This window comes from Brevibacterium sp. FME17 (assembly GCF_014897515.1).
Lineage (GTDB): Bacteria > Actinomycetota > Actinomycetes > Actinomycetales > Brevibacteriaceae > Brevibacterium.
Genome location: NZ_JABUYD010000015.1, coordinates 1 through 55279, shown reverse-complemented (window position 1 = coordinate 55279; position 55279 = coordinate 1). Strand labels below are relative to the sequence as shown.

At 62.5% G+C, this 55279-nt stretch carries 62 protein-coding genes (1 of these 62 cut by a window edge); 32 read left to right on the top strand and 30 right to left on the bottom strand.

Annotation, left to right across the window (positions count from 1 at the left end; translation table 11 throughout):
- The 4 genes from INT40_RS13875 to INT40_RS13860 form a co-directional block, all read right to left on the bottom strand.
- Positions 1–293 carry the 5' portion of a tripartite tricarboxylate transporter TctB family protein gene (locus INT40_RS13875; protein ID WP_193096306.1) on the bottom strand. Its footprint begins 262 nt before the window's first position, so only the first 293 of its 555 coding nucleotides appear in the window; its start codon is at positions 291–293; the stop codon falls past the left edge of the window.
- Entirely contained in the window at positions 290–1327 is a 1038-nt protein-coding gene (locus INT40_RS13870) for a Bug family tripartite tricarboxylate transporter substrate binding protein (RefSeq protein ID WP_193096305.1), read from the bottom strand. Before INT40_RS13870 ends, INT40_RS13875 begins: the two co-directional genes overlap by 4 nt.
- Positions 1328–1589: 262 nt before the next feature.
- Positions 1590–2876 carry an adenylosuccinate synthase gene (locus tag INT40_RS13865; RefSeq protein ID WP_193072342.1) on the bottom strand — a complete coding sequence of 429 codons (1287 nt, stop codon included), beginning with the start codon at positions 2874–2876 and terminating at the stop codon, positions 1590–1592.
- A 159-nt stretch (positions 2877–3035) separates the two neighbouring features.
- A complete protein-coding gene (locus tag INT40_RS13860; RefSeq protein WP_193096304.1) occupies positions 3036–3536 on the bottom strand; it encodes a DinB family protein in 501 nt (166 codons plus the stop codon).
- Between the two features lie 151 nt (positions 3537–3687).
- Here INT40_RS13860 and INT40_RS13855 point away from each other — a divergent pair, with 151 nt between their 5' ends.
- On the top strand, positions 3688–4959 hold the full coding sequence (locus INT40_RS13855; protein WP_193096303.1) for a PLP-dependent aminotransferase family protein: 1272 nt from the start codon (positions 3688–3690) through the stop codon (positions 4957–4959).
- An 84-nt stretch (positions 4960–5043) separates the two neighbouring features.
- Here INT40_RS13855 and INT40_RS13850 read toward each other — a convergent pair whose 3' ends face one another.
- Entirely contained in the window at positions 5044–5742 is a 699-nt protein-coding gene (locus tag INT40_RS13850) for a TetR/AcrR family transcriptional regulator (protein ID WP_193072338.1), read from the bottom strand.
- 63 nt (positions 5743–5805) lie between these two features.
- On the opposite strand from INT40_RS13850, the gene INT40_RS13845 reads away from it, so the two are divergent.
- The 10 genes from INT40_RS13845 to INT40_RS13800 all read left to right on the top strand — a co-directional run bounded on the left by INT40_RS13845 (position 5806) and on the right by INT40_RS13800 (position 12443).
- On the top strand, positions 5806–6561 hold the full coding sequence (locus INT40_RS13845) for an SDR family oxidoreductase (protein ID WP_193096302.1): 756 nt from the start codon (positions 5806–5808) through the stop codon (positions 6559–6561).
- A gap of 27 nt (positions 6562–6588) precedes the next feature.
- Positions 6589–6918 (top strand): nuclear transport factor 2 family protein, encoded by a 330-nt coding sequence (locus INT40_RS13840; protein WP_101572758.1) that lies wholly within the window; start codon positions 6589–6591, stop codon positions 6916–6918.
- A 202-nt stretch (positions 6919–7120) separates the two neighbouring features.
- A complete protein-coding gene (locus tag INT40_RS13835; protein WP_101572755.1) occupies positions 7121–7390 on the top strand; it encodes a hypothetical protein in 270 nt (89 codons plus the stop codon).
- The gene (locus INT40_RS13830) at positions 7387–7854 is read left to right on the top strand and encodes a fluoride efflux transporter FluC (protein ID WP_101572753.1); all 468 of its coding nucleotides are present in this window, start codon (positions 7387–7389) and stop codon (positions 7852–7854) included. The genes INT40_RS13835 and INT40_RS13830 overlap by 4 nt, the downstream gene beginning before the upstream one ends.
- On the top strand, positions 7851–8228 hold the full coding sequence (crcB, locus tag INT40_RS13825) for a fluoride efflux transporter CrcB (protein WP_101572751.1): 378 nt from the start codon (positions 7851–7853) through the stop codon (positions 8226–8228). Before INT40_RS13830 ends, crcB begins: the two co-directional genes overlap by 4 nt.
- A gap of 116 nt (positions 8229–8344) precedes the next feature.
- Positions 8345–8734 (top strand): hypothetical protein, encoded by a 390-nt coding sequence (locus INT40_RS13820; RefSeq protein ID WP_193096301.1) that lies wholly within the window; start codon positions 8345–8347, stop codon positions 8732–8734.
- Positions 8735–8751: 17 nt separating this feature from the next.
- Entirely contained in the window at positions 8752–10173 is a 1422-nt protein-coding gene (locus tag INT40_RS21230) for a sensor histidine kinase (RefSeq protein WP_193096300.1), read from the top strand.
- Positions 10170–10835: a response regulator transcription factor gene (locus tag INT40_RS13810; protein WP_101572747.1), complete on the top strand. Its 666-nt coding sequence runs from the start codon at positions 10170–10172 to the stop codon at positions 10833–10835. The genes INT40_RS21230 and INT40_RS13810 overlap by 4 nt, the downstream gene beginning before the upstream one ends.
- A gap of 106 nt (positions 10836–10941) precedes the next feature.
- Positions 10942–11586, top strand: a complete 645-nt coding sequence (locus tag INT40_RS13805; protein ID WP_101572745.1) for a DUF4956 domain-containing protein — start codon at positions 10942–10944, stop codon at positions 11584–11586.
- 2 nt (positions 11587–11588) lie between these two features.
- Positions 11589–12443 (top strand): polyphosphate polymerase domain-containing protein, encoded by an 855-nt coding sequence (locus INT40_RS13800; RefSeq protein WP_193096299.1) that lies wholly within the window; start codon positions 11589–11591, stop codon positions 12441–12443.
- Here the strand turns inward: INT40_RS13800 and INT40_RS13795 are convergent.
- Complete coding sequence (locus INT40_RS13795) at positions 12424–12684, bottom strand: hypothetical protein (RefSeq protein WP_193096298.1); 261 nt, start codon at positions 12682–12684, stop codon at positions 12424–12426. The genes INT40_RS13800 and INT40_RS13795 overlap by 20 nt on opposite strands.
- Before the next feature lie 172 nt (positions 12685–12856).
- Here INT40_RS13795 and INT40_RS13790 point away from each other — a divergent pair, with 172 nt between their 5' ends.
- Complete coding sequence (locus INT40_RS13790) at positions 12857–13516, top strand: TetR/AcrR family transcriptional regulator (RefSeq protein WP_193096297.1); 660 nt, start codon at positions 12857–12859, stop codon at positions 13514–13516.
- 63 nt (positions 13517–13579) lie between these two features.
- Here the strand turns inward: INT40_RS13790 and INT40_RS13785 are convergent, their stop codons facing one another.
- Positions 13580–14656 carry an NADH:flavin oxidoreductase/NADH oxidase gene (locus tag INT40_RS13785; RefSeq protein WP_101572740.1) on the bottom strand — a complete coding sequence of 359 codons (1077 nt, stop codon included), beginning with the start codon at positions 14654–14656 and terminating at the stop codon, positions 13580–13582.
- A 166-nt stretch (positions 14657–14822) separates the two neighbouring features.
- Between INT40_RS13785 and INT40_RS13780 the strand changes: the two genes are divergently transcribed.
- Entirely contained in the window at positions 14823–15158 is a 336-nt protein-coding gene (locus tag INT40_RS13780) for an ArsR/SmtB family transcription factor (protein WP_101572738.1), read from the top strand.
- Between the two features lie 82 nt (positions 15159–15240).
- Here the strand turns inward: INT40_RS13780 and INT40_RS13775 are convergent, their stop codons facing one another.
- Genes INT40_RS13775 through INT40_RS13765 form a run of 3 tightly spaced genes read right to left on the bottom strand, consistent with a single transcriptional unit; the run spans position 15241 to position 17737 of the window.
- Complete coding sequence (locus tag INT40_RS13775) at positions 15241–15702, bottom strand: DUF3151 domain-containing protein (protein ID WP_101572736.1); 462 nt, start codon at positions 15700–15702, stop codon at positions 15241–15243.
- Positions 15703–15734: 32 nt separating this feature from the next.
- On the bottom strand, positions 15735–16661 hold the full coding sequence (locus INT40_RS13770) for a hypothetical protein (RefSeq protein ID WP_193096296.1): 927 nt from the start codon (positions 16659–16661) through the stop codon (positions 15735–15737).
- Positions 16658–17737 (bottom strand): glycosyltransferase family 2 protein, encoded by a 1080-nt coding sequence (locus INT40_RS13765; RefSeq protein ID WP_193096295.1) that lies wholly within the window; start codon positions 17735–17737, stop codon positions 16658–16660. The genes INT40_RS13770 and INT40_RS13765 overlap by 4 nt, the downstream gene beginning before the upstream one ends.
- A gap of 356 nt (positions 17738–18093) precedes the next feature.
- On the opposite strand from INT40_RS13765, the gene INT40_RS13760 reads away from it, so the two are divergent.
- Genes INT40_RS13760 through INT40_RS13745 form a run of 4 tightly spaced genes read left to right on the top strand, consistent with a single transcriptional unit; the run spans position 18094 to position 22313 of the window.
- Positions 18094–19686, top strand: a complete 1593-nt coding sequence (locus INT40_RS13760; RefSeq protein ID WP_193096294.1) for a sodium:solute symporter — start codon at positions 18094–18096, stop codon at positions 19684–19686.
- Entirely contained in the window at positions 19679–20596 is a 918-nt protein-coding gene (locus INT40_RS13755) for a dihydrodipicolinate synthase family protein (protein WP_193072319.1), read from the top strand. Before INT40_RS13760 ends, INT40_RS13755 begins: the two co-directional genes overlap by 8 nt.
- Complete coding sequence (locus INT40_RS13750) at positions 20593–21624, top strand: ROK family protein (RefSeq protein WP_193072317.1); 1032 nt, start codon at positions 20593–20595, stop codon at positions 21622–21624. The genes INT40_RS13755 and INT40_RS13750 overlap by 4 nt, the downstream gene beginning before the upstream one ends.
- Positions 21624–22313 (top strand): N-acetylmannosamine-6-phosphate 2-epimerase, encoded by a 690-nt coding sequence (locus INT40_RS13745; protein ID WP_193096293.1) that lies wholly within the window; start codon positions 21624–21626, stop codon positions 22311–22313. The genes INT40_RS13750 and INT40_RS13745 overlap by 1 nt, the downstream gene beginning before the upstream one ends.
- Positions 22314–22383: 70 nt before the next feature.
- Here INT40_RS13745 and nagB read toward each other — a convergent pair whose 3' ends face one another.
- Positions 22384–23166: a glucosamine-6-phosphate deaminase gene (gene nagB / locus INT40_RS13740; protein ID WP_193096292.1), complete on the bottom strand. Its 783-nt coding sequence runs from the start codon at positions 23164–23166 to the stop codon at positions 22384–22386.
- A gap of 6 nt (positions 23167–23172) precedes the next feature.
- The gene (locus INT40_RS13735; RefSeq protein ID WP_226831344.1) at positions 23173–23928 is read right to left on the bottom strand and encodes a FadR/GntR family transcriptional regulator; all 756 of its coding nucleotides are present in this window, start codon (positions 23926–23928) and stop codon (positions 23173–23175) included.
- 174 nt (positions 23929–24102) lie between these two features.
- On the opposite strand from INT40_RS13735, the gene INT40_RS13730 reads away from it, so the two are divergent.
- Complete coding sequence (locus tag INT40_RS13730) at positions 24103–25191, top strand: SPFH domain-containing protein (RefSeq protein ID WP_193096291.1); 1089 nt, start codon at positions 24103–24105, stop codon at positions 25189–25191.
- Between the two features lie 124 nt (positions 25192–25315).
- Here the strand turns inward: INT40_RS13730 and INT40_RS13725 are convergent, their stop codons facing one another.
- Together INT40_RS13725 and INT40_RS13720 are read right to left on the bottom strand one after the other, a co-directional pair.
- Entirely contained in the window at positions 25316–26524 is a 1209-nt protein-coding gene (locus tag INT40_RS13725) for an NADP-dependent malic enzyme (RefSeq protein WP_193096290.1), read from the bottom strand.
- 386 nt (positions 26525–26910) lie between these two features.
- Entirely contained in the window at positions 26911–28383 is a 1473-nt protein-coding gene (locus INT40_RS13720) for an MFS transporter (protein ID WP_226831343.1), read from the bottom strand.
- A gap of 428 nt (positions 28384–28811) precedes the next feature.
- Here INT40_RS13720 and INT40_RS13715 point away from each other — a divergent pair, with 428 nt between their 5' ends.
- The gene (locus INT40_RS13715; protein WP_193096289.1) at positions 28812–29570 is read left to right on the top strand and encodes an IclR family transcriptional regulator; all 759 of its coding nucleotides are present in this window, start codon (positions 28812–28814) and stop codon (positions 29568–29570) included.
- Positions 29571–29649: 79 nt separating this feature from the next.
- Here INT40_RS13715 and INT40_RS13710 read toward each other — a convergent pair whose 3' ends face one another.
- From INT40_RS13710 to INT40_RS13690, 6 genes are all read right to left on the bottom strand, one after another.
- Positions 29650–30267 (bottom strand): riboflavin kinase, encoded by a 618-nt coding sequence (locus INT40_RS13710; protein ID WP_193096288.1) that lies wholly within the window; start codon positions 30265–30267, stop codon positions 29650–29652.
- Between the two features lie 56 nt (positions 30268–30323).
- Complete coding sequence (locus tag INT40_RS13705; RefSeq protein ID WP_193096287.1) at positions 30324–31781, bottom strand: aldehyde dehydrogenase (NADP(+)); 1458 nt, start codon at positions 31779–31781, stop codon at positions 30324–30326.
- Positions 31782–31921: 140 nt separating this feature from the next.
- On the bottom strand, positions 31922–32704 hold the full coding sequence (locus INT40_RS13700; protein ID WP_193096286.1) for a 2-keto-4-pentenoate hydratase: 783 nt from the start codon (positions 32702–32704) through the stop codon (positions 31922–31924).
- Positions 32694–33149, bottom strand: coding sequence for an ester cyclase (locus INT40_RS20660; RefSeq protein WP_226831341.1), 456 nt, complete (start codon positions 33147–33149; stop codon positions 32694–32696). Before INT40_RS20660 ends, INT40_RS13700 begins: the two co-directional genes overlap by 11 nt.
- Positions 33146–33709, bottom strand: coding sequence for a flavin reductase family protein (locus INT40_RS20655; protein ID WP_226831340.1), 564 nt, complete (start codon positions 33707–33709; stop codon positions 33146–33148). Before INT40_RS20655 ends, INT40_RS20660 begins: the two co-directional genes overlap by 4 nt.
- A gap of 83 nt (positions 33710–33792) precedes the next feature.
- Positions 33793–35226: an LLM class flavin-dependent oxidoreductase gene (locus INT40_RS13690; protein ID WP_413463556.1), complete on the bottom strand. Its 1434-nt coding sequence runs from the start codon at positions 35224–35226 to the stop codon at positions 33793–33795.
- Between the two features lie 471 nt (positions 35227–35697).
- Here INT40_RS13690 and INT40_RS13685 point away from each other — a divergent pair, with 471 nt between their 5' ends.
- From INT40_RS13685 to INT40_RS13665, 5 genes are all read left to right on the top strand, one after another.
- A complete protein-coding gene (locus INT40_RS13685) occupies positions 35698–36990 on the top strand; it encodes a flavin monoamine oxidase family protein (protein ID WP_193096285.1) in 1293 nt (430 codons plus the stop codon).
- Between the two features lie 325 nt (positions 36991–37315).
- Positions 37316–38842, top strand: a complete 1527-nt coding sequence (locus INT40_RS13680; RefSeq protein WP_319021995.1) for an MFS transporter — start codon at positions 37316–37318, stop codon at positions 38840–38842.
- Between the two features lie 69 nt (positions 38843–38911).
- Positions 38912–39058, top strand: coding sequence for a hypothetical protein (locus INT40_RS13675; protein ID WP_193096284.1), 147 nt, complete (start codon positions 38912–38914; stop codon positions 39056–39058).
- 140 nt (positions 39059–39198) lie between these two features.
- A complete protein-coding gene (locus INT40_RS13670) occupies positions 39199–39933 on the top strand; it encodes an SDR family NAD(P)-dependent oxidoreductase (RefSeq protein WP_193096283.1) in 735 nt (244 codons plus the stop codon).
- A gap of 41 nt (positions 39934–39974) precedes the next feature.
- Positions 39975–40868, top strand: a complete 894-nt coding sequence (locus INT40_RS13665) for an oxidoreductase (RefSeq protein ID WP_193096282.1) — start codon at positions 39975–39977, stop codon at positions 40866–40868.
- Positions 40869–40968: 100 nt separating this feature from the next.
- Here the strand turns inward: INT40_RS13665 and INT40_RS13660 are convergent, their stop codons facing one another.
- Both INT40_RS13660 and INT40_RS13655 read right to left on the bottom strand, forming a co-directional pair.
- Positions 40969–41781 carry a CoA-transferase subunit beta gene (locus INT40_RS13660; protein WP_193096281.1) on the bottom strand — a complete coding sequence of 271 codons (813 nt, stop codon included), beginning with the start codon at positions 41779–41781 and terminating at the stop codon, positions 40969–40971.
- Positions 41778–42710 (bottom strand): CoA transferase subunit A, encoded by a 933-nt coding sequence (locus INT40_RS13655; protein WP_226831338.1) that lies wholly within the window; start codon positions 42708–42710, stop codon positions 41778–41780. Before INT40_RS13655 ends, INT40_RS13660 begins: the two co-directional genes overlap by 4 nt.
- Positions 42711–42856: 146 nt before the next feature.
- Here INT40_RS13655 and INT40_RS13650 point away from each other — a divergent pair, with 146 nt between their 5' ends.
- Positions 42857–43765, top strand: coding sequence for a LysR family transcriptional regulator (locus INT40_RS13650; protein WP_193096280.1), 909 nt, complete (start codon positions 42857–42859; stop codon positions 43763–43765).
- Here the strand turns inward: INT40_RS13650 and INT40_RS13645 are convergent.
- The gene (locus tag INT40_RS13645; RefSeq protein WP_226831337.1) at positions 43760–45112 is read right to left on the bottom strand and encodes a 2-hydroxycarboxylate transporter family protein; all 1353 of its coding nucleotides are present in this window, start codon (positions 45110–45112) and stop codon (positions 43760–43762) included. The genes INT40_RS13650 and INT40_RS13645 overlap by 6 nt on opposite strands.
- Before the next feature lie 155 nt (positions 45113–45267).
- Between INT40_RS13645 and INT40_RS13640 the strand changes: the two genes are divergently transcribed.
- From INT40_RS13640 to INT40_RS13615, 6 genes are all read left to right on the top strand, one after another.
- Positions 45268–46488 (top strand): CaiB/BaiF CoA transferase family protein, encoded by a 1221-nt coding sequence (locus tag INT40_RS13640; RefSeq protein ID WP_193096279.1) that lies wholly within the window; start codon positions 45268–45270, stop codon positions 46486–46488.
- On the top strand, positions 46488–47423 hold the full coding sequence (locus INT40_RS13635; RefSeq protein ID WP_101572702.1) for a hydroxymethylglutaryl-CoA lyase: 936 nt from the start codon (positions 46488–46490) through the stop codon (positions 47421–47423). Before INT40_RS13640 ends, INT40_RS13635 begins: the two co-directional genes overlap by 1 nt.
- Positions 47424–47429: 6 nt before the next feature.
- The gene (locus tag INT40_RS13630; protein WP_193096278.1) at positions 47430–48122 is read left to right on the top strand and encodes a GntR family transcriptional regulator; all 693 of its coding nucleotides are present in this window, start codon (positions 47430–47432) and stop codon (positions 48120–48122) included.
- A gap of 219 nt (positions 48123–48341) precedes the next feature.
- Positions 48342–49064: an alpha/beta fold hydrolase gene (locus tag INT40_RS13625; protein WP_193096277.1), complete on the top strand. Its 723-nt coding sequence runs from the start codon at positions 48342–48344 to the stop codon at positions 49062–49064.
- Positions 49065–49190: 126 nt separating this feature from the next.
- Positions 49191–49844: a histidine phosphatase family protein gene (locus INT40_RS13620; protein WP_193096276.1), complete on the top strand. Its 654-nt coding sequence runs from the start codon at positions 49191–49193 to the stop codon at positions 49842–49844.
- A gap of 65 nt (positions 49845–49909) precedes the next feature.
- Positions 49910–50527, top strand: a complete 618-nt coding sequence (locus INT40_RS13615) for a DUF4166 domain-containing protein (RefSeq protein ID WP_193096275.1) — start codon at positions 49910–49912, stop codon at positions 50525–50527.
- On the opposite strand, the gene INT40_RS13610 is transcribed toward INT40_RS13615, so the two are convergent.
- Complete coding sequence (locus tag INT40_RS13610; RefSeq protein WP_193096274.1) at positions 50503–51369, bottom strand: uroporphyrinogen-III synthase; 867 nt, start codon at positions 51367–51369, stop codon at positions 50503–50505. The genes INT40_RS13615 and INT40_RS13610 overlap by 25 nt on opposite strands.
- A 77-nt stretch (positions 51370–51446) precedes the next feature.
- Positions 51447–51935, bottom strand: a complete 489-nt coding sequence (locus INT40_RS13605; protein ID WP_193096273.1) for a DUF2000 family protein — start codon at positions 51933–51935, stop codon at positions 51447–51449.
- Positions 51936–51983: 48 nt separating this feature from the next.
- Between INT40_RS13605 and INT40_RS13600 the strand changes: the two genes are divergently transcribed.
- Positions 51984–52760, top strand: a complete 777-nt coding sequence (locus tag INT40_RS13600) for a helix-turn-helix transcriptional regulator (protein ID WP_193096272.1) — start codon at positions 51984–51986, stop codon at positions 52758–52760.
- 73 nt (positions 52761–52833) lie between these two features.
- Here INT40_RS13600 and INT40_RS13595 read toward each other — a convergent pair whose 3' ends face one another.
- From INT40_RS13595 to INT40_RS13580, 5 genes are all read right to left on the bottom strand, one after another.
- On the bottom strand, positions 52834–53316 hold the full coding sequence (locus tag INT40_RS13595) for a hypothetical protein (protein ID WP_193096271.1): 483 nt from the start codon (positions 53314–53316) through the stop codon (positions 52834–52836).
- Between the two features lie 53 nt (positions 53317–53369).
- Positions 53370–53498, bottom strand: coding sequence for a hypothetical protein (locus tag INT40_RS21375; protein WP_374701026.1), 129 nt, complete (start codon positions 53496–53498; stop codon positions 53370–53372).
- Positions 53491–53832 carry a zinc-binding dehydrogenase gene (locus INT40_RS13590; RefSeq protein WP_101572684.1) on the bottom strand — a complete coding sequence of 114 codons (342 nt, stop codon included), beginning with the start codon at positions 53830–53832 and terminating at the stop codon, positions 53491–53493. Before INT40_RS13590 ends, INT40_RS21375 begins: the two co-directional genes overlap by 8 nt.
- A gap of 9 nt (positions 53833–53841) precedes the next feature.
- The gene (locus tag INT40_RS13585) at positions 53842–54336 is read right to left on the bottom strand and encodes an alcohol dehydrogenase catalytic domain-containing protein (RefSeq protein WP_193096270.1); all 495 of its coding nucleotides are present in this window, start codon (positions 54334–54336) and stop codon (positions 53842–53844) included.
- Between the two features lie 153 nt (positions 54337–54489).
- On the bottom strand, positions 54490–54894 hold the full coding sequence (locus tag INT40_RS13580) for a hypothetical protein (protein WP_193096269.1): 405 nt from the start codon (positions 54892–54894) through the stop codon (positions 54490–54492).
- Positions 54895–55279 lie beyond the last annotated feature (385 nt).

Below are 55279 nucleotides of genomic sequence, written 5' to 3'. Positions count from 1 at the left end.
CGAAGAATTTCGCCCCCACCGACAGGTCTGACTTCAACGCCGCCGCGCAGGATGGCGACGATGCCAAGGATCGTTGTGCACAGTAGAACGATGCCGACAACAACGGGAAATGATTTCGGACCGATGCCGTCCTCACCGGCAGAGCTTGGAAGCAGAAGCGCGTTGATGAAGAAGAAGACCGCGAGAAAGCCAAGAACAATGGTCGAAATTCCCGCCGAGGTGGTACGACTTCCGGCTTCCAAGTACGGTTCATCGACCGTGTCGGTTGCGGTGGGTTCGGTGTTCGCACTCATTTCACCAGCCCCACTTTCTTCAGCACCTCTGTCGATTCCTTCTTCTCGGGTTGAATCACCGTCTCGAGCCATTCGTCACCCGCGAGGTAGTCGGGGTTGATTCCCAAGGCGTCAGATTGTTTGACGAAATCGTCGGTCTCCACTGCCTCCTGCAACGCCTTACGCCACCAGTCGACTGCGTCTTCGGGCATGTCTGCCGGACCGAAGACACCTCGCCAGTGGTTGATGGTGATGTCCATTCCGAGGTCGTGCCATGTCGGCACCCCAGGTGCCAGGTCCACTGGTTCCGGTGCCGACACCGCAATGATCTCGATGTCTCCACTGTCGACAAGTTCCATGGCTTCCGACATTCCGGTCGACGCCACGTCGATCCGTCCGCCCAACAGCTCGTTGTTGAGGTCCCCACCATCAGAGAATGCAACGAGATTGAGTTTGGAGAGTTCGTCGACTCCGAATTCGCTGGCGGGGCGGAGGACATTGAGCTGATCATCACTGGGGACCGTTCCGATTCCGAAGTTGACCGAACTCGGGTCCCCCTTGACGTCGTTGAGAACCTTCTTTGCCGAGTCGTATTCCGACCCGGCCTTCACGATCCACACTTCGTAGTCGGTGGTCAGCTGAGCGATGGGGGTGAAGTCCTCCAGCGACATTGTGGTGGTTCCGGTGATGTTCGAGAGGAAGATGCGGTTAGATTCGAAAACGACGGAAGTGCCGTCGTTCTCCCGCTGCAGAACCGCGGCGCGAGCTGGGTTCCCTCCCCCACCGCCCATGTTTTCGATCGACATGAAAGTGTCGATATCCGCTGCTTCGAATCCGTCGCTGGTGATACGTGTAGTCAGGTCGAGGCCGCCGCCTGGAGACCCAGCTGCAATAGCGGTGACACGAGGAGGCGGAAAGCCTTCGTTTCTGTCGATATCGGGCATGCACGCCGTCGTCACGGCTATCAGCGAGAGTCCGATGGATGCTGCGCCGATGCGTCTGACAGCCCGCTTCAGCGAGGATGATCGCGCCAGTGGGATTCCGAAGTGGAGCATGGTCCGCACGTTACCCGCTGATGACTTCATACCTCAACGATCCCTGCGAGAATGAGACACACGAGCTGAGAACGGAGCCTCGAGATCCCGCATATCGGCACACCCCATCCGGACTACAACACTGAGCACAGCGAAGGGCAGGACCGACATGATCTGTCGGTCCCGCCCTTTACTGTTCACCTGTCTCAGGTGCTCAAACGTCTACTTCGCGATGCGTTTCCCACTCTTAAGTCTCACAGAGCTTCAGCCTCGCGAAGGAGCCTCAGTCCAGCAGGTCATGCCTGACGATCGACTGTTCGCGGTCGGGACCGACGCCGATGACCGACATCCGGCAGCCCGAGCGCTCCTCGAGTGCGAGCACGTACTTCTGGGCGTTCTCCGGCAGGTCATCGAAGGTCCTGGCTCCGGTGATGTCCTCAGTCCAGCCGTCGAAGTATTCGAAGATGGGCTTGGCGTGGTGGAACTCGGTCTGCGACATCGGCATCTCATCCTGGCGGACTCCGTCGACTTCGTAGGCCACGCACACGGGGATTCTCTCGATGCCGGTGAGCACGTCGAGCTTCGTCAGCACGTAGTCGGTGAAACCGTTGACGCGTGCAGCGTAACGGGCGATGACAGCGTCGTACCAACCGCAGCGGCGCGGACGTCCGGTGTTGACTCCGAACTCACCGCCGGCCTTCTGCAGGTACTCCCCCATGTCGTCGAAGAGTTCCGTGGGGAATGGTCCGGCACCCACACGTGTGGTGTAGGCCTTGACGATTCCGACGACTCGGTTGATGCGGGTGGGGCCGATCCCCGAACCGACGCAGGATCCGCCGGCAGTCGGGTTCGACGAGGTCACGAACGGGTAGGTGCCGTGGTCAACGTCGAGCATGGTCGCTTGGCCACCCTCCATGACGATGACTTCGCCACGGTCGAGAGCATCGTTGAGCAGCTGCTCGGTCTCTGCAACGTAGGGGCGCAGGCGTTCGATGAAAGGCTCGAAGTATTCGACGATCTCCTCGACGTCGACGGCCCGACGGTTGTAGACCTTGACGAGGAGTTCGTTCTTCTGCCGCAGCGAACCTTCGATCTTCTGGCGCAGGATCGACTCATCGAAGATGTCCTGGACGCGGATGCCCAGGCGTCCGATCTTGTCCATGTAGGCGGGCCCGATGCCGCGTCCGGTGGTGCCGATGGCACGTTTGCCCAGGAACCGTTCGGTCACCTTGTCCAGGGTCTGGTGATAGGGCGCGACGAGGTGGGCGTTGGCCGAGATCCGCAGCTTCGACGTGTCTGCTCCGCGGGATTCCAGAGCCTCGATCTCCTCGAACAGTGCTTCGAGGTTGACGACGACGCCGTTGCCGATGACCGGGGTGACGTTGGGTGAGAGGATGCCTGCCGGCAACAGTTTGAGTTCGTACTTCTCACCGCCGACGACAACCGTGTGACCTGCGTTGTTCCCGCCATTGGGCTTGACCACGTAGTCGACGCTGGTCCCGAGGATATCGGTCGTTTTGCCTTTACCTTCGTCACCCCATTGGGCGCCGACGACAACGATTGCTGGCATGAGAGTTGTTCACCTCGAAGTGAAGGGAGGGGATGTCATTACCGCATTAGTCTACTGGGTCACCATGACACGACAGCGAGCAGGTTATGCAGACGCGAAGCCAGCACTACATCTGAACGCTGGCCTAGCGGTCGTTCTACAGCTGGCCAAGCGGTCGTTCTACATCTGAGTCCGCTGCGCGATGATCTGCTCACGCAGAATCTCCGCATGCCCGCAGTGCTGAGCCAGCTCGCGCAGCATATGGAGATAGATCCAGCGCAGGGGCATCGGCCCCGACCGATGTCCTGTGAGCACTGTGTCCAGAGTCATCGATTCCACTGCGTGATGTGAGGCATCGACGGCCTGCCAGTAGGCCTCGGTGACGCTTTCCACGGTGTCCTCGTCGCCGAGAATGAACGAGTCACCGGAGTCACTCGGCAACCCGTATTCGGTCCGGTACCGCCCGGTCACGACTTCCCCGAACCAGACGGTTTCGACGAAGATCGCGTGCTTGGCCAAGGACAGCAGAGTCGTCCGGCTCTGCACCAGGGAACGTCTCGCCTCGTCCTCGCTCACCCCGTCCAGGCAGGCCAGGAGCCTGTTCCGGTGCTCGTCGACAAGCGCGGGCAGCTGCTCATCGATGGGAGCATTTGTGATGTCTCGCTCACGGGAGTCGACCATGGGCACCAGCATAGGCCCCGCCCAGCCTCTTGCCCCGCCGAGCTTGTCGTACTTATGCTGAGGTCACCAGTAGTTCCGTCGTTCGGGCACAGTGCTCCTGAACGTCGCCGGTGACGTCGACGTCAGGCTTGCAGCCCCGTTGGAGGTCGTCATGTCTATCGCGAGCCCGTCCGCTTCATCCTCAACACCATCGCGTCCGCCACTTCCATTCGCCAGCCGGGCTGAGCACCTCGTCGGCTCCGTCATCGATTCCTCCGTGGCGATGCTTGCCACCTACGATCACGACATCGTCAAATTCGGCATGGGCGCACCTGCCCCAGACATGCTGCCGTCCGAGGATTTCGCCCGGATCGCGAACAGCGTATTCACCCCCGAGAGCTTCACCTACGGGGCAACGGAGGGCGAACCGGTCCTCATCGACGCGCTGCTGAACTACCTGCAGGAGACCGGTCAGATCCCTGCCGAGCATTTCGGCAACCGTGACCGTCTGGTCATCACCACCGGCGGCATGCAGGGAATCGACCTCGGGTTCAAACTCTTCGTCAGCCCCGGAGACCTCGTCCTCTGCGAGGCTCCCACGTACACGAACGGCTCGGCCACAGCACTGAGCTATGAGGCCGAGATCGCCGAGGTGCCCGTCGACGAAGAGGGCATGCAGGTGGACTTGCTCGAAGACATCGTGGCGCGGGCCGGGCGGGCGCCCTCTGTGATCTATACGGTCCCGACATTCCAGAACCCGGCCGGAGTGACGATGTCACTGGCCCGGCGCGAGAAGCTCCTGGAGTTCGCCCACCGCCACAACTCGGTCATCCTCGAAGACAATCCGTACAGCACGCTGCGCTTCTCCGGGGAGGACCTCCCTTCACTGAGCCAGCTCAGTCCCAACGATCCGCTGATCTTCGGTGTGCGCACCTTCTCCAAGTTCGTCGCCCCCGGGCTGCGCATCGGCTGGCTCGACGCCGACCCGGAGCTGCGCGGCCTCATCATCAACGCCAAGCAGGTCATGGACTCGTGCACGAGCCTGCCGACTCAGCACATGGTCGCGAAATGGCTCAACGACGGCAACGCGGAAACGCACGTCGCCCATCTGCGCCGCTCCTACGGCGAGCGCAAGCAGACCATGACGTCCGGTCTCGAACGGCTCTTCGGCCAGGAGGTACGCTCGACGGATCCCGACGGGGGCTTCTTCCTGTGGGTGACGTTCAACGACGAAACCGTCAACACCGAGGACCTCATGCCAGTGGCTCTGGAGGAAGGCGTGGCCTATATTCCCGGCACGGCGTTCTCCCAGACCGGTGACTTCACGAACGCGCTGCGGCTGTGCTTCGCCTCGGCGGAACCGCAGCGTATCGAGGAGGGTCTGCAGCGTCTGCGCCGAGCCGTCGACAAGTACAACTCGGCTCGTTCCCACGCCCGCCACTGACTCAGCACTGACGAGTTTCCCCTCGAGCGCGGCGTTCGATCACTCGAGCGCCGCGTTCGTGCCCTTAAGCGCGGCGCTCGCGCTCTAGAGCTTCCCGTCACCCTCGCCGAGGCGGCTGATCCATTGGATGAGCAGCGCGGTCTCGGTCGTGCCGAGAATCTCCGGGTGCGCCGCCGCGCGCTCGATGACCGAATGCCCCAAACGCCTCTCATCGTCGCCGGCCTGCGCTGTTCCGGTGATCGCCGCGAGCACACCTTCGCGCACTCCTGCTGAAAGGTCCGGGTCGTCCTTGCCCTGGATGATCAGGCGCAAGGTCACTCCGATGTTCGTCGCCAGGATGTGGGCGGCTGCCTGCTCGTAACCGACCACCAACCGCCCCTGCCCCTCGGCCTGCCGTGTCAGCGAACGCAGGATCTCACTGGGCTTCGACTGCGCCTCCGGCGAATACCCAGGCCGCACCTTGCCGTACATGAGCGTGTAGAAGCCCGGGTTCTCCAACCCGAAGGACACATGCGCATCCCAACCCATCCGCAGGTCCTGAATCGGGTCCCCGCTGGATTCAGAGGCGGACTTGGCCGACAGGTACATGTCGAAGCCACGTTCGATGACGGCCTCGATGAGCCCCTGCTTATTGCCGAAGAAGTGATACAGAGTCGGCATCTTCACGCCCACAGCATCACAGACCGCACGCAGCGAGAAATCCTCACCGGGAGCCGCAGCAATAAGGTCCGCAGCCGCATTGAGCAACCGGGTCCGTGTATCGATTGAGGCCATGTCTGTCATGTCGCTATATTATCGTGTATTGTCGATATAGCACGATATACCACCGATATAGATGGAGACGACATGACCAACCATTCGCTTCAGGGCAAGACAGTTCTCATCGCCGGCGGCGGCAAGAATCTGGGCGGGCTCATCGCCCGACAGGCCGCCGAGGCAGGTGCCGATATCGCCATCCACTACAACTCCGAGTCCTCCCGCCCCGAGGCCGAAGAGACGCTCGCCGCGGTCGAAGCCAGCGGGGCGAAGGGCGTGCTCCTGACCGGAGACCTCACCCAGCCCGCCAACGTCGAGACGCTGTTCGCCGATGCCACCTCGGCGCTGGGGACGATCGACATTGCGATCAACACGACCGGCAAGGTGCTGCGCAAACCCATCGCGGACACCACGGAAGACGAGTACGACTCGATGTTCGACATCAACTCCAAGGCCGCATACTTCTTCATCAAGGAGGCCGGGAATCACCTGGCCGACAACGGGAAGATCGTCACAATCGTCACGGCGCTGCTCGCGGCGTTCACCGACGGCTACTCGACCTACGCCGGAGGCAAGAGCCCGGTCGAGCACTTCACCAGGGCGGCGGCAAAAGAGTACGCAGAGCGCGGAATATCGGTCACGGCGATCGCACCCGGCCCCATGGACACCCCTTTCTTCTACGGCCAGGAAACACCTGAGCGGGTAGAGTTCCACAAATCGCAGGCCATGGGCAATCAGCTCACGCGGATCGAGGACATCGCACCGATCGTGCGTTTCCTCGCCACCGATGGCTGGTGGATCACCGGCCAGACGATCTTCGCCAACGGCGGATACACCACCCGCTGAGTCGACCACAGAACTTAAGGAGACACCATGTCAGATCTGCAGATTCCCGAACCCGTCGCCGGCTTCATCGACACCGTCAATGCCCACGATGACCAGGGATTCTTGGACGCATTCACCACCGATGGCACGGTCGATGACTGGGGCCGCGAATTCACCGGACGTGAGGCGATCAGGGCCTGGAGCGACAAGGAATTCATCGGCGCGACCGGCACACTCACCCCCGAAGAGGTCAGTACCGACGGCGATGAGATCACCGTCATCGGTGACTGGCGCTCAACACACGCAAATGGCCGGTCCTCGTTCGCCTTCGTCGTCGCCGGCGACAAGCTGAGCAGAATGACCATCCGCGAGGGCTGAAACCTCCCCTCTCCGTCATATTCAGTGTCAAGGAACCGCCGGATGCCTGTCATCCGGCGGTTCCTTCGCATGCCCCCTGTGGCAGAATGAAGGGGACGCACACCAGCGTCGCGGCGGTGGGGCTCGCCGTACCCAACCTCGGTTCTCCGACAACAGTCCCTACCTCAACCGGCGTCAGCATGCCCGAAAGGTAGGAGATCCCATGCACAGTGCACCCATCGTCGTCGGCGTCGCCCCCGGCCAGCCCGCCGAGGTGGCCCCTGAGTTCGACCCGGACCTGCACTCCGCGATCTCCGAGATCCTGCGCGGTTCGACCGTGGATTGGACGACCCGGTGGCTCGCCGGCGGCCCTGCACAGGAACTGACCCGCATCGCCGAGGAAGTCGACGCACAGATGATCGTCGTCCCACTCGCGTCGAGTCACGAACCAGCACCGTCGAATCCCGAAGACTCCAAGGGAGGCGATCGATGAGCCGGCCGAATTCCTGGCGAGCGCCGCACCGGCGACCGTTACACCGGCGACCGGCGCACCTCCGGCTTCCCTATCTCGGCCTCGCCGTAGTCGGCGGCACCCTGGGCACGGCCGCACGCGAGGCGGTGTCACTGGCTTTTCCACCACTGGCTGGGATTCCGGTGGCGATCTTCGCGGTCAACATCCTCGGCGCGTTCCTGCTCGGTCTCCTTCTCGATGCGCTGGCCCGCCTAGGTCCCGACGAGGGACGCCGACGCACAGTGCGCATCATGGTGGGCACCGGCTTCATGGGCGGTTTCACCACGTACAGTGCGCTGGCCACCGATGCTGCAACGCTCATCGGCAGCGGCTCTCCCGGCACCGGCATCGCATATGGCCTGACCACCCTCCTCATCGGCGCGATTGCCACCTGGGCGGGAATCGCAGCGGCGAGCGCAGCCCATGATCGCCGAGGTGCGCAATGACTCCGCTCCTCTTCATCGCTTTGGCCCTGGCCGGCGGCATCGGCGCAGCGGCACGGATGCTCCTCGACGGCCTCATCAAGTCACGTGTGAATGGAGCGATCCCGTGGGGGACGATCATCATCAATGTCAGCGGATCCCTCGCATTGGGCCTGCTCACCGGACTGGCCACGTCCCACATCCTGCCCGAGGCCTGGCAGCTTGTGATCGGCACGGGATTCCTCGGCGGGTACACGACGTTCTCGACGGCCAGCTTCGAGACTGTACTCCTCGTTCAGGAGCGCAGGTGGACGGCCGGCCTCATCAGTGGTCTCGGGACGTTGGTCCTTGCGACCACTGCGGCAGGGCTGGGACTGTGGGTCGGCGGACAGCTGTAGCTGCTGGAGCCGTATGCCCACCTCACCTCACCCCAGTCCAATTCACCGGCACATCATGAGAGCATTCTCATCGCTGCGGCGCCCAACCTCGGCGCCGCTTCGTCCATACTTGTCGTATGGGACGCTACGGATGGCTTCTGGTGATCGGGGTCGTCCTCCTCGGCGCTTTGGGCTGGTTCGGCGCCGGCAAGACGCTGGCCGAGGACGACACTCACCTCGGCCCGCCGGTAGTCGTCCCGACGCCGACAGCACCCCCATCGCCTCCCACGCCTACGGATGAGCCGACCCTCGACACGTCCCAGAGCCCGGCACCACAGCCCTCTGATTCGAGTAATTCCACCGGAACCGCCCATGGCGCAGACCGAATCAAACCAGGTCCGCCCAGGACTGCCGGCGACGATGACGATTACGATGACGACGACGACGATATCGACGACGCAGACGATGACGATGACGACCACGACGACTCAGACGACGATGACGACGACCGATACGACGATGACTGAGCTGGGCGAGGACGTGAATGTCTGAGATCCGCCGAGGCGTGACCGCCCGCACGCGCATCCTCGGGTGGATTCTGCTCATCCTCACCATCGCCGTGTCGATCATCGTCGTCACCACTGCCCGGGCAGAGCTCTCCCGTGTCAAGGTCCAGGCCCACACTGAGCTGCAGCACGAGGTGGAGAAGTTCCGCGACTTCGCGAGCAGCCCGAGCTCTGGCGACGGCGGAGGCTTCAACTCCGTTCAAGCACTGATGACCAGCCATCTGCAGAACAACCTGCCCGAACACACAGAAACGTTCTTCAGCATCGTGGATGGGAAAGAAGACCAGCGCAGCGTCGACAATCCGCCCTTTCGGCTCGACCAAGATGCCGAGTTCGTCGCTGAGGCTGCCAAGGTGGCTACTCCCGAAATCAACGAACGTTCCACTCCCGCCGGCCCGGTGACCTATGCGATCGTTCCCATCCAGATGCAGGGCAGCTCGCAGACGGGGCAGCTGGTCATCGTCGAATACCTCACCCCCGAATACGACGAGGCATGGGCGACGATCTGGACCATGACGATCATCGCCGTCATCGCTCTGGCCATGGCGGGAATCTTCGGCTGGCTGGTCGCCGGACGGGTACTGTCCCCGATCAGGCAGTTGAGCGAAACTGCGTCGCGGATCGGCGAAGAGGATCTCAGCCGGCGGATCGAGGTCACGGGCAATGACGATGTGGCCCACCTCGGCGTGACCTTCAACCGGATGCTCGACCGGCTCGAAGCCGCGTTCGCCGGCCAACGGCAGTTCCTTGATGATGCTGGGCACGAACTGCGCACCCCGATCACCGTCGTCCGCGGCCATCTCGACGTCATGGGCGATGACCCCGAAGACCGGGAGTACACGCTCGACCTCGTCGGAGATGAGCTGCGACGCATGTCCCGACTTGTCGACGAGCTCATCATGCTCGCCGGCAGCGAAGGTCCTGACTTCCTCATGCTCGCACCGACGGATATCACCGATCTGGTCTTCGAAAGCTTCTCCAAAGCAACTGCCCTGGGGACGCGCAACTGGGTCATCGATGCCACCCCTGAAGCGTTCGGCATCGTCGACGAGCAGCGGCTGACCCAGGCACTGCTGCAACTGGCCGCCAACAGCGTCGATCATACCGACACCGGTGACACCATCGCCTTCGGCGGCCGCACCACAGCCGACACCATCGAACTGTGGGTCCGAGACACCGGATCCGGTGTGGCCGAAGAAGACCGCGAACGCATCTTCCAACGCTTCGCCCGCAGCAAGAAGGCCAAACCCGGCAGACGCGGGACGGGGCTTGGCCTGACGATCGTCGACCGCATCGCCAGGGCTCACGGTGGTAGCGTCTCAGTCAGCTCAGTTGAAGGAGAGGGAGCGACATTCCTCATCGAATTGCCATGGCACCATCCGGAAGTGGAGGACCAGTGACCCGCATTCTCATCGTCGAAGACGAGGACCGAATCGCGTCCTTCGTGAACAAGGGGCTGAAGGCAGAAGGGTACGCAACCGAGATCGCCGACGACGGTTACACCGCGATCGACCTCGTGCGCACCGGACAATTCGACCTCGTCATCCTGGACCTGGGCCTGCCTGGGCTGGACGGCTTCAGCGTGCTGCGCCTGATCAGAGGCGAACGCCACGATCTCCCGGTCATCATCCTTACCGCCCGCGAATCGACCGAGGACACCGTGGCAGGACTGTCCGGCGGCGCCGACGACTATATGAGCAAGCCCTTCGCCTTCGACGAGCTGCTGGCTCGTGTCCGACTGCGGCTGCGTCCCTCCACCCCGCAGGACCCGAGTGTGCTCAGGGTTGGCAGTCTGGCCCTCGACATCCGCACCCGCCGGGCACTGGTCGGTGAGCGTGCCATTGAACTCAGCTCACGCGAGTTCACGCTGCTTGAGGTCTTCCTCCAGCACCCCGACCAGGTGCTCAGCCGAGCCCAGCTGCTGAGCAGAGTGTGGGGACTCGATTTCGACCCCGGCTCGAATGTCGTCGACGTCTATGTCAGGTATCTGCGGGAGAAGCTGGGCCACGACACGATCGAGACTGTCCGCGGGGCGGGGTATCGTCTGCGAGTCATCGACTGATCGTCGAGGTGAGCGCCGCAGAGATGTGAAAGCTCTCATCTTCACCTCATCGTCGCCTTAGATGGGGACGACAGTCTTGATGGTGAACGTCATCAAGGAGGAAAAAATGTCGCTTGTTCTCGCACTGGGCACTGACCTGGTCGCCATTGTCATCCTGGCCTACGTCCTGTACTTCCGCAGGCACCGTCGCCGTGATCTGCTGCTGTCCTATGTGGCACTGAATATCGGAGTCGTTGCCGTGACGCTGGCGCTGGGCTCGGTGGAGGTGGGTGTCGGGTTGGGCATGGGCCTCTTCGGCATCCTCTCGATCATCCGGCTGCGCTCGGATCAGATCACCCAGCAGGAGATCGCCTACTACTTCACCGCACTGGCTTTGGGTCTCCTGGCTGGACTGCATCCCGATCCTGCCTGGCTGACACCGACGCTCTCCGCGCTGGTCCTGGTCGCCATCGCTGTGCTCGACAGCCCCATGATCGCGTCCTCGACGCACCGTCACACGCTGACACTCGATCGCGCGATCACCGATCAGGACGAGCTCATCGCTCACCTGGCCGACATGTTCGCCGCCGATACCGTACGAGCAGAGGTCCTCGACATCGATCTGGTGCGAGACACGACGCTGGTCGATGTGCGATACAAGGCTAAGCCCCACCGCAGGTCACAAGCGCCTCAGACATCTCAGACAGACCACCTGGCTGACAATCACATCGCGGTGGGCACGCGGCCTGAGCATCCGGTGGACCTGGAATGACAATGACCAGAACCCCCATTGCCGAGGCGGTCCCAGCGATGGCCTCGCCCCACCTGGACCTCGCTGACCTGGACGAACTCGATCAGGCTGCCGAGCTCACCGCGGCCAACGAGTTGGATGCGCAGCTGCTGCGCATGAACTCCATCTCATTGGGCGAGCTCAATTCGCAGGCCCGTCTCATGACTCGTGTCGATCGGAAGTACTTCCTGCCGAGGGCCCTATTCGTGGAACTGCTCAAGGCCACAGAGGACGACTTCAGCGTGCTGGAGATCGGGCAGAAGAGATGCTTCGAGTACCGAACCGTCTACTTCGACTCCCCAGATTTCCGGTTCTTCCGAGACCATGTCCAGGAACGTCGTCACCGGTACAAGGTGCGAACGAGAACCTACGTGGAGACCGGCACCTGCCACCTCGAGGTCAAGTCGAAGGGTTACCGGGGACAGACCGTGAAGGAGCGAATCCCTCACTCCACCGATCGCCCAGGGTCACTGTCGGAGACCGACATCGGGTTCATCGATTCGATCATCGGCGGCGACTCGCACCGCCGGGTCCCTGCCGACCGATTGGAGCCGGTGCTTGAAACCATCTACGACCGGATCACTCTGTGTCATGACCATCAGCGACTGACGTGTGACCTCAACATTCGCGCGGTCAACGGGGACGAGACCCATGACGGTCCCGATGATGTCCTCGTCGAGACGAAGTCCGCCGGTGGCGGCGGCATCTGGGACGCGCTGCTCAAACAGCACGGCGTCCGACCGCACAAGGTCAGCAAGTATTGCGTAGCCGCGTCACTGCTCTACCCGCAGCTGCCGAGCAACCCGTGGAAACAGACGATCAAACGTTACTTCGTGTGAGTTCGCGGCTGAAGGGGCTGCCGTGTTCAGCGATCGCGACCAGACCTCCCACACGTTTACCGCGTAAACCCTCCAGCATCGAAGCAATCAGCACGAAAACTGGTTTGCGCTTGTGAATAACTGAATCAATTGATATGTTATTTACGTTGTAAACACCCGGATACATCCCCACCTGAATATACAAGGCGCCTCCAGCTCGGCCGGAGGCGCCTTGTACGTCAAGTAGAGGAACAACCATCATGGGCTGATCTGATGTCGATGGCCATGGCCCCACCGCTGAAGTGGCAGGGTCACGGCCATCGCTCGTTGCCCATCACAGCAGCCGGGGACGCGTGTAGGATCGCTACGATGACCCTGCCGGGCCGGGCCGATTCGCCTCCCGCGACCGCTCGCTTCGAAGACAAGGAGATTTCATGAATCGCACACGCCTGCGCCGAAAGGATGTCATTCAGTCCGCGATCGCATATATCGACGAATATGGGGTCCAGTCTCTGACCATGCGCCGCCTGGGCACCGCCCTCGACGTCGAGGCCATGGCCCTGTACCGGCACGTCTCCAGTCGCGAAGAGCTCGTCTCTGCCGCTGTCCGTGAACTCATCGACGGCCTCTTTGACGACGAACTCATGCAGACTCAACCGAAGAGCTGGGAGGCCTACTTCCAGCACGTTGCCAACGCCATGCGCAATCTGGCGCTGTCTCATCCGAGGATGTTTCCCCTACTGATCTCACAGCCGCCTGAAGCCCCCTGGCTGCGGCCCCCTCTGCGCAGCGTTCGCTGGTTGGACTATTTCCTTGCCTCACTCCTCGGCTACGGCTTCTCCGAGACTCACGCGGTGAAGGCCTATAAGGCCTTCACCAGCTTCCTCCTCGGCGACCTCCTTCTCCAGGTGACCGCGATGGGCATCGACATCGCGCCGGTAGCCGGCGACGGTGACGAACCCGAAGAGGATCCTGCCGAGTATGCAACAGTCAAGCGCCTGGAAGGCAAACTGGCCGAAGACCTCTCACAACGCGAATTCAGCGACGGATTGGATGACCTCATCGAGCGCATCCGCACCGTCTCTGAACTCTGAGTCGGTCGACCTAAGCGCACGACGGCTTACCTACGCGCACTGGTTCACCTCACGGGCGACGTGTCACTTATACGCGCGGTGGTACTGGGACGGCCGGTAATCGATCTCGTGGCGTAGAGCGTCAGCGGCCCGGAGCGGGAAGTTCGGGTCACGCAGCGATTCGCGGCCGAGAAGAATGACATCTGCCTGCTCGGTCGCCAGGATGTGTTCGGCCTGAAAGGGCTCGGTGATGAGTCCGACCGCCGCGGTCGGAATGTCCGCCTGCCTGCGGACCCCCTCGGCGAAGCTCGTCTGGTAGCCGGGGCCGACAGGAATCTTGGCCATCACGTTGCCGCCGGTGGAGACATCGACGAGGTCGACGCCATGGCCCTTCAACCAGCCGGACAGCCGCGCGGTGTCATCGAGGCTCAGCCCACCCTCGGTCCAGTCCGTCGCGGACAGGCGCACGAGCACGGGAACGTCCTCGCCCACCTCGGCGCGAGTGGCATCGACAACCTCGAGCAGGAAGCGCGCCCGGTTCTCCGGGGTTCCGCCGTAGGAATCGGTGCGGGTATTGCTCAGCGGGGAGAGGAATTCGTGGAGCAGGTAGCCGTGCGCGCCGTGGATCTCCACAAAGTCGAAGCCGGCCTCCATCGACCTGCGCGCCGAGGCTGCGAAGGCAGCCACGATCTCGGCGATCTCCGCTTCGGTGAGCTCACGTGGAGCATCCAATCCGGGGAACGCCTCGGGTGAGGGAGCCAGTGTCTGCCAGCCGCCTTCGCTCTCGGGCAGACTGCCTTCGTGGTCGGCGCCCCACTCGGGGTAGGTCGAGGCCTTACGGCCGGCGTGGGCGAGTTGGATCCCGGCCGCGGCCCCCTGCGTGTGCATGAAGTCGACTACCGGGATCAGTGCATCGCGCTGCTTGTCATTCCACAGGCCCAGGTCTTTCGCGGAGATCCGCGCCTCGGGAGTGACGCCGGTGGCTTCGACGATGATTGCGCCTGCGCCGCCCCGGGCCAGGGATCCGTAGTGGACGACGTGCCACGGGGCGGCTACGCCGTCGAGGGTGTCCACGGAATACTGGCACATCGGCGGCACCCAGGCACGGTTGCGGAAAGTCAGGCCGCGCAAGGTGAGGGGTTCGAACAGCAGATGAGACATATGACCTCGTGATCGTCAGTAGTGGACTCGAGCCTTGAGCGCTGAACTCGAGATGAAGTACGAAGCTCCTCGTACTTCGATGTTTACCGTACTACGAAGAAGAACGTATAATCAAAGGACTGTGAATCACTGTGACGAAAGAATCAGCGTGACGAAGAGGTGACGGATGAGAACCCTTGAACACCCCGAACGGAACGAGATGCGACTCGACACCGTGCTCGCCGCACTTGCCGACCCGATTCGTCGGCACATCGCCTGCCGACTGAACACCACCCACCAGGATCACGCCTGCGCAACATTCGAGCTGCCGGTATCGAAGTCAACATCGACCTATCACTTCCGGACTCTGCGCGAGGCCGGTGTGATTCGCCAGGAGTACCAGGGCACGTCGATCATGAACTCACTGCGCAAGGACGATCTTGACGCACGGTTCCCCGGACTCCTCGACGCGGTCTTCGCTGCTCAAAACATCGAAGGCGGAGCCGCGGTCGTCTCGACCTAAGGTCGATCGAAGACCGGAGCGGGGTCACAGGCAGACGCCTGTGACCCCGCTCCGTAATCCGCGGAACTCAAGGCTGTCGCCCCTACTCCCCCGCCGCAATCGCATCGACGGCAACCGGGTCCGAGGACCGCAGGAACTCCTCGATCCGAGCAGCCTCTTCACCTTCGCCAATAGCGCCGGCGGCACGGCCGAGGGCGTTGAGTGCGCGGAGGAATCCGCGGTTGATCTCATGCTTCCATGGGATCGGGCCTGCTCCGCGCCATCCGGCGGCACGCAGGGAATCGAGACCACGGTGGTAGCCGACGCGGGCATAGGCATAGGCGTCGACGAGGCGGCCCTCGCCGTGAGCCTCATCGGCCAGGATCGCCCAGGCCAGTGATGAGGCGGGCAACGCTGCGGCGACGTCGATGGGTTCTTCGCCGGCGTCGAGGCGCTTCTTCGCTTCCACGTCTGCGTGATCATCGGGCAGGAATGTCGGCTGGGGGCCGAGCTGAGTGGCGTCGAGGTTGCCGATATGCGATGGGTTACCGATGGGCTGTGTCATGTCATCTCCTGGTCGTTGGTCGAATGCAGAGTTCAGTTGGACTTCACGTCTGAGGGTTGGATCGTGTACGGGTTGGTGCTCAGAGCCCCGAAGATCCCGGCATCTGTGAGCTTTTTGAGCTGCTTTTCATCCTTGACTCCGGTGGCCCAGACCTTGAGGTCCGACTCGGCCCAGGTGCTCACCGCATCGGGTGCGACGGACACCATACTGTAGCCCGACTTCTTCAAGTCCGCGGGCGAAGTCGATGAATAGTCACCGGTGAACATCACTGCCACCTCGGCGTCGGATGCCGCCTTGGCGACCTTCGCGTTGGAGGTCCGCACGATCGTCGAATCGGCGCTGTCCGCCTCGGCGATCTTCTTCAGCACTGGATCTGCCACCTTGGGCGATTCGATCAGGGGCATGAGCACGGTGGCTCCGCCCATCTCATCGACTATCTGGTCCCAGGTGATGGGGTCCCCGAATGCGGTGTTCTTGCGTGGTGGCTTGATGGTCTGGTCCAGGAACGACTTACGGTCCAGGTCAGACAGGTCGCCTTTGAGTTCCATCTCCTTGGGCGCGGATTTCGGGTCCGCGGCGACAACGGTGCCGTCACCGAGCTGGGACAGGGTCGGTGCGGGCAGATAGCCGAACTTCGTGTTCTCGGTGAAGGCGAGTGTGGAGTTCGCCGGGTAGACCTTCGAACCACCGTCGAGGGCGGCGACCGCGGGCTTGTTGAGCGAGTCCACGGTCAGGTGGTCCTTGCTTCCGAACATGTTGAGTCCAAGGACGGCGACGACAGCGATGACGACGACGAGCCCGGCCCACAGAGGCGCGTTGAACTTCTTCGGCGTCGGCCGCTCAGGCACCGGAGCCCGTCCGCTCTCGAGAGCTTCCTCTGCAGGGTGTTCGCTGCCTGCCTGAGCCCGGGTGCTCTGCTCGCGTTCACTGCGTCCGTACCGGCGGTTCTTCTTGCTCAACGGCTGCCGTCCTTCGTCGATCCGGCCCCGGCGATCAGGCCCCGCAGGAACCCTGCTCCCCAGCACAGGTGCATGGTGGGCAATACGAGTCCGAACCAAGCGCGTTCGCGTCGACCGCAATCCTTGGCCGCCGAGGCGGTCGCAAGTATGCCCGACACGTATCCCAGACTGGGCACGTGGACCAGAGAGGTGAAGCGGCGCAGGAATTTGGGCCAGGTCTTCGTCCTGCCTGTGAGCTGCAGGAGGGCTTCGACGACGCTGGCTGCCATCCCGAGGACCAGCACCGGTGGCGCGAAGTAACGTATCGAATTCTGCGATCCGTAGCGTCGGATGAGCTCAGCACGCCAGATGCCGGTGGCCCAGAACTGCTGACCGATCTTCGACCAGGAATCCCGCGGCCAGTAGGTGACCTCCATGTCCGGGTTGAACCAGATGCGCCCGCCTGCAGTGCGGATGCGCAGGTTGAGCTCCCAGTCCTGTCCGCGTTTGATTCCTTCATCGAACCCGCCGAGGTGGTCGAATACCTCACGTCGGTACACGCCGAGGTAGGCCGACTCGGCCTCGCCGGCTTCGTCTCCGGAGTGGTAGGCAGGTCCGCCGAGCCCGACCGGTGACATGTAGGCCCGGGCCACGGCCTTCTGGAACGATGTGCGACCGCGGGCGAGCATGAGTCCGCCGCAGTTCGCGGCCTTGGTCTGGCGCAGAGTGTCGATGGCCTGCTTCGTGTAGTCGGCGCCCAGCCCCGAGTGTGCGTCGACGCGGATGATCACAGGGTGGTGAGTCGCGGCGATCGCGAGGTTGAGTCCGATCGGCGTCGCAGCCTGCGGGTTGTCGACGGTCTGGATGCGAGGATCCTGCGCAGCCATGTCGGCGATGATGGCGTTCGTGTCATCGGTCGAGGGCCCGAGCGCAAGGACGATTTCTTTGTCTCCTTCATAGTCTTGGGCCAGGATCGTGGTGATCGCTTTGGCAATGTGCTCGGCCTCGTTGAGGACCGGCATGATGAAGGAGACACCGGGGCGTTCGGCCAGTGGAGGCAGACCTTCCGGGGTCAGGATCTCAAGAATTTTCGACACGCCCTCAATCTTCCCACATGCCCACGGTCTCGGCCTTGAGGGGTTGCTCAGGCACCGGCGAACACCCGATCGCTGCGGGCCACCTCCCCAGGAACATAAAAAATTGTCGCCACACGGGCACGGTATGCGCTCGATCCATGGTTAGGCTGAATATGTCGTCGCCGGCGACGACATATTCAGGTGCCGCGTTGATCGAGGGGCTCCCCTTCCGCCTCGCCCTCCCCGTGCCGAACAAAAAGGCTTGTGCGCGGGAACACATTCCCGTACATTTGCAACGTAGGACATCATACGTCTTATGTTTTATCCGGGATTTGGCATCGATGCGGTCCCGTTCGGACTTTCTGTGAGGAGGGAGCATGGACGCTCCGGGACTCGGCAGCCTCAATTGGGCTGTGATCATCATCTATCTGTTGGCAACGTTGGGAATCGGGGTGTGGTTCACCCGCAAGGCGAGCGCCGGAACTGATTCGTTCTTCAAGGCGAACGGTCGCATCCCGGCCTGGGCCGCAGGCTTCAGCATCTATGCGACGACCCTGTCTGCCATCACCTATATGTCCACGCCTGAACAGGCGTTCCTCACAGACTGGTCCTATGCAGCAGGCAATATCGCCATCTTCGCGATCGTCCCGCTGCTCGTCCTCTTCTACATCCCCTTCTTCCGCAAGCTCGACGTCACCACCGCTTACGAGTACCTTGAGGAACGCTTCGGGCCCACTATCCGAGTCATCGGATCGGCCCTGTTCGTGCTCTTCCACATCGGACGCGTGGCCATCGTGATCTACCTGCCCACGCTGGCAATCAGCTCGGTCACCAATATCAGCCCCGTGCTCGTCGCCGCCGCAGTCGGCGTCCTCTCCGTTGTCTACACCTTCCTCGGCGGCATCGAAGGCGTTATCTGGTCAGACGTGGTCCAGGGCATCATCCTCCTCGTCGGTGCCGCCGTGATCCTCGTCTTCGGCATCGCAGCCCTCGACGGTGGTCTGGCGACAGTGGCCGCCGATGCAGCAGCAGACGACAAGTTCATCTCGGCCGACAATTGGAAGATCGGTGGAGCGGCGGCGGCCATTCCGATCGTCTTCCTCGGCTCGGTCTTCAACAATCTCCACCAGTACACCGCCAGCCAGGACGTGGTGCAGCGCTATCAGACGACCGACTCACCGAAGAGCACAATCCGGTCTCTGATCGTCAACGGCTTCCTCGCACTGCTGACCATTCCTCTGTTCTACGGAATCGGCACCGTCCTCTACAGCTACTACCAGCACGCCGAGGCGCTTCCCTCCGGATTCAACACCTCGGCTCTGGTGCCCTACTTCGCTGTCACCGCACTGCCGGCCGGCATCTCAGGTCTGCTGATCGCGGCAATCTTCGCTGCCGCACAGTCGACGATCTCCTCGAGCCTGAATTCGATCTCGGCCTGCGTCACCGTTGACATCCGGGACCGGTTCTTCCCGCCCAAGGACGGTGTGGCCCGCACAGGCGTCGGGTTCTCCCGTCTGGTCATCGTGATCGTCGGAACGATCTCGGTAGGAGTCGCCCTCTACCTATCCGCGACCGACCAGGCTCACACCTGGGACCTCTTCCTGTCCATCACCGGACTCTTCGGGGTTCCCCTTGCCGGTGTCTTCGCCCTCGGCATCTTCACCAAACGGGCCAACAGCGCCGGAGTGCTCAGCGGACTGGTGCTCGGTGCCGCCGTCGCCTGGTACGTCCAGGACGTCGCGGGGCTGACACCCTTCGCAGTCTCGGCCGTGGCCTTCGTCGGCGCCGTCGTCTTCGGCTATGTGATCTCCCTGTTCACAGGATCCCAGAACCGTCGTGCCGACCACGACGTGACTGCCCTGACGATCTACGGCAAACGTGACCAGTACACACGGCGCATCTCAACCTCCCCGGCGACAACCTCGGCGGGGGACAGCAACAGCATCAAGCAAGGACAGAGCAATGAGTGAATTCCACGGCATCATCCCCCCACTGCTGACACCGCGCTCCGAGCGCGGGGAGCTGGACTTCGAGGGCATTTCGGCCCTCGTCGACCACCTCGTCGAGGGAGGTGTGCACGGCATCTTCGTGCTCGGCTCCTCAGGGGAGGTCCCCTATCTCACTGCGAGCGAACGCGAGCAGGTGCTGACCACTGCCATCGAAGCTGCCGACGGTCGGGTCCCCGTCCTCGTGGGAATCAGCGAACAGACGACAGGCCGTGTCCTCGACGAGGCGAAGCGTCTGCTGTCGATCGGCGGAGACGCCGCCGTGGTCACCACCCCGTTCTACGCGCTCTCCGATGCGGGCGAGATCGAGCAGCACTTCCGCACCGTCGCCGAACACCTCGACGTTCCGGTCTTCGCCTACGACATCCCAGTGCGCACCCATTCCAAACTGCCCCACGTCGTGACCGTGCGCCTGGCCCGCGAGGGTGTGCTGGCCGGAGTCAAGGATTCCTCGGCCGATGACGTGTCCTTCCGTCGCCTGCTCATCGACACCAAGGACCAACCCGACTTCGCGGTCTTCACCGGCCACGAAGTGGTCGCCGACGGCGCACTCCTCGGTGGTGCGGCCGGGATCGTCCCAGGTCTGGGCAACGTCGACCCTGCTGGCTACGTTCGCCTCTACGACGCCGCCCGAGCCGGCGATTGGACGGCCGTCGCCGCCGAACAGGATCGCCTGGCGCGACTGTTCCAGATCACCGCTGCACCCACCCCCGGACGCGTCTCCCCCGGTGCCGCTGGCCTTGGTGCGTTCAAGACCGCCCTGCGGCTCATGGGCGTCATCGCCTCCAACCGGATGACCGAGCCGATGCTGGCACTCGATGAGGTCGAGACCGGACGCGTCAGAGAGGTCATCTCCGCCGAAGGTCTTCTATGACCTCGAGAGCCGTGGTGGCCGTCGACGTCGGCGGCACGAAGATTCGTGCCGGTGCCGTCATCGACGGCACCATCATCGACGGCACCATGGGACACATCCGGGAGGTGCCGACACCCGCCAGTGAGGGACGTTCGGCAATCCTGGATGCCATCGCCGAGGTGGCCCGCGAAGTCATGCGCAGCACCGACGCTTCGATCGGCGCTGATACACCCCTCCTGTGGAAACTGGGCATCGGGGCCGCCGGAGTCATCGACTCTGAGGCGGGAACCGTCGTCTCGGCCACGGACTCCCTGACCGGCTGGGCTGGGACTCGACTCACGGCAGAGCTGACGGCACGCCTCGGCCTTGAGACGCGGGCCGTCAACGACGTGCATGCTCATGCGCTCGGCGAATCCTTCGCAGGGGCAGCCCGAGGATCCCGCAGCTCGCTGCTGGTAGCCGCGGGCACAGGAATCGGAGGCGCCTTCATCTCCGAGGGCCGCCTCCTCACCGGCCGGAACTTCGCAGCAGGACACATCGGTCACCTTCCTGTCGCCGCCGCCCAGGGGTTGCCGTGCCCCTGCGACGGCGCCGGGCACGTCGAGGCGATCGCCTCGGGGCCGGCTGTGCTGGCGGCCTATCGACGGGCTGGAGGCCGTGCGGACGTCTCCTCGACCCGGGAACTGGCGGGCGTCGCTCGCTCTGGAGATGTCATCGCCCAAGAGGCATTTGCCCGGGCTGGGGAAGCGCTCGGCTCGATACTCGGCGGACTGGCCAATGTTCTCTCCCCCGAGGTCGTCGTCATCGGCGGGGGCCTGGCGGGTACCGGAGAACTGTGGTGGTCGCCTCTGTGTGAGGCGTTCGACCGTGAGCTCATCCCCGCCATCCGCGGACTTGAGCTCCGCGAGGCACAATTGGGATCAGACGCCGCCCTCATCGGCGCGGCCAGTCTGTGGTCGGCCGCGACCTCGGCCGCAACTTCGGCACCAAAAAGCCCGATGCCAGGAAACTCGGCAATATCGAAGACCACCAGCGAGGAGACAGAGTGATGTTCACCAAACAGGAGATCGTCGATGCCCTGCGAGGACACCTCATCGTCTCGGCCCAGGCCTATCCGGGAGAGCCCATGCGGGACCCGCGGACCATTGCTCAGGTCGCCGCTTCCGTCGTGCGCGGTGGTGCGGCGGCGGTGCGCGTCCAGGGGCTCAGCGACATTCAGGCGACTCGTTCAGCGGTCGAAGTTCCGGTGATCGGCTTATGGAAAGACGGCACCGAAGGTGTGGCCATCACGCCGACGTATCAGCACGCGCATGCCGTCGCCTCGGCGGGAGCCCACGTGGTGGCTCTGGACGGCACACGCCGTGAACGTCCGGACGGGCTGAGTCTCACCCAGACTATCGAGCGCCTGCATGAAGAGACGAATGCGCTGGTCATGGCCGACTGCGGCAGCCTTGACGATGCGCTGACCGCGGCCGAATCCGGAGCAGACTTCATCGGCACCACCCTGGCCGGATACTCCGGCGAACGCGCGAAGACGACGGGGCCTGACCTGGAACTGCTCGAACAGATCAAAGCGGCAGACCTCGCCCCGATGCTCGTCGCCGAGGGACGGATCCACTCCCCTGACGATGCCGCAGGAGCACTGTCGGCCGGCGCCGAGGCGGTGGTGGTGGGAACAGCGATCACCCACCCGGCAACGATCACGTCCCGGTTCGTCGACGCCTGCGAAAACTCCTAAGACACTCCCCACTCGAGTGACACCTCCCAGCATGCTCAGGTGACGCCTCCCAGTCGGCGCAGATGAGGCCTCAGAGCCGGTGGTGTTCGAACTTGTTCGCGTACGCCTGACGGTAGTAATCGGCCAACTGCAGTCTCGATGCGGCCGCATCGTCGACGAGGACCGTGGCGTGGGGATGCATCTGCAGCACGGTCGCCGGCCACATCGAAGAGATCGGCCCCTCCAACATCTGGTGCACCGCTTCGGCCTTGTTGCCTCCGGTGGCGATGAGCATAAGATGACGCGCTTCCATGATCGTGCCCAGCCCCTGCGTCAGGCAGTGCTTCGGCACTTGGTCGACGTCTCCGTCGAAGAAGCGGGCATTGTCCACCCGTGTCTGGTTCGCCAGGACTTTGACTCGGGTACGCGAGGACAGGGACGAACCCGGTTCGTTGAAGGCGATGTGACCGTCGGTCCCGATTCCCAGGATCTGCAGGTCAATTCCTCCCGCCTCTGCGATGGCACGTTCGTAATCCGAGGAAGCGCTGATCAGGTCCTCGGCGGTTCCGTCGGGCCCCTGCACAGCGCCCTCGGCGAAATCGACGCGTGAGGCGATCTCGGCGTCGATGACATTCCGGTAGCGCTGCGGGTGGTCTGCGGGCAGCCCGACGTATTCGTCGAGCATAAATGCGCGCGCAGCAGCGAAGGACAGTCCTTCCTGTTCGTGCCGCCGGGTCAGTTCGTCGTAGACGCGCAGCGGGCTCGAGCCGGTGGCCAGCCCGAGCACGGGGGCAGACGATTCTCGCAGCAGCCTCTCAATGGAGTCCGCGACCAGCATCGCCAGTTCACCGTCGGGGGCGATGACTACTTCCATTGGTCCTCAGCTCTCTGCTCGTGGTGTCGGGGCGTGGTCAAGGGCTCGGGCGATCGGTTCGTAGTGCACGGTGATCGCGGAGCGGAAGGCGTCGACGTCCCCGGCTTCGGCCGCCGTGAGCATGAGTCCGTGGGCCCGGGCGGTGCGTTCAAGATCGGCAGCCACCGCGAGATTGAGCTTGGGCAGCACAGCGGTGTGCACGTCCCAAAAGGCGGCTACGAGCTGACCGACGAGCGAGTTCCCCAAGGACTCAAGCAACCCGGTGTGGAAGGCGCGGTCCTGCTGCGGAAAGGAGCGTCCGTCCTGTGCCATGGCGACCATCTCCTCGACGAGTGCTGAGAGGTCCGGGTTCGTGGTTCCCTCCAGGCTCTTCACAATCGCTTCGGACATTCCGTGGTCCAGGGCCTCACGCACCTCCACCACGTCCCGCAAGGCGCGCAGGTCATCACCGGGACTCAGCACACCGCGGAACACGAGAGCTTCGACGAGTGCGTCCAGGGACATCTCACCCACATAGGTTCCGTGTCCGTGCCGAACGTCAACGATGTCGAGGGTCGAGAGCTTGCGAATGGCTTCCCTGACATTCGACCGCGAAACGCCGAGGCGAGTGCACAGTTCCCCCTCGGTGGGCAGCAGGTCCCCGGTGCGAAGTCCGTCTGCGAGAATGAGATCCTTGATCCGGTCCGACGTCGTCGTCTTCCGTCGCCCCTCGGCGTTGTCGGCGGCAGAACGCTGATGGCCTGCCGGCATTGCCTCTGTCATTGTCGCCCTCCACAGATAGTTCCGCACCGAGCTTCCAGTATACGTCTGACATCAGATGTGTGGGCTTCGACCGACATGCGGTCTCCCCTCGCGCCCCTGCCCCAAACAGCACTAGAGTGGGCAAGCAACAGATGTTGTAAGAATCAGCGCACCTACTGAAAGCTCGGAGGAGCCATGGAAATTCTCACCGGAAGCGTCATCGCCGTCGTAGTCATCGTTGTCATCCTCGGCGTACTTCTGTTCGGCAAACTGAGGACCAGCATGTTCTTCACCGTCAAGACTCAGGAGAACGTCATCGTCGAACGGTTCGGGAAGTTCAAGAAGGTTGCCAAGCCTGGCCTGAACTTCAAAATGCCTCTCGTCGAGACCATCAGCAAACCGATCTCGCTGCGCGTCCAGCAGCTCGAGGTCAACATCGAGTCGAAGACAAGTGACAACGTGTTCGTCACAGTGCCGGTGGCCGTGCAGTATGTCGTTGAAGAGGAAAACGCCACCGACGCCTACTACAAACTGGCCAACTCCGAAGAGCAGATCAGGTCCTACGTCTTCGACACCGTTCGCTCCGCACTGTCGGGTCTGACCTTGGACACAGCATTCGAGTCCAAGGATGATATCGCTGAGAACGTCGAACGCCGCCTGTCGGAGTCGATGAAGCGCTACGGATTCAAGATCGTGAGCACCCTGGTCACCGACATCACCCCGGACTCCAAGGTCCGCGACTCCATGAACTCGATCAATGCCGCACAGCGCGATAAGGTCGCGGCTCAGTCCCTGGCCGAGGCCGACAAGATCAAACGGGTCACACAGGCTCAGGCTGAGTCCGAGGCGATGCGGCTGCACGGTGAGGGTGTGGCCGCACAGCGCAAAGCCATTGCCGAAGGTATCGCCGAACAGTACGCGAAGCTGCAGGAAGTCGGCATCGACAAAACAGCCGAGCAGCTGCTCATGATGACCCAGTACTTCGACACCATGCAGAACGTGGCCCAGGAGGGTCGCTCCAACGTGCTGTTCATGCCGTCGAACCCCGGCGGCCTGGGCGAGATGACGCAGGAGATCAGGAATACCCTGTTCGCAGCCAACGCATCCGAGGACGCAAAGAACACCACAGGCCTGAAGGGTGCCACCGGCCCCCAGTCTCAGCAGCAGTCTGTGTCGAAGGCTGCGCAGAGCGCACGTGCCGATACCAAGTCGGCGATGAAGCGTGCAGTCGATGCTGTCAGGCACAACACCGACAACGCGGACCCGACGACCGACGGCTCCTGAGACTGAGCCAAAGTCTGACTCAGTCTGGGCAGCACATGACAGAACGGGCGCCGGCGCGTAATCTCGCACCGGCGCCCGTTCGCCTCTGCAGGCTGTTGCCCGCAGGCAGACAACCTCCGAAAGCTTACTCCCGAGCCACCCCGTCAGCATCGGCCGCGGCCTCAACCGCAGCAGCAACGGCAGGAGCAACCCGCGCGTCCAGCGCTCCGGGCACAATGTAGTCCGGTGCCAGGTCATCGCCGACCAGGTCGGCGATGGCACGCGCGGCAGCGAGCTTCATGGCATCCGTGATGTCGGTGGCTCCGGCATCCAGGGCTCCGCGGAAGATTCCTGGGAACGCGAGAACGTTGTTGATCTGGTTCGGGAAGTCACTGCGGCCGGTGGCGACCACCGAGGCGTACTTCTGCGCGATGTCCGGGGTGATCTCCGGGTTCGGGTTCGACAGGCCGAAGATCACGGCGTTGTCGGCCATCTGCGGCAGGTGCTTCTCATCGATGGTGCCGCCGGAGACGCCGATGAATACGTCGGCACCGGCGAGTGCGGTGTCGATCCCGCCAGTGATGGTGCGTGGATTCGTGTTCGACGCCAGCCATTCCTTCGTCGGAGTCAGATCCGCACGGTCGGAGTCGATAATCCCCTTGGAGTCGAGGACGACAACGTCCTTCACACCGGCATCGCCGAGGATCTTGGCTACGGCGACTCCGGCAGCTCCTGCCCCGGAGAGGACGATCTTGATGGAGTCGAAAGACTTGTCGACCACGCGCAGCGCATTCGTCAGTGCAGCGAGGACGACGACGGCCGTGCCGTGCTGGTCATCATGCATGACAGGGATGTCGAGCGCGGCCTTGACGCGGTCCTCGATCTCGAAGCAGCGAGGTGCTGAGATGTCTTCGAGGTTGACTGCGCCGAATGACGGGGCCATGCGGACGAGGGTCTCGACGATCTCGTCGGAGTCATTCGTATCGAGGACGATCGGGATGGCGTCGAGCCCGGAGAAGCGCTTGAACAGGGCGCACTTGCCCTCCATGACAGGCAGCGAGGCCTTCGCCCCTATATCCCCGAGGCCGAGCACGGCAGATCCGTCGGAGACGACGGCGACGAGTCGACCGGTCCAGGTGTGGGTCCGCGCCAGTTCCGGCTCGTCCTTGATCGCGGTGCAGACCTTGGCGACGCCGGGAGTATAGGCAATGGAGAGATCGCGCTGGGTCTCGAGCGGACGGGTGAGTTCGGCAGAGAGTTTGCCGCCTTCGTGCCCGGCGAAGATCTCATCATCGGTGATGGGCGGCAGCGAGTTCTGTGCGGGGGCGGTGTTTGTGTCGGTCGTTGTCGTCATGTTTGATCCTCGTGGTCTCGTGACGGCTGGCATCGCGGCGATGCCGCCTTCGGTGTTCGTCAGACCGCGGCGCAGTACCACGGGGCGTCTCTGGCAGCGGTCGAATCGAAGAGCTGTCACCAAGAAGGATGGTGCGGTGACTTCTGCGCAGTGTGGTCCGCGTCCTTTGTGAAGGACTGTGCGTGGTCGCGCAGGGCACGAGCGGTTCGCAGTCGGCCGAGTTCCGACCTCATGAAACGCACTGTGCAACTCGGCCAGCATAGCCGATGAGTCGTCGCTTTCCACCCGAAAAAGTCACCTTCGCCGAGGTTGTCCGACGTTTTGGAGGCATATTCTCAATACCTTTAGCCTGGAGGATTCGACCCCGGAACAATGCGTTCCGGACCTCAGCCTCCTGACACCGCGGCAGTCTGCCGATCCTTCGCCCGCCCCCGGACCAGGTCGACGATTCCGATGAGTCCGGCGAAGACCATGACTGCGGCGATGAATCCGAATCCGGCGATGATCGCGGCCCCATATCCGGCCATTCCCTGAACGACGAAGAACACGGCTGTGACGATCGCGATGCCGATGGCCGTACCCACACGCTGCCCGGTCTGCATCACCCCACCGGAGCTTCCCGCATATTCGACGGGCACATCGGCCAGGGTCAGTGTCTGGTTCGGACTGATCGCCATGCCCTGGCCGATCCCGGTCAGACCCAGGCTCGCCAGCATCCACCAGATGCTGATGCCCAGGTCTTCGTGAGCGAGGACGATCAGTGCAGACGTGACAACTCCGACGATGGCGATGCCGACTCCGAGCACGACCATCTTGCGCCCGAAGGTGAGGACCACGCGACCGGAGGCTTGGGCACTGACCGCTGCCAACAGCGCCGAGGGAAGACCCATCAGTCCCGCTTCGAGCGCAGGGAATCCGAGGCCGTTCTGGAGATAGAGGGCGACGATGACCCAGACTCCGGGCATGCCCACGAAATACATCGACGTCAGGGAGGCGCCATAGGCGAATGACCGGGTGCGGAACAGGTTCATATCGACCATCGGGGCACCGCCTCGGCGGGCATAACGGCCCTCCCAGCGCACCCACAGCCAGATGACGACGGCACCCACGGGGACCAGAGCGTAGATCCAGGCACCGGCGGAGCGTTCGAGGAAGGGAAGCATGACGAACAGGGTGCCCAGTGACAGGAGCACGAGGCCGACCGGATCGAAATCGGCGCGCCCGCCGTCGGCGCCGCCGGCCTCGGCAGCACTGCCCCTCCACGCGCTCCGCGGCAGCCAGAGCCGACCGAGGAGGATAGCGGCAATGGCGATCGGCACGTTGATGAGGAACGCCGAACGCCATCCCCATTCTTCCCCGAGCACCGCGATGAGGCCTCCGCCGAGCACGGGCCCGATGCCGACGGAGACACCGACGATGGTGCCGAACATGCCGAAGGCACGACCACGGATCTTGCCGTGGAAGTACTGCTGCAGCATCCCCACGCCCTGGGGACTCAGCAGTCCCGAGCCGATGCCCATGGCGATGCGCGCGACGTTGAGCATCACCGGGTCGGGAGCGAAGCCGGCGATGAGCGAGCCGAAGGCGAAGACGCTCACTCCTGCGACGAAGAGCCTGCCCCGTCCGAAGAGGTCACCGGCGCGACCGGCTGCGACGAGCAGTACGCCGAAGGCCAGCGTGTAGCCGGAGAGCACCCACTGGATCGCGGAATTCGAGGCCCCGATCGACTTCTGCATATCGGGCAGGATGACGTTGACGATGGAGACACTCAGCAGAGACATGAACATCGGCACCAGCATCACGGCGAGGATCCTGCGCTGCTGTGCCGACATGGCCGTTGTCTCTGAAGTTCCCGTCATTGATCCAGTTCTACTCCGCCGCGCAGGTCTGCACAACACCATCCCACTGCTGTGACATCCCTTGCGTAACTGACACGATCGTTTCGCCTTGAGAACATGTTGACTTTGAGAACGTGAGCGCTGCACGGGAACCGAGCGCCGATGGGGGAAGCCGCCGACCGGCTCGCTGCGCCAAGACTGAGCACCTGGAGCACGTCGCCGCGATGGCACAGTGAGCAGGCTGATGCCTACTCTCGTCACGCCGCAACACTTGACGAATCACACGTTCAAGGAGCGAACTCAACTGCTCACGGTGGGCGAATGAGAAGCTAGACTGACCATCAGAGAACGCACAGGACAGCGAGAGGACGGATCACATCACCGAGCGAAGCGACAACAAACATCAGAGCGACGACGTGCCGGGCGACAGCATGGACAGCGCGCCCGACATGATGAATCGCTCGGTCATCAGAGCGATGACGCTGCTGTCACGGATCAGCAACTATCCTGACGGCGTCACCGCAACAGAGCTGGCCAACGATGTAGGGCTGGCCCGTCCCACGGTATTTCGGCTTCTCCTCAGTCTCGAACATTCGGGCTTCCTGGCGAAGAACGATGGCGTCTTCTCCCTCGGCTGGGAGGTCGCCCGCCTCGGCAGGCGAGCAGACCCACACCGCGGGATCGCCGCCCAAGTTCAGGTCAATGTCGATCAACTCGCCACAGAGATCAATGAGACCGTCGGCTACGCCGTCGTCACTGGGCCCACGATGTTCGACTTGGTGGCGGAAGCCCAGAGCACGCATCTGCTCTCCCCCAACAAGGGCTACATCGGCGAGGACCTGCCGCTTCACGCAAGCGCGACCGGCAAGATCCTGCTTGCCGATCTCGATGTCGATCAGCTCGACACCCTCCTCACGACTCCGCTCGAGGGGTTCACTCGCTACACGATCACCGAGGCAGACCAACTTCGCTTCGAGCTCGCAGAGATCCGATCGCGCCGCTATTCGATCCTCGACGGAGAACTCGAAGAAGGACTCTACGCCGTCGCTGTACCAGTCAATGACAAACTGGGCAACGTCATCGGCGTGCTGTCTGCCTCAGGACTCGATCAGAGGATGAAATCGGCTCACATCCAGAGCTTCATCGAGCCGTTGCGTACCACAGCCGAGGAACTCACGCAGGTCCTCTACCGCCATCAGGCTGGCTGAAGGTACAACAGAGGATCGGGCCCGCTCTCTGAAACGGACCCGATCCTGACGTCGCCGTCGATGCGATGTTCGAGCGGAACTAGGACGTCAGCACCTCGGCGTCCTCGAGCTCACGAAGGCACCGGCGAACCAGCCCCCGGCTCATCCCCAGCTGGCGAGACAGGTTCGTCACCTGGGCCCGAAACGTCGCAGGGTCCGTATCAGCGTTCGCCTCGTGTGCCGCAGCATTGCCGGCGGACGCCGTTCGTACTCTCCGCAACGCCCACTTCGGAGTGTTCGGCTCCCGGGCTGCTGCACTGCCTCCAGCCTGCCGCCCACCCGCCGCTGGCTGGGATGTGATGGCTGCTGCCTTCTTGAGATCGGTGCGCATGGCGGACATGAGTTCCCGGATGGACTCGAACCTCTCCTGTGGGCGAATGTAGTCGAGCAGCTCGACGACGATCCACTCCCCGTAGATCGATCCCTCAAACTCGATGATATGGACTTCGAGCAGGCGAACAGCATCCGACTCGAAGAACGTGGGCCTGCGACCCACCGAGACGACGGCCGGATGTGTCCGCCCATCTCGGAAGGCCACACGAGCAGCCCACACACCGTCGGGCACGCTGTTGTCATACATATGGATGTTCGCGGTCGGAAATCCCAGAGTCCGTCCGATCTCATCCCCATGGACGACCTCACCTTCGATTGTGTACATTGCTCACTCCTTCACGTTCGTCGACAACCGATCTCCCGATTGCCACCGAGGTGGTTTCACCGTCGTCCGTTGATCATCTGTGTGACGCCGCTGCCGACCACGAGTTCGGTCGGCAGCAGGTGCTCCGGCATCCCCTGATAGGCGACGGGACGGAGGAAACGCTCGATCGCCGCTGTTCCCACAGAGGTGGTCCCTGCGGCTGTTGACGCCGGGTACGGCCCCCCGTGCTGCTGGGCATGGGTCACCGAGACTCCTGTCGGCCACTGATTGAACAGCAGTCGACCTGCCACCTCGGCGAGGGTGTCGAAGAGCTCAGGGAGCACCTCTTCGTCGCCGACGGCCTGCACACTCGCAGTCAGCTGTCCGGTGTACGCCTGTGCCAGCTCGAGCAGCTGGGAATCGTCGGTGTACTCGATGACCAGGGTCGAAGGCCCGAAGCACTCCCCCAGCAGATCGTCCGGACGTTCGAGCACCTCGACAGCGTCGATCCGGTGGATGATCGGATCGGGAGCTGTTTCGGAGAACGGCTCGGCTCCGGAATTCACGACCTCGGCCCCGTTCGACCGGAGCTTCGTGATCTCGGTGACATAGCCGTCGCGGATGCCCCTGTTGAGCATTGGAGCTCCCTGCGGAAGCGTGGTCTCGCGCAGGCGATCGAGAACACGAGAGCCGACGGGAACCAACAAGGTTCCCGGCTTCGTGCAGAACTGGCCAGCTCCCATGGTGAACGACCCGACGAACTCGTCAGCGATCTCAGCACCGCGCTCGGCGTCGGCGGCAGCAGTAACGACGACCGGATTGTTGCTGCCCAGCTCACCGTAGAACGGGATCGGATCGAGCCGGGAGGTGGCGAGGTCGAAGAGGGCTCGACCGCCGCTGATCGATCCGGTGAAACCTGCGGCCTTCACACGCAGATCCTGGACTGCGATGCGTCCTGACTCGGTGCCGACGATCACTGCGAACGTCCCGTCGGGCGCTCCCGCTTGGACGCACGCCCCCTTCACCGCTTCGGCCGTCGCTTCGGTCAGACGCGGATGACCGCGATGGGCCTTGACCACGACCGGGCAACCGGCCGCCAGCGCCGAGGCGGTGTCCCCACCTGCTGTCGAGAACGCGAAGGGGAAGTTGCTGGCGCTGAAGACGAGCACAGGACCGAGCGGTCGCATGACCCGGCGCAGGTCGGGGCGGGGAGCCCCCATCGGCCAGTCGGGATCGGCTTCATCGATGCGCGCATCGAGATAGGCACCGTTGTCGATGGTCTCGGCGAAGAGCCTGAGTTGGAAGGTGGTGCGTGTGAGTTCGCCGCGCAGCCGCCCTTCGGCCAGGTGAGTCTCCTCTTGGGCGATCGGCACGAGCTGCTGGGCTGCAGCGTCGAGCGCGTCGGCGATCGTCCGCAGCAGGCGAGCGCGATCAGCGCGATCCCAGCGGCGGTAGGCCGCGGCAGCCTTCTCCGCGGCAGCGAGTGTCTTGTCGAGGGTCTCCCATGTGGTCGTCTCGGGAGGTGCAATGGTCATAGCGTGTCCTTCCTGTGTCAATCGATGGGCGGGCCAGCACCGTATGCCACCCGCCCGTCCCCTTCCTGGCCGGTTGCTCCGAGCAGCAGGAGGGAGTGTGGTGTCTGTGTCGTCGTAAGCATCCGCGGTGCGGCCGCTCTCTAGTCCGTCGTGAAGTCGAACTGCACGGTGCCCCATCCTCGGAATTCTCCTTGGATCTGCGTGCCGGGTCGCATCTTCTCGGCGGCCAGGCAGCTGCCCGGTATCACCAAGTCTCCAGCTCGCAGTCCGATGCCGTACTCCGCGATCCGACGGCACAGCCAGGCGATCGCTGAGACCGGACTGCCGTAGACAGCGCTGCTGTTACCTTCGGCCACCGTCTGCCCGTCGAACTGAATCTCACCGTGCATATCGCTGACGTTGACATCGCTGAGGCTTCGCGGCTGCGCTCCCAGGATGACGGCACCGGCCGATCCGCTGTCTGCAAGAGTGTCGCCCAATCCGATGTTCCAGTTCTTCACCCGGGAGTCGATGATCTCCAGGGCCGGCAGGACATAGTCGGTCGCCGAGATCACATCGGCCGCGGTGATGTGCGGACCTGAGAGCTCGTGCTTGAGGACGAACCCCACCTCGAGTTCGATGAAGGGATCGATGAAGTCCGACGCCGGCACTGGAAGGTTCTCCGGGAGGAAGTGGCTGGCGAGAAGATAGCCGTAGTCGGGCTCGTCGACGCCGAACTTGTCCTGCATCGCCTTGGCGATGTTGCCGAGTTTGAATCCGACGACCTTGTCACCCCGAGTCTCCTTGATCCTCACAATCTGCTGCTGGATCCGAAACCCCTCTTCGGGTGTGGCTGCTTCGCCACCGAACACCGTGTCCACGGGCTGCCGGTCGTCGTGCGCCTTGACCAGCGCCGAAGCAGCGGCGCTCACATCAATTCGCATGTCGAATCTCCTTCTCATCGGCAGATGACGGACGACGCTTGCCCAGGTGCCAGATCCGCATGGACGACAGAAGCTCCCGCGGGTCCCAGATCGAGGTCTCGTCGGTGATCTTGCCCTCGGCATAGCTGAGGAACGCTGCGCCGTCGACTGCCACGTCACGGTAGGTCGGTGGGACCTCCATGAAGGTCCCCGTATGGCGACCTTTGGACCGCCAGTGAATGGCGATGATCTGTCCATCATCGACGGCGTTGATGATCTCGACGTCGAAATCGCTGAAGGCCTCATGTGACTCCCGAATCTGGGTGAGCACGGCTTCCAGGTCCTCGTCTCCGGTCTTCGAATGGCGAACATAGTTGTCTGCTGCGATCGCCTCGAAAGCAGCGGTTTCACCGAAGCCCCAGGCGCGTGTCCAGGCAACGGCGATCTTGGCCAACATGGTGCTCATTCCTGTGTCTCCACTTCTTCTGCGATGGGCTTGGGCTCGGGCGCGGGCCGATCCCAGATGTCGAATTCTCCGAACTTTCCGCCGCGGAACAGCAGCGCCTCGTCGTCGCCTGCCTGTTCCATCTCCTTGATCTCGCCGACGATGACGTAGTGATCGCCGGCGACGATTTCCGATGCCACGTCGCAGTCGATCCAGGCCGTCGAATTCGGCAGCCTCGGGGTGCCAATGGATGACCAGTCGAAGGGCAGGTCCTTGAACTTGTCTTCTCCCTTGCGGGCAAGCGCTTTGCACACGGACAGCTGTTCGGTGGACAGAATGTTGGCTGTGAACTGTTCGAGATTGCGGATCCACGGCCAGGTGCTCGAACCTTTGTCAACGGCGAACATCACCAAGGGCGGGTCGAGGGACAGTGATTGAAAGGTGCCGACGACGAATCCCAGCGGTTTGCCCGATTCCGACTTGCCAGTGATGGCGACGACTCCTGTCGGCAGGAGGCCGAAGATCTGTCTGAAATCGGCAGCTTCGATCGATCCGTCTGCCGATGTTGTGATGGCAACCATGTGGTGGCCCTCCTTCTGGATTGCTGCTGGTGGCTGGATGTTTCCGTGCACCCGCACCGAGGCTGTTGTCAGCTGACGACTGCTCAAGCGACGTCGACGGATTGGATGCCATCGTCGTGAACGAAAGTCTGCGTGCGCGCGTTTTGGACTCGATAGGCGGACCCGGGATGATCGTCACGCAGTCGCGGACTGCTGGTGCCGAAGAGACTTTCGCGGAGAGTCCCCCCACTGTGAGCCGTCTTCATCAGCCCCTGCTTCTTGAGCTCAGGAACGACCACCTCGGCGAAGTCCGAAATGTCCTTGAACTTCAGCGCATGAGCGACATTGAATCCATCGATGCCCGTGTCGTCGATCCAGGACGCGAGCTCTTTCGCCACGGTCTCCGGTCCGCCGACGATCACCGGCGATGTGCCGCCGATTCCGATGTACTCAGCGATGTCGCGTGGCGTCCACCTCTTCTCTGGGTTCAGTTTGCTGAAGATGTTCACCATGGTCTGGCCGGCATTGGTCTCCACATTTTCGAATGGGACATCCGGGTCGAACTGTGACATGTCCAGTCCGGTCCAGCCGCTGTAGCGCGCCATTGCACCCTCGTAGGAGACATAGGAGAGGTAGTCCTCGTACTTGATCTGCGCAGCAGTGTCTGTTTCCGCACTGATCACGGTGATCATCTGCAACATCGCGATCGACTCGGGATCGCGTCCCGCCTCGGCGGCTGCGGCACGCAGGTTGTCGACCTGCCCCTTAAGTGATGACTTGCTCGTGGCGTTGAGGAAGACTGCCTCGGCGCTCTTCGCCGCGAACTGCACACCGCGCGGAGAGCCTCCGGCTTGGAAAATCACCGGCGTGCGCTGCGGCGAAGGAGCCGTCAACGAGATTCCCGGGACAGAGAAGAACTCACCCCGATGCTCGATGGAGTGGACTTTGGCTGGGTCGGCAAACGTCGAAGTCTCGGCATCGGCGATGACTGCGCTATCGTCCCATGAACCTTCGAGCACCTTGAGCACGACGTCGAGGAACTCTTCGGCGTGTGCGTAACGGTCGTCGTGGGCGCGCTGCTGTCCTGTGCCGAGATTGCGAGCGGCTGCATCCGAGTAGGAAGTGACGACGTTCCACCCGATCCTCCCCTTTGTCAAGTGGTCAAGCGTCCCGAATTTGCGAGCGATGGCATAGGGGTGATCATAGGCAGTTGAGGAGGTGACACCGAATCCGATGTTCTTCGTCGCCGCGGCCATCGCGGGGATGAGGTAGGCAGGATCGTTTGCCGGCAATTGTGCACCGTCGCGCAGAGCTGCATCGACCGACTCTCTGTAGGAGTCGTGATATCCGACGTTGTCGGCGAAGAAGATTCCGTCGAAGTCAGCTTCTTCAAGGAGCTTCGCGAATTCGATCCAGTAGTCGATCGACGTGTATTCGCTGCTGCGGTCTTCGGGATGGCGCCACAGGCCTGCCGAGAGATGCGCGGGTCCCGCGAAATCGAAGGCAAACAGTTTCATGGGTTTGGTCAAGACAATCACCTCACTGTGTTCGTTGTATGAACATGTCGTTCACTTCCTGCACAAGACTACGAGCGCAGGGAAGTGTCCGTCAATACGCCATTGAAACTTTCGCCGAAAAACTTTCTAAAACCGTACAGCCCTTGATTTATCAAGGAACACGAGCAAGGAAGGGCATCCTTTCGGGCGCTGCACCCTCGGCGTCGATCAATGAGGTTGACGGGGCTTCGCTTGCACTCTAAGCTCAATCAAACGTTCGACACCTGATCTTCAAAACCACTGAACGAACGAACTAGCGCTTGGGTGCTCCTTCGGCGTCTGTACGCCGAGCCGCCTCCAGCTGCGAATCTCTCATGGAACTGAGCGCCGCTCTCGTCGCAGGCGACAAAGAAGGCACGCGCCTTCGAATGGACCCACATCGCCTCGACGCTGACCTCGCATTCCTGTTCCATGCCGAAAACTCGATGTCCGCCACTAAAGGAGATACAGATAATGACCGACACAGACGTCCTCATCATCGGAGCCGGTCTCGCTGGAGTCACCGCCGCACGCGAACTCAGCAGCGCAGGTCACGACGTCCTCATCCTCGAAGCCCGCGACCGACTCGGCGGCCGCTGCTACACCGACCAACAGCTCGGGGTGAATCTCGAACTCGGCGGCAACTGGCTGCACTGGGTACAGCCCCACGTCTGGGCCGAAGTGGCCCGCTACGGACTCCGGGCCGATCGCGGACCCAAATCCGAGGAAACGTTCTGGCTGGCGAACGGAGAAGTCCGCACGGGCACACTCGAGGGATTCATGGAACTCATCGACTCAGGCATGCAGCGCCTCGTCGGAAACAGCGCCGCGATCATGCCCCGTCCCGACACCGTGGAGACTGGAGATGCCTGGCAGGATTCGGACCGCATCTCACTGCAGGAGGCACTCGACCGCCTCGAACTCGACGATTCGGAACGCCAAGCCAACGAGGCCGCATGGGTAGGGCACTGCAACGGTCCTCTCGACCAGGTCGGATTCGGAGCCGCAATTCGCTGGACCGCCGCAACCGGAGGACTCTGGCAGCTCATGCACTCCGCAAGCGCTGTCTACAGACTGCCCGAAGGCAACGACCAGCTGGTCAAGGCGATTGCAGGGGACGTGAACGGAGAAATCAGGCTCAACACCCAGGTGACCGGCATCCGCCACGATGCCGCCGGTGCCACAGTGACAGCAGCAGACGGCGGCGAATTTCGCACCAAGAAGGTCATCTCGACGATCCCGCTGAACATTCTCCACGAACTCGATATCGAACCTGCGATCTCGCCCGTCAAACACGAGATCAGCCAAGAAGGCTCCGCATCCCAAGGACTCAAACTCTGGATCAGGGTCAAAGGGCCGATCAGACCATTCTTCGCCTACTCCTCGCAGTCACACCCGCTCTCGGTCGTGCGGACGGAATTCGTCCGTGAGGACGATGCCATCCTCGTTGCCTTCGGAGCCGACAGCACTCGCCTGGACGTCGACGACCTCGATGCCGTCGCCGAGGCGCTGAAGACCTGGCGCAACGATCTCGAGGTACTCGAGGTCGCAGCCCACAAATGGATGGAAGACCCCCTGGCCAAGTCAACGTGGCTCATCCAGCGCCCCGGCCAGTACACCCGCGGCCAAGCCGAGCTTCAGCGCCCCGAGGACTCCCTGCACTTCGCCAGCTCCGACATTGCCAACATCTGGGCAGGGTTCTTCGATGGTGCGATAGAAAGCGCGCTGCGTACCGCACGCACCGTCAACGAGGAACTCAGAAGCTAACGCCGCCACGCATAGTCGGAGGAACCGGGGAGCGGCACAGTCGCTGACTCCACGGCTCGACCACCGATGCCGGATTCCACTATGGTCGCGGAGGCGCAGTCGGTCGGCGATGAACAGGAAAACCAACTTCAGAAGCCGCTTGACGAGTGACGTGGCACACCCTACGATTTCCTCAGCTAGTAAACACTCAGTTCATTGATTGAACACTTGATTGTCCGTGAGACGCCAAAGGAGATGTCACACATGACCCCTCACACCGCCGATCCCATCGACCACCGAAGCAGACGGCCTCTCTGTCTTCTTCCTCGAGCGGGAGGTGCAGCCCGTGCCCAAGTTTGAGAAGAGCCGCAGCCTGGCGAAGCGGATGGGCCGTCGACTGCGTGTCGACGACTGCGTCGTCGTCGACAAAGCAGATATGAAGAAGGCACAGATCGGTGCCGGCGTCGGAAATTTCATGGAATGGTACGACTTTGGTATCTATGGGTACCTCACAGTCACCATCACCACTGTCTTCACCCAGGGGCTGGACGAAGGCCTCGGGCTCCTCGTCACACTGGCCGGATTCGCCGTCTCCTTCCTCGTCCGCCCCCTTGGCGGCATAATCCTCGGCCCTCTCGGAGACAAGGTAGGACGGCAGAAGATCCTGTTCCTCACAATCACGATGATGGCGCTGGCCACCGCTCTCATCGGCCTGCTGCCGACCTCCGAGTCGATTGGGCTCTGGGCTCTGATTCCGCTCTACGTCCTCAAAGCTGTTCAAGGTTTCTCCACCGGTGGAGAGTTCTCCGGAGTTGCGACCTATGTCTCTGAGTTCTCCACCGACAAACGCCGCGGAATCAACACATCGTTCCTCAACAGCCAATCCATGATCGGATTCGCCGCCGGTGCGGCCACCGTCGCAGTCACCAGCGTCGTAACGACGAACATCTGGGGCGAGGACGCGATGCTCGAAGGCGGGTGGAGAATACCCTTCCTTCTGGCCATTCCACTCGGTGCAGCCGTCATCTGGTTCCGCACCCGCACCCCGGAGACACCGGCTTTCGAACTCGAACAGAAGCTTCCCGAAGGACTGCCCAAGGGTTCACTGTTCCACCGTTACGGAATCCTCGGGATCCTCAAGAACTACTGGCCTGAGGTGCTCATCGGCTGCGCATTGACTGCCGCTGACAGCTCCATCTCGTATATCCTCACCAGCTACATGCCCACCTACCTGGAAACAGAGGTCGGCGTCTCCAACCTCGGCGCGGCCATCGCCACGGTTCCCGTGCTCACCGGTGTCGCCATCCTCATCCCGTTCGTCGCTCTACTCTCGGACAAGATCGGGCGCCGTCCCGTCTACTTCATCGGAATCGTCTTCTCCATGACACTGATGGTGCCGGCCTTCGCTGTCGTTCAGATCGGGACAGAGTGGTCCGTGTACATCGCTATGGGCATGATCGCCATTCCGGCCGTCTGCTTCCTGGCATTGACTGCCAGCGCCTTGCCGGCACTGTTCCCCACGGCCTCCCGGTACGGAGGAATGGGGCTCACACACAATGTCGCCCTGTCAGCTTTCGGCGGCACAGCACCGTTCTTCAGCCAGGCGATCCTCCAGGTCACCGGCAGTCCCTATTCGCCGGCCTATTACGCAATGTTCTTCTCTCTGCTGGCCCTCGTTGCAGTCTTCTTCATGAAGGAGAGCGCCAGGCGCCCTCTGATCGGGTCGGTGCCCGTCGTCGACAACGCAGATGAGGCCCAGGAACTCGTTGAAGACCAAGACTCGAATGCCCTCATCGATACGTCGATCATGCCGGTGTTCGCTGCGGACTACAGCACGAACGAGCAGTCTGTAACCAACTCAGCCAAAGAATAACGTCACCGGCACCCAGCGCTGGCGACGAAGCAGGTCCGCGACTCTTCACTCAGTTTCGAAGGAGAAATCATGTTGTCACTCGGCTCTTCTGCAAGCACCTTCTACCGCACCGTCGCAAAGGAGATGCTCGCCCACACTCAGCCATTCATCCCGCCGGCGCGAGACGCCGTCGAGACATTTCCGTGGGAAGGGCTCTACATCAGCACCGACCACTGAGCGGCGCATCTCAACGATCGAAATCTTCTCAGAAACACCTGCTAAGAAGATTCCATCTCCGGGGATGCCATCATGTCTTCTGGTGCGAGAATCAGCACGGGCAGAGACCTCTACGAGATCAACGATGGAAAGGAAGTGAGATGAAGCGCTTCGAGAACAAGGTCGCCATCGTGACCGGTGGGCGGTCTGGGATCGGCCAGGAGATCGCTCTCCGACTCCAGAGAGAAGGCGCCGAAGTCGTCACCGTGCAGAGGAGTGCCGATGACAGGTTCCCCTCGATTTCGGCCGACATCGCCGATGCAGCCGGGGCACAGTCGGCCGTCGACGAGGTGATCGCACGCACCGGGCGACTCGACGTCCTCGTCAACAATGCCGGCATGATGCAGGAATCGACGGTCGAGGACATGTCGGTCGAGGAGTGGAATCGCAATCTGGCAGTCAATCTCACCGGCCCGTTCCTGATGATCCGAGCGGCACTGGAGCATCTCCGGAAGACGCATGGAGCAGTCGTCAATGTCGGGTCGCTCGAAGGCCTGTGGGCCAATCCAGGCCACGCCGCGTATTCCGCATCCAAGGCCGGTCTCCACGGTTTGACCCGTGCAGTTGCCGTCGACCACGGAGACGAGGGTATCCGCTGCAACGCGGTGGCGCCCGGCTGGATCGATACCGAACTCAATCGGGCGTTCATCGAGAGCTTGCCTGATCCGCAGGAGTTCAAACGCGAGATCGGTCGCATCCACCCTGTCGGCAGACCGGGGAAGGCCAAGGAGGTCGCCGCTCTCGTCGCCTTCCTCGCAGCGGGCGAGGCGAGCTTCATCACCGGCCAGGTCTACGCAGTGGACGGCGGAAGGATGGCCCAGCTCAGCCGGCCCTGAGATTGACGTGTGAAGCCCGGTTCACCGAGTAGGGTCGGGTGATGGCGAAATATCGTTGGACTGCGGCTGACATGCCCGCAATGGATAATCGCACGGTGATGGTCACCGGAGCCAACGGCGGGGTCGGGGCCGCGACTGCAGCTGCTTTCGCCCGAGCAGGAGCGCATGTCGTCCTCGCGGTCCGTAGCCTGCATCGAGGGCAGGAGGCTGCTTCTGCTACGAGAGGCAGCACAGAGGTCTGGAAACTCGATCTCGCCGACCTGAGCTCAATCCGCGCATTCGCGCAGTCGTGGAGCAGTCCGCTTGACATCCTCATCAACAACGCCGGGGTCGCCGGACTCGCCGGCAACGTAACCAAGGACGGATACGACCTGCAGTTCGGGACCAACCATCTCGGTCACTTCGCCCTGACCAACCTCCTTCTGCCGCACATCACCGACCGAGTGGTCACAGTCGCATCCGGTGCGCATAAAGCCGGTCAGATCCATTTCGACGATCTGGCGCTGCGGAGGCGCAGATACGGTTTCGCCGCGGCCTATGGGCAGTCCAAGCTGGCGAATCTGCTGTTCAGCCTCGATCTCGAGCGTCGCCTGCAACAGGCGGGTTCGGCTGTGCGCTCGCTGGCTGTACATCCGGGCTATGCGGCGACGAGCCTCGGCACCAAGGGCCGGGCCAAAGTGCTCGTTGCTGCGGCGGATCTTGCCGGGCGCGTTTTTGCGCAGACCGGCGAGCATGGGGCCCTGCCGTCGTTGTTCGCTCCGACTCAGGACCTGCCGGGAGCCAGCTACGTCGGCCCGGACGGACGTGGCGAGCTGCGCGGCTCCCCCACACTGGTCGGTCGCTCCGCCGCTGCCAGCGACCCCGCCACGGCTCGCCGTCTGTGGGAGGTCTCCGCGGAGCTCACGGACGTCGGTTTCGGACTTGATGTCGAATAGCGCTCGCCAGCACCGAAATCCCTTCAGCGCGGTGGACTGATCGCAGCCGAGTCCACGGACAACCATACCGGAGCAACTGGTGCCCATCACGACTGATCGGTCAGCGCAGATAGACCCGGTTGGGATCGAGGGTTTCGCGCAACAGAGCCAGTTCCTCTGCTGTGGGCGGCTGGGTTGTCTCAATGTCAGCTGAGACCTTCAGATTCCAGCCGGTCTGCCGGACGACCTCGGCAGGGTCGATCCCTGGGTGCACCGCGCTCAGCGTGAGCTCCTCGTCCTGGGCGAATCGGGTCATGATTCCCAGATCCGTGATCACATGCGTGACCCCCGCACCGGCTGGCATGACCCCGACCTCAGACTGTGCGGCCCGGTGGGGACTGGGCGAGGTGACGAAGTCAAGGGTTTCGACGAACGTGCGCGGGGTGTGTCGGCGCATCACGAGGAAGATCTCGGCCGCCCCAGCCATGGCTTCGATGGCTCCGCCGGAGCCTGGAAGCCTGCTGTCGGGGTGTTCCCAGTCCTCGCCGATCAGGGTGGAGTTGAGGCTGCCGTAGCGATCGACCTGAGCGGCACCGAGGAATCCGACATCGATGCGTTGCCCCTGCAGGACGTAGTTGAACAGGTGAGTCATCGGAATCACCGAGGCGGCGCCCGGTACCAGCACAGAATCAGAGATGGTGCGCGGCAGGTCCGGTGGCCTGGCCCCGGCGACTCCCGACTCATAGACGATTTCTATCTCCGGTGCCACGGTTCGCTGAGCCAGTGAGGTGGCCAGCGTCGGCAAGCCATGTCCGGCGAAGACGACGCGGCGTCCGGCCAGGGCACGCGCCGAATGGATGGCGAGCAGTTCACTGCTCGTGATGTCCTCGCCCTCGTTCTCCGCGGCGGTGTGATTCGAGGTATCAGCAGTCATTCCCGACCTCCATAGTTGACGGGTGTCGAATAGGCGTCACGGATTCCCAGGTGGTCGAAATGGTCGGGTCCGAGGAGTGCGAGGAATTCTTCGTGATCTGCGGTGTCGTGGATGTTGGTCTGCAACCAGGCCTTGACCGCCTCGGCGTCCCGGGCGAGAGCCGACCAGTCCCGGGAGAACGCATCGTCGCGGTCGTAGTATCCCTGCACGGCGTGCGGATGTGCACCTCGTGGAACTTCAACGACTGCGTCGACGACGTGGGACGGGACGATGGTGCGATTCGGGTCGGACCGGATGATGGACTCGTCGACGATCTCTTCGACGGTGACGATGAGTCGTCGACCGGCGAAGGCTGCTTCGGTCTGGATTCCCAGCATGCCCCAGGCCTGCACATTGCCGGCGGAGTCGGCACGTTGGGCGTGGATGACGGTGAGGTCCGGGTTGAGTGCGGGCACGACGTAGATCGGCGGACCGCCGAAGGGGTCGTCCACGGATCTGATTCGGGGATTCTTCTCGGCGAGATCGCCGCCGCGATAGGAGGCGATCGGCTGGAACGGGAGTTTCGAGGCACCGGCCTGGTATCTGGCCACCATTCCGCCGTGGCTGTATTCGTCGAACCACAGCGGCTCCGGATCCGAGTGCTCAATTCTTCGGCGCAGTTCATAGAGAGAACCTGCCGAGCTGTTGGCGATGAAGGCTGCGATCAGTCCCGTGAGGCAGTTCGCGCCGAGGAGCTGGTCGACGATGACATCACAGGACATGCGCGCCAGGGTGAGATTCGAGAATTTCTGTCGGATGATCTCGTGCGCGGCAGCAACCGGCACGAGGTGGCCGAAGCCTTCGAGCGCGACCGTATCGCCATCATTGAGATGGGTGCTGATCGCCTCTGACAGGCTCGTCGTCTTGTCCATCGCGTCCTCCTTGAGCATCGATTGACTGTGACCTCGATCATCCTGCCAAAATCATTTATGCTAGTCCAATGCATATTGTGCTGCTTTTTGATTCCCATCTGACATGAATCATCACAGGCTTGTCGGCTATGACCCGAAGAACCCACTGATTGGAAGGCCTGGACTTGGACGTCAAGCAGATTCGAACATTCCTCGTACTGGCCGAAGAGCTCCACTTCGGACACGCGGCTGAGCGTCTGCGGATGACACAGCCGCAGGTGAGTCGCCTCATCCGAAATCTGGAACAGTCGTTGTCGGCCCAGCTCTTCGAACGCAGCACTCGCTCAGTGCGCCTGACCGCAGCGGGCGAAGCCCTGGTGGAGCCGGCTCGAAACATTCTCATCAGCCACCGTTTGGCCGACGCGGCGGTGAAGGCCGCCGGGCAGGGCGAAGTCGGTCATCTGCGTTTTGCGTTCACGGGGATTGCGACTCACACACTTGTGGGTCGACTGTCGAAATTGGTCCGCAGCACTCATCCCGGAATCCAATTGAGCCTGCAGAGCGCCACATTCGCGCTTCCGTCCATCGAGGGAGTTGCAGATGGTTCATTCGACCTTGCCTTCGGTCACTGGCCATTCATCCCACAGGCCGTGGAGACACGCATGATCGCTGAAGAGTCCCTCGTCATCGCCGTCCACAAGAACCATCCGCTTGCCGACCGGGAGTCCGTGTCGATGGCAGAACTGAAGGACGAAGAGTTCATCACCTTGCCCCCGAACCCAGGCTCGACAACCATCGAGCGTCTCTACGCACTGTCGCAGGCAGCGGGGTTCAGCCCCAACGTGGTTCAGGTGGCTCCGGACAGCTGGACCATCCTGTCGCTGGTCGGGGCCGAGTTCGGATGTTCGGTCACGGTCTCATCCGTGCCGGACAACTTCACGTTTTCCAATGTCACATTCATTCCGCTCGAAGACGATCAGGGACCCTTCCCCCTACTCATGGCCTGGCGGAAGTATTACGACAGCCCGGCCCTGCGGGAGGTCCTGCGCTTGTCGGAACAGCTGTTCCCGGCACCTACCGAGCCATCCCTATAGCAGGTAGGGGGCCAGGGCAGACAGTGCGACGAGCACGATTCCTCCGCCGATGCGCGATGAGATCGACAGGAACGGAAGCAGGTTCAGACGCTGCGACGCCTGCAGGACAGCAAGATCACCGCTGGAGCCGAAGTCGGCCAACCCCAGCCCCGCGGAGATCGCGGACTCGATCCAATACAGCTTGACGAACCACCCGACGAACCCGGCGACGACAGTCGCGATGACCACCGTCAGCAGCGTCATCATCATATAGCCGGGGTCCGAGACCAATGAGAGCACCTCGTCGATGTTGATGGCAATGATGCTGAGGGCCACGAGAATTGCGGGGATCATCGCGTTGGCGACGAAAACGTACCAGAGGTCGACCGAGGCTTCGACGTACTCGGGCAGCGGAATGAACACCTTGATGAGCGCGCAGATGACGATGAGGAACACATAGGCGTGGAGGGCAGGCACCAGGTCGCTGAGCAGATTCGACACGACGAAGAGCGCCCCGGCCAGGAAGAAGCCAGTCGTCGCCAGCTTGACTGCTGCCGCGGGCGAAGAGAGCTTCTCAGCTGTGCCCTCGGGAAGCTTCACTCCCTGGGCAAGCACGCCTTTGCCGTTGAAGGCACGGAACCTGTACCCCTGCTTCTTCCCCGCAGTGTTGAGGACTGCCGCGATGATGATGCACATGATGTTGCCGACAGCCACGGCCGGGACGAGAGCCGTCAGATAGGCAGACGCCGGCTGGTCGCCATTCTGTGCAATGATCTCCGAGATCGGGATTGCGCCCGCCGCGACGCCTCCGCCCAGGACCGGACCGGCGACGAAGAAGATCGCATAGCCGGCACCGACACCGGTGAGCTTTCCGACTAGGCCGAGGACGGCGAAGCACACTGCGATCGTGGCGATGATGGGGATGAGGATGCGGGCGCCGGCCTTGATGAGCAGTCCGCGCGGCATGCCGAGGATGCTGCCGGTGATGAGCGCCGCGACGACGAATTCACCGAAGCCGGAGGTGTCGTAGAAGCTGGTGACCAGACCTTCGACCGCTCCGGGCAGGATTCCGAAATATTGGAAGATCGCCGGGACCAGGATGCACAGGATCACTCCGCCGCCAATGAGCTTGAAGTAGGGCATCGAGCTTCCCACCCACATCAGCACTCCGCCGAGTGACATGACCACAGCGAATGCCGCGGTCATTCCGGTCTCCTCGGACGTGAAGCTCACGGCCACCAGGGCAATGATCGCCATCGGAATGAATGCCCAGACCGGCAGCCCCATGATCGTACGGTCGAAGGACCACTTCCTCTCCTGCATGTTCTCCGCCTGGGCAGAGTCTTCCTTGACGTCTCGGCTGGTCATGATCGTTGCGGTCCTAGCTGGTAGACAAACTTCGTTGATTGCATACAGTTCCGTGTATGGTGTTTCTTAGATCTGCTCCATTACGGGGAACGCTTGAAAGCATACCCCACAATTCCGAATGATTGTATGCAACTTATTGATTCAAGGGAGAACCAGTGAACGTAGGGACAGCACGGCCGACAGGGTCCGGCCCACTGCGAGGAATTCGCGTCCTGGAGATGGGTCAGCTCATCGCCGGACCATTCTGCGGGCAGCTCCTCGGCGACCTCGGCGCGGAGGTCATCAAGGTCGAGGATCCGAAGAACGGCGATCCGATGCGACAGTGGGGGCAGGCAACAGTCAAAGGCTCGTCCCTCTGGTGGTCCGTCCTTGCCCGCAACAAGAAGTCGGTGACTCTCAACCTGCGCACCCCCGAAGGCCAAGCGGCCGCGCGCACCCTGGCCGACTCCGCAGACATCGTCGTCGAGAACTTCCGGCCCGGCTCGCTCGAGAAGTGGGGACTCAGCCACGAAGAGCTCAGCCGCACCAACCCCGGCCTCATCATGCTGCGCGTCTCCGGCTTCGGGCAGAGCGGACCATATGCCAAGCAGGCGGGCTACGGGTCGATCGGTGAAGCCATGGGCGGCCTCCGCTACGTCGTCGGCGACCCGTCCACTCCCCCATCGCGCGTCGGAGTGTCCATCGGAGACTCTTTGGCAGCGCTGTTCGGAACCATCGGCGTCCTCGCTGCCCTCCAGGAACGGCACAACAGCGGGCTCGGCCAGGTCATCGACTCAGCCATCTACGAATCGGTGCTGGGAATGATGGAGTCGCTCGTGCCCGAATGGGCTGAAGAGGGAATCCAGAAGGAACGCAGCGGCTCAACGCTCCCCAAGATCGCCCCCAGCAACGTCTACCCCACCTCCGACGGCCAATGGCTCATCATCGCAGCCAATCAGGACACGGTCTTCCGCCGCCTGGCCACGGCGATGGGCAACCCCGAACTCGCCGACGAGCCCGAGTACGCCACCCACATCGCCCGAGGCGATCGCCAGGCAGAACTCGATGAGCTGGTCGCCGAGTTCTCCCTGCAGTTCAGTGCCGATGACCTCGTGGCGCTCCTCAATGAGCATTCCGTCCCGGTCGGAAAGATCTTCCGCGTCGAGGACATGCTCAACGACCCCCAGTACAAGGCACGCAGGTCCGTCGTCGAGGTCGAGAGTGCGAACTATGGGTCGGTGACCATGCAGAATGCCTTCCCCCGGCTGAGTCGAACGGATACCGCGGTGCGATGGGTCGGACCCGAGCTGGGCCAGGACACCGAGGAGGTACTCACCCAGGTCGGCTTCGATCACGACGCCCTTGCAGAGCTGAGAGACAAGGGAGTGATCCGCTGATGTGGAATCTGCCGGACCGTGCACGCATCGTCGAGGTCGGACTCCGCGACGGGCTCCAGGCCGTCGACACCCCAGTTCCCACCGACCGCAAGATCGAGATGGTCGCCGACATGATCGCCGCCGGGTTCAAGGAGATCGAGGTCGCGTCCTTCGCCCACCCGAAGGTACTGCCGCAGCTGGCCGACGCCGAGGCGGTCCTGGCCGAAATTCCGCGCCCACCCGATGTGCGCTTCCGCGCTCTGGTTCCCAACGCCCGGGGCGCCCAGCGGGCCGCCGAATGCGAACTCGACGAGCTGACGTTCGTCGTTCCGGCCGAGGACGGCATGGCGTTGAAGAACCAGGGAACGACGACCGAAGGGCTGTTGGACCAGCTCGACGAGATCCGACGGGTCTCGCGGGCCTCGGGACAGCGGCTGATCGTCGCCGTCGCCTGCGCGTTCTTCTCCCCCTGCTACGGACCGGTGTCGAAGGCGGCTCGGGACAGGGTGATGGACAAGGCCGCCGAGGTGGGCGCCGAGGGCGTCTATCTTGCCACCACGACCGGTGAGGAGACTCCGCTCGAGGTCTTCACCGGAATCAGCGAAGCGAAGAGGGACTTCCCCGATCTGGAGATCGGAACCCACCTGCACAACCGCAACGGGTTCGCGCCGGCGAATGCCCTGGCCGCGCTGTCCGCTGGCGCGGATTGGATGGAGTCGTCGATCGGTGGACTCGGCGGCGATATGTGGTTCCCCGGCGATCCAACGGTCCTGGGCAACATGGCAACCGAGGATCTCATTCATCTGATGGATGGAATGGGCATTTCCACCGGCATAGACTTGCAGCGTGTCAGACAACTCTCTGAAAGTCTCATCGAGGAGACGAAGTTCCCCGTCAGCTCGTTCGTCAGCCGTGGCGGGACCCGCGAGGATCTTGCCAAAGCGACCTGGGACTGAGCTCGAATGTCAGTGACCGAAGACGCCCGTTCGCGACAGTTCGGCGAAGCCCATTGGACCGAGGTGAGCTCGCGCATTCTCGGACTGGTGATCTCCGGTGACCTGCCGCCGGGTTCATGGATTCGGGAGAACGATCTGGCCAGCCGCCTCGGCGTGAGTCGGACTCCCATCCGGGAGGCGTTTCGTGAGCTGGTGGGCGTCGGTGTCGTCGAGGTCGTGCCCCGCCGCGGCACACGCGTGCGCAGCTACGATGCCGAGGAGATCGAGCAGATCTATCGGTCGCGCGCCGTCATCGAACCGTACGTGATGTCGGAGAGCGTCGGACGGCTCACCGACGATGATTTCACCGCATTGACCGGGTTGACGGACCAGATGAAGAGCCTGGCGACCGATCCGGCGACCCGGCATCGGATCGCATCGGTGAATAACGAATTCCACGGCATCATCATCCGCCGCAGCGCCGCCCAGTCGCTTATTTCGACCACGTTCAACCTCATGATCCCCATCGTCGTGGCGAAGCTATTCTCCTCGTATTCGGACACCGATGTGGTCTCGAGTATGCACCACCATGACGAGCTGATCGCTGCCGCCCGGGCCGAGGATAAGGAGTGGGTGGCAGCGGTGAGCAAGACTCACATCATCAGCGGGCTCAACCGATTCAAATCGATGCAGCGGGCTCGACCGAATGCTGACGGCTGACGTCGGCTGGCCACCCGTTTGAGACCGGGGAGGGTTGTTGCGCAGCCTGCCACGTGAAACCGCCAACAGACGGCAGGCCCGGCAGGGGAGGCTCGCAGGGGTGGGCTTCTGACATCCGTGCGGTTCTATTCGGCCGACGCTGAGGCAGGTCAGAAAACGGTGCCAGCAAGACATTGCTGCAAGCCCCTAACAAAAACCTGACACTCCTACACTGAAGACATGCGTCCCTTGCACTATGTGTCTTCCGGTGAAGGCATTCCCGTCCTCCTCATCCACGGCCTCGGTGATCGCCATACTGTCTGGCGAGCGATCACACCCATTCTCGTGGCAAACGGGTGCCAGGTCATCGCCATCGATCTTCCCGGACACGGACTCTCCGGAGGTCGGGAGTGGACGATCGCCGACACAATCCGACGCATCGTTTTCACGCTCGAGTCGCTGGAGCTGACACAAGTCCACGTCGTCGGCAACTCCTTCGGTGGATACCTGGCGCTGCGAATGGCCGTCGATGGTCTCGTATCGAGCGTGACAGCCCTCACTCCTGCCGGTTTCTCTTCCGCGACTCACCTCGTCCTCGCGGGCGGTCGCCTGGTTCGGAACCGGCTCGCCGAGGCCCTCAAGCGCGGAACGAATCGAACCGCGAAGAGAAACACCACTCGGGTTGGTCGTCTGACGACTGGTGCGAGGAACCAGCCTAGTTGGTCTGGTTTCACCCGCTATTTGCTACCGGGCCTCGTCGTCCGTCTCAGTGCCGACATCCGGATACCCGCTACGATTGCGTGGGGCGACGCGGACCCAATTCTGGACACCCGCGGCATCCAGCAAGCGGCTCTGCTCGACCAATCGATTCGTTGGGTCGAGATTCCCGGTTGCGGGCACTTCCCCATGAAGGACGAACCAGCAGTGGCCGCCTCCCTCATCATCGAAAGGGTGAGCCTGTAAATGCCTGCGCTGAGCCCAAGAGGCGACGGTGGATCGATCCGCCGCTGAAGTTCGTAACGGGTTAGGCTCAGTCGCAGGCTAAGCCTAACCCGTTTTTTATTGGCATCTTCTACGCAGGAGTGAGAGATGAGTGTTCTTTATCTGGTCAGGCATGGCCAGGCGTCATTCGGCACCGATGACTATGACCGACTGTCCGATCTGGGCAAGGAGCAGAGCCGCATCACCGGCGAGCACCTGGGAGCGCAGAAGGTCTCGCCCGTGGGCGTCATCCACGGAGAGATGCTGCGGCAGCGACAGACTGCCGAAGGCATTCAGACAGGTCTCGGCAGTCAGCTGGATGCGCAGATCGATCCCGGGTGGAACGAGTATCAGGCTTGGGAGCTCACCGGGGCGCTGACCGACACCGATCCGCGTGCGAAGCAGGATTCGAAGATCTTCCAAGCCGAACTCGAACGTGGAGCAGCCCGGTGGGCCAGCGGAGAGCATGATGGCGACTACTCGGAGACGTTCAAGCAGTTCAGCACACGAGTCGACCGCGCCCTCGACGAGGTGTGCGCGTCGATAGGGTCGGGTGAATCGACGATCGTCGTCTCCAGCGCGGGGGCGATCGCGTGGACGGCGGCCAGACTCCTCGGTGGTGGTTTCGACCAGTGGATGGCGTTCAATCGGGTGACCGTCAACACCGGGATCACCCGCATCATCACCGGCCGCAGCGGCACCAGTCTCATCTCCTTCAACGAACATGGCCACCAGACCCCGGAGCGGGTCACCTACCGCTAGTCGACTCAGTCAGGCGGCCCGGCTCGGTGGCAGACCGCGCCGGGCCGCCGCATATACTCGCAGGCATGAGCCCTGAGATGAGATCGCCGTATGAGCGAGCCCTCGGTTCCCAACTATCTGAGCTGCACCCGGTGCTGCAGCGCTACTTTGCTGCGATCCCCGCAGGTTCGGTCGGTGTTGGCGACGGCATCTTCGAGCGCTTCGGCACCCAACGATGGTGGCTGCGACCGATCCTCCAGTGGCTGGCACGACGTCATGTGATTGCGCCCGGGATGCACTACCAGGTCCCGTTTCGGATCGAGAACCGAACGGTTGCCGGCCAGCAGACTGCTGCCCGCACTCTGAAACTGGAGTCGGGCACCTGGACGATGGTCGACGCCGTCTCTGTGTCCGAGTCGGGCCAAGTCGTCGATGTGCTGGGCCGACCGGCCCTGGTAGAAGCTTCATTCGATGTCGCGGCGGATGAGGGTGGGTTGAGTCTGAGCAGTCGTGGCGTCACCGTGCGGTTGGGACCTATCCGTCTGCCTGTCCCGAAGGTCATTCGTCCGGTGATCGCCTTGAGCGAGCGCTTCGACGCCGAGGCGGCACTCCAGAAGGTCAGCCTCACAGTTGATGTCCCTGCCCTGGGCCGGGTGTATGAGTACCACGGGTCATTCACCTACCGAATCCAAGAGGAAGACTGACGTCGGCGGGCCTTGAGTTCGGTGACCAGGGTGCGCACGAGTGCGCCAAGGCGGAATCTCTCTGGGATCAACGGCTCGATTCCGTGCACCACCAGGGGTGCCGCCGTGACGTTGCCGACCACAGCGGCGAGGACACCGTTCTTGTCGGTGAACGCGGCGACGACCTCAGGCAGCAGCCCCTGGTCACGAGCGGCCTCCAGAAAGGCGGTGACCCCGGGCGCCGAGGTGAAGGCCACAGCATCGCAACGGCGGTCCGCGACGAGTTCGACAGCTGCCACCACAGCGTCTGGATTTGGTGCGGGACCCCACCGGTAGACCACCAGCGAGCTGACCTCGGCACCGGCTGCGGCGAAGGCTTCGTCCAGACCATCGGCGCCAGCGCCGTGGTGCTGCACCGCGATCCGAAGGCCACGCACGCCCTGTTCGAGCAGAACCTGCTGGATCTCGGAGTTGGTCTCTGATTCGGCAACCCAGGCCGGTGTCAGCCCGGCGGCTTGGATTGCGCCGCGGGCCTTGGGACCGCGGGCGATGATCCGGGCTCCAGTGAGCATGGCGTGCCACTGTTCGCTCAGCCCTTCGGCCTCGGCGACTTCGGCCCAGCCGTTGAAACCGACTCCGGTCGTGACCACGACGACCTCGGGTTGGGTGCCGATGAGTGCACGGGTGCGTGCGACGAGTTCGGGGTCATCGACGTTGGGGATGACCGACAGTGTGGGCGCATGCACGATCTCCGCGCCGTGCCGTTCGAGGGCGGTCGCGAACTGTTCAGCCTTCCGCTGAGCAGTCAGGACCACGCGGCATCCGGACAACTGGCCACTCAGGGCGGCACGAGACTCATCCATGGACATATCCTTGCTTCCGCAGGACGTCAGGGCAACTCGTACATCGAGACGACCACCACAAGCGTCAGCTCAGCACCTCACCCATGCATGCGCGCGCCCTTGACCACCCGATCGACAACATTCTTCGGACCACGCAGAGCAATGCCGACTAAATTGAGATCCTCGGCCGCGACCGCCGCCACAGCCTCACGGTTGGCGGCATCGTGGCCGGTCGAGAACAGTTCCTCCGTGTACACAGCCATCGGTATTCCGCGGCCCAGCGCCTTCGTCCGGGCCTTGGCCAGCGCCTCTACGCCGGCGGTCATGACGAGGACTGGCTGGCGCAGCATCGGAAGGTAGTCGTTGCCGTCGGCATCTCGGTAGCTCTCGCCCACCAACCCTGATTGGCTCGTGGCGATGCCGGACATGAGGAACGCGGTGACGTTGAGTTCCTGCCAGGGAAGCAGGTTATCGCGGAGAACCACGACGACCTTCGTATCGAATCGCACCACCTCGGCGCCGGTTGCACCGACCGTATCGGTGGACGTGCTTACATCGGTTTCTGCTGTGTTCGTGTTTTCGTGCATGTTCCCACTCTGACCGGTTTCCACAGGTGGGTCTTGTACGTTTGTGACATGGCTGATGTGATCCACGCGTGGCACCCGGATGTGCCCCTGGTGCAGGAGGTCCTCCACGCCCGGTTCGAGCACCATGCCTACCCGTCTCACACTCATGATTCGTGGACGGTGCTGCTCGTCGATCAGGGCACAGTGACCTACGATTTGGATCGCCACGAGCACCAGACGTCGAACTCGGCGGTGACGCTGCTGCCGCCGCAGGTGCCCCATGATGGTCGCTCGGCGACTCCGGATGTTCCGTTCCGCAAACGCGTGCTCTACCTCGAGCCCGAATGGCTGCCTCATAAAGCCGTCGATGCTGCGGCGGAGGCTCCGACGCTCTTCGATCCGAAGGCTATCTCGACCGTCGACCAGATCCATGCCGCGTTGAATGACCCGGCCGACGTCCTCGCCGCCGAGTGCAGTGTCCTTGCTCTGCGCGATCTCGTACAGCCGCACCTGAAGTCACCGGTCGACACTGCCACCGACAAGCCCCTGGCCCGTCGTCTGCGTCACCTGCTCGATGATCGACTGGAGGAAACGGTCACCATCGCCGAGGCGGCCGCAGACTTAGGCGCCCACCGCAGTCACCTGGTCAGGGTGTTCACCCAGACCTACAGGATTGCTCCACACCAGTACGTCGTGGGCCGTCGCGTGGATCGTGCTCGACGACTCCTCCTGTCCGGGCTCTCCCCCGCTGAGGCGGCCGCCCAGTCCGGCTTCCACGACCAGTCCCATCTCACCCGGCACTTCCGCCGAACGTTGGGAACGACACCGGGCGTCTTCGCGGCATGAAGCTAAGAGCAGACCGACCAGCGAAGTAGCAGTTGTTCAAGCCTGGCGTTGACTGAGCCAGACCGCTATCTCCTTAACAGGCAGATTGTTGTCGACAACTTCGTCCTCGATGAGAACTTGGCAGTTCGATGCCGAAGTGCAGCACAGCCACAGCCTCCATCACCTCGTCGAGGGTGTAAATGCTTGTACGCGGAGGGAACGCGGCACCGAGGACGAACACGAACTCCGGCTCAGCCAGGCACGTCGAGTTGCCGCTCAGCGACACGGCCTCTCCGTCTCCTTGGATGCGGTCGGCGAGCACGCGACCACTAAGCGGGCCCTCGACATTGATATGCCGTTGCCCGGCCTGACTCGTCGCCGCAATCTTCCACCCACGGGTGGGCTGCCCTTCCAACTCGGCATAGCGGGTCTGCATCGCGTGGGTCTCTGCCCGAGTCGCAGGACCTGCCTCCGCCGGCAGCGCATCGATCGCCACCCCTTGCAGACCCACCTTGTGCACGGCGGTGGCACCGCGTTCGATCTTCTCCGTCGAACACATCGCATTCACGTCCGTCATGGGATCCGTGTGGCACGGCCCGATCGAACCGTGGAGGTGTGACCGTCAAGCAGTCATATAGTCAGCACTGTCTTAGACAGGTGGCCGTCGTCCATTTGCCGATGAACCTGCACAACGTCCTCGAGCGGGGCCGTGGCCGGAGCAGGCACATGAAGCTCCCCGTTTTCGATGAGCTCAGCCACGTATTCGAGCGCAACATGGTCCGGTTCGACGATGACGTTCGTCCAGCGGACACCCTGCCTGTGCGGCAGCCGCGTCGAGGCCCTGTTGCAGCCCCAAGGGTGCTCCGACGACGATCCCGTCGGGTTTGGTCAGTGCAACTGCGCGGAGAGCGAACTCTCCCCCGCTGAGGTCGATAAAGATGTCGACATCACTGAGTCCTCCGCCGCCGAGGTTGGGGTCGTCAAATTCCTCGCTCGCATAGTCGATCGCCCGGGCCACACCGAGAGACTCGAGATGTTTCAGCTTCTCTCCCGTTGCGTGACCGATGACAGTCGCGCCCAGCTTCTTCGCCATCTGCACGACTTAGTTACCGACGGTGCCGCCACCGCCGAGGACGAGCACGCTCTGCCCGCTGCGCACATCAGCGGCTTCGTGCACGATCTGGTAAGCCGTCGTGGCAGGCAGAGGGATCGACGCAGCAGTCGCGAAATCCAGAGAATCGGGAATGCGCACAAGGTGGCGAGACGGTGAGGTCACGAATTCGGCATACGTGTTGGCCGGGTACGGAAAACGGGGCATCCCGAAGACACGGTCACCGACAGCGAAACGATTCACCCCGTTGCCCAGGGCGGTGACCTCGCCGGCGATATCCCATCCGACGGTGATGGGGAATGTGCCCATGAGCTTTGCTACTGAAGCTCCGCCACGAGTCTTGCCGGCGACCGGGTTGACTCCCACATGACTGACGCACACCTGGACCTCGGTGGGGATGGGGTCGGGGATCGGTGCGTCGCGGATCAGAGTGAGGACTTCCGGCCGGCCGAATTCGTTCTGGACTACCGCGTGCATTTTATTCATCTCTCCACCGTTCAACGTCGCCGAGGCGGCCGCATAGGTGGGCGTCCATGACCAGTCTCATCTCACTTGCCAGTTCCGGCGAGCCCTAGGGACGGCGCCCGGTATGTATGTCGTGTGAATCATCTTCCCATTGAAGAGCTACGAACCGTAGATCTATCCTGCAAGCCATTCTTCAAATTTCACCGCGTCGAAGATCTCTCTGCGGTGATTACGGGAGATTCTATTGAAACTCATGAGCCTCTCACGCATCGCCCGAACCCGCTCCTCATTCAAAATTCCGAGTCTCAGACCGACACTCACCAATGACCAAGTGTCGATACACTTGATTCCCTCCGCAAACGGTCTGGCCTTGAAGTCATCTGTTACAAAGATCGCCTTGAGCATGCGACGCTGGATAATGGTGATAGTTTCAGCCTCGCCTAGGTGCTTGTCGTCGCCATTCTTCATATTCTGTTCAGCGAGATCTACGTCGAGCGCCTCTGCGAATGCCATCTCCCACCGCACCCGGCGAATCTGCACATGCTCGTCGTCGCTGGGAAAGACCGGTTCGCCGAGCACAAGCTCAGCCGCGTAGCCAAGATCCGATAGCCCCTAATTCGACGGTCCACGACCATCGCACTCACGCCGGATAGTTGCTGTCCAGGTGCCTCTACCCTGCAGGATTTCCTTCAGACAGTCCATCTCATTGCAAAGACTAAAGTTGATGAGGACGTTGGTGTCATGGAAGAAGAACAGGGGTTTTAAATCCACATCCAGCAGCCTTATCTAAGAAGCGATAGCAACTCATCGCCCTCAATGGGAGTCATAGGAGCTGGGTTGGGGACCTCGAGTTCCGCCTCATTAGTACCAAGCATCCAAGCAAGATAGCTCTTGTTCAGCTTGCCGGATTCCCTACGTGTCAGGGTTGAGCGGGACCAAGGTGTCAGAGCAAATCAGTCCGACC

Bases quoted from the DNA above. Each gene is read 5' to 3' on its own strand.
- INT40_RS13790 (WP_193096297.1), top strand. From the start codon at position 12,857: ATGAATCGCACACGCCTGCGCCGAAAGGATGTCATTCAGTCCGCGATC.
- INT40_RS13655 (WP_226831338.1), bottom strand. From the start codon at position 42,710: ATGCTCAAGGAGGACGCGATGGACAAGACGACGAGCCTGTCAGAGGCG.
- INT40_RS13620 (WP_193096276.1), top strand. From the start codon at position 49,191: ATGAGTGTTCTTTATCTGGTCAGGCATGGCCAGGCGTCATTCGGCACC.
- INT40_RS13750 (WP_193072317.1), top strand. From the start codon at position 20,593: ATGACCTCGAGAGCCGTGGTGGCCGTCGACGTCGGCGGCACGAAGATT.
- INT40_RS13590 (WP_101572684.1), bottom strand. From the start codon at position 53,832: ATGGCGAAGAAGCTGGGCGCGACTGTCATCGGTCACGCAACGGGAGAG.
- INT40_RS13625 (WP_193096277.1), top strand. From the start codon at position 48,342: ATGCGTCCCTTGCACTATGTGTCTTCCGGTGAAGGCATTCCCGTCCTC.
- INT40_RS13630 (WP_193096278.1), top strand. From the start codon at position 47,430: ATGTCAGTGACCGAAGACGCCCGTTCGCGACAGTTCGGCGAAGCCCAT.
- INT40_RS13865 (WP_193072342.1), bottom strand. From the start codon at position 2,876: ATGCCAGCAATCGTTGTCGTCGGCGCCCAATGGGGTGACGAAGGTAAA.
- INT40_RS13645 (WP_226831337.1), bottom strand. From the start codon at position 45,112: ATGACCAGCCGAGACGTCAAGGAAGACTCTGCCCAGGCGGAGAACATG.
- INT40_RS13725 (WP_193096290.1), bottom strand. From the start codon at position 26,524: ATGACGACAACGACCGACACAAACACCGCCCCCGCACAGAACTCGCTG.
- INT40_RS13800 (WP_193096299.1), top strand. From the start codon at position 11,589: ATGACCAGAACCCCCATTGCCGAGGCGGTCCCAGCGATGGCCTCGCCC.
- INT40_RS21230 (WP_193096300.1), top strand. From the start codon at position 8,752: ATGTCTGAGATCCGCCGAGGCGTGACCGCCCGCACGCGCATCCTCGGG.
- INT40_RS13805 (WP_101572745.1), top strand. From the start codon at position 10,942: ATGTCGCTTGTTCTCGCACTGGGCACTGACCTGGTCGCCATTGTCATC.
- INT40_RS13835 (WP_101572755.1), top strand. From the start codon at position 7,121: ATGCACAGTGCACCCATCGTCGTCGGCGTCGCCCCCGGCCAGCCCGCC.
- INT40_RS13780 (WP_101572738.1), top strand. From the start codon at position 14,823: ATGAGAACCCTTGAACACCCCGAACGGAACGAGATGCGACTCGACACC.
- INT40_RS13705 (WP_193096287.1), bottom strand. From the start codon at position 31,781: ATGACCATTGCACCTCCCGAGACGACCACATGGGAGACCCTCGACAAG.
- INT40_RS13665 (WP_193096282.1), top strand. From the start codon at position 39,975: ATGGCGAAATATCGTTGGACTGCGGCTGACATGCCCGCAATGGATAAT.
- INT40_RS13755 (WP_193072319.1), top strand. From the start codon at position 19,679: ATGAGTGAATTCCACGGCATCATCCCCCCACTGCTGACACCGCGCTCC.
- INT40_RS13720 (WP_226831343.1), bottom strand. From the start codon at position 28,383: ATGACGGGAACTTCAGAGACAACGGCCATGTCGGCACAGCAGCGCAGG.
- crcB (WP_101572751.1), top strand. From the start codon at position 7,851: ATGACTCCGCTCCTCTTCATCGCTTTGGCCCTGGCCGGCGGCATCGGC.
- INT40_RS13700 (WP_193096286.1), bottom strand. From the start codon at position 32,704: ATGCGAATTGATGTGAGCGCCGCTGCTTCGGCGCTGGTCAAGGCGCAC.
- INT40_RS13615 (WP_193096275.1), top strand. From the start codon at position 49,910: ATGAGCCCTGAGATGAGATCGCCGTATGAGCGAGCCCTCGGTTCCCAA.
- INT40_RS13600 (WP_193096272.1), top strand. From the start codon at position 51,984: ATGGCTGATGTGATCCACGCGTGGCACCCGGATGTGCCCCTGGTGCAG.
- INT40_RS20660 (WP_226831341.1), bottom strand. From the start codon at position 33,149: ATGAGCACCATGTTGGCCAAGATCGCCGTTGCCTGGACACGCGCCTGG.
- INT40_RS13710 (WP_193096288.1), bottom strand. From the start codon at position 30,267: ATGTACACAATCGAAGGTGAGGTCGTCCATGGGGATGAGATCGGACGG.
- INT40_RS13860 (WP_193096304.1), bottom strand. From the start codon at position 3,536: ATGGTCGACTCCCGTGAGCGAGACATCACAAATGCTCCCATCGATGAG.
- INT40_RS20655 (WP_226831340.1), bottom strand. From the start codon at position 33,709: ATGGTTGCCATCACAACATCGGCAGACGGATCGATCGAAGCTGCCGAT.
- INT40_RS13635 (WP_101572702.1), top strand. From the start codon at position 46,488: ATGTGGAATCTGCCGGACCGTGCACGCATCGTCGAGGTCGGACTCCGC.
- INT40_RS13675 (WP_193096284.1), top strand. From the start codon at position 38,912: ATGTTGTCACTCGGCTCTTCTGCAAGCACCTTCTACCGCACCGTCGCA.
- INT40_RS13715 (WP_193096289.1), top strand. From the start codon at position 28,812: ATGATGAATCGCTCGGTCATCAGAGCGATGACGCTGCTGTCACGGATC.
- INT40_RS13670 (WP_193096283.1), top strand. From the start codon at position 39,199: ATGAAGCGCTTCGAGAACAAGGTCGCCATCGTGACCGGTGGGCGGTCT.
- nagB (WP_193096292.1), bottom strand. From the start codon at position 23,166: ATGGAAGTAGTCATCGCCCCCGACGGTGAACTGGCGATGCTGGTCGCG.
- INT40_RS13850 (WP_193072338.1), bottom strand. From the start codon at position 5,742: ATGACAGACATGGCCTCAATCGATACACGGACCCGGTTGCTCAATGCG.
- INT40_RS13820 (WP_193096301.1), top strand. From the start codon at position 8,345: ATGGGACGCTACGGATGGCTTCTGGTGATCGGGGTCGTCCTCCTCGGC.
- INT40_RS13795 (WP_193096298.1), bottom strand. From the start codon at position 12,684: ATGATGGTTGTTCCTCTACTTGACGTACAAGGCGCCTCCGGCCGAGCT.
- INT40_RS13745 (WP_193096293.1), top strand. From the start codon at position 21,624: ATGTTCACCAAACAGGAGATCGTCGATGCCCTGCGAGGACACCTCATC.
- INT40_RS13735 (WP_226831344.1), bottom strand. From the start codon at position 23,928: ATGACAGAGGCAATGCCGGCAGGCCATCAGCGTTCTGCCGCCGACAAC.
- INT40_RS13870 (WP_193096305.1), bottom strand. From the start codon at position 1,327: ATGCTCCACTTCGGAATCCCACTGGCGCGATCATCCTCGCTGAAGCGG.
- INT40_RS13685 (WP_193096285.1), top strand. From the start codon at position 35,698: ATGACCGACACAGACGTCCTCATCATCGGAGCCGGTCTCGCTGGAGTC.
- INT40_RS13605 (WP_193096273.1), bottom strand. From the start codon at position 51,935: ATGCACGAAAACACGAACACAGCAGAAACCGATGTAAGCACGTCCACC.
- INT40_RS13660 (WP_193096281.1), bottom strand. From the start codon at position 41,781: ATGACTGCTGATACCTCGAATCACACCGCCGCGGAGAACGAGGGCGAG.
- INT40_RS13730 (WP_193096291.1), top strand. From the start codon at position 24,103: ATGGAAATTCTCACCGGAAGCGTCATCGCCGTCGTAGTCATCGTTGTC.
- INT40_RS13585 (WP_193096270.1), bottom strand. From the start codon at position 54,336: ATGAATAAAATGCACGCGGTAGTCCAGAACGAATTCGGCCGGCCGGAA.
- INT40_RS13830 (WP_101572753.1), top strand. From the start codon at position 7,387: ATGAGCCGGCCGAATTCCTGGCGAGCGCCGCACCGGCGACCGTTACAC.
- INT40_RS13785 (WP_101572740.1), bottom strand. From the start codon at position 14,656: ATGTCTCATCTGCTGTTCGAACCCCTCACCTTGCGCGGCCTGACTTTC.
- INT40_RS13845 (WP_193096302.1), top strand. From the start codon at position 5,806: ATGACCAACCATTCGCTTCAGGGCAAGACAGTTCTCATCGCCGGCGGC.
- INT40_RS13855 (WP_193096303.1), top strand. From the start codon at position 3,688: ATGTCTATCGCGAGCCCGTCCGCTTCATCCTCAACACCATCGCGTCCG.
- INT40_RS13610 (WP_193096274.1), bottom strand. From the start codon at position 51,369: ATGGATGAGTCTCGTGCCGCCCTGAGTGGCCAGTTGTCCGGATGCCGC.
- INT40_RS13775 (WP_101572736.1), bottom strand. From the start codon at position 15,702: ATGACACAGCCCATCGGTAACCCATCGCATATCGGCAACCTCGACGCC.
- INT40_RS13760 (WP_193096294.1), top strand. From the start codon at position 18,094: ATGGACGCTCCGGGACTCGGCAGCCTCAATTGGGCTGTGATCATCATC.
- INT40_RS13595 (WP_193096271.1), bottom strand. From the start codon at position 53,316: ATGACGGACGTGAATGCGATGTGTTCGACGGAGAAGATCGAACGCGGT.
- INT40_RS13840 (WP_101572758.1), top strand. From the start codon at position 6,589: ATGTCAGATCTGCAGATTCCCGAACCCGTCGCCGGCTTCATCGACACC.